This window comes from Thermonema rossianum DSM 10300 (genome assembly GCF_000426825.1).
Lineage (GTDB): Bacteria > Bacteroidota > Bacteroidia > Cytophagales > Thermonemataceae > Thermonema > Thermonema rossianum.
Window position 1 is genome coordinate 1 of record NZ_AUGC01000013.1, and the last position, 57,671, is coordinate 57,671.

The window sequence follows — 57,671 nt, forward strand, 5'->3', positions numbered from 1 at the left end:
GTCGCAATCCTTCTTTTAATGGTAGATGCGCTGTGTGAGATAGCTATATAAGTCGCTTATTTTCAGTGTTTTATGTATTCAAAATTGCACAAAGTGGCAATTTTTCCAATGTGACTGGAATTTTAAACAGAATTTTCTTAAAGAAAATCAAAAATTCACCAAACAATATGTCAAAGATCGTGCTTTGCCGGGCTTCCGTTCGTCGGGCGGGTCGAAAAATGCGCAGGCATTCGTCGTGTAAAAACAGCCGTTCGTCCAAAATGTCAGCGCACAGCTGTCATGTTTCTTTGGCTGCCGCCCATGCGGAAAGCCACTTGCAAAGTGAAGGCATTTTAATTATTTTTTTCATAAGATCAAATCTTTTTTTAATTTTTTTGAAAAAGTCAATACATCCGGCCGCAAAGACCGGCAGCAACACTGGCACAAAAGCCGGCACGTGCGTATCTTTTGCCCAAAAACACGCAATGGAAGCACTTCTTTTCCAAGTCAATGCCTTCACACATCGGCCTTTTGGGGGCAATCCGGCGGCAGTGTGCCTGACAGCTGCGCCCTTCCCCACTTCGCTTATGCAAGCCATAGCCGCCGAAATGAACCTTTCGGAAACGGCTTTTGTGCATCCTTTAGCCGGCGGGCACTATGCCCTGCGCTGGTTTACGCCCACCACCGAAGTGGCTCTCTGCGGGCATGCCACACTTGCCACAGCCCACGTGCTGCTCTCGGAAATAGAAACGGAAGCAGCAAGGGAAGAAGTAAACTTTGAAACACAAAGTGGTTTGCTTACTGTGAAAAAGCAACGAGACGGTTACGCGATGCTGTTTCCGGCTTTGCCATGCGAAGCCATAGACGTGCCCGAAGGCTTGACGCAGGCACTCAATGCAAGCGTGAAGGCTTGTTTTCGCAGCACTTTCGATTTGGTGGTTGAGCTCGAAGACGAAGCAGCGGTGCGCAGCTGTACGCCCCGGCTCGAAGCGCTTGCCGCTTTTCCCTACCGCGGGGTCATTGTTACGGCGGCCGGGCAGCCCCCTTTTGATTTTGTGTCGCGCTTTTTCGGTCCCAATTGCGGGGTGGCGGAAGATCCGGTCACGGGCTCGGCGCACTGTGCATTGGCGCCCCTGTGGGCAGCCCGCCTGCAAAAAACGTCTCTACGAGCCTTCCAGGCATCGAAGCGTGGGGGCATCGTAGAGACGGAACTGCTTGGTGAACAGGTGATACTCCAAGGGGCAGCCGTAACCATTTGGACCGGGCGGCTGCAGCCGCATATTCTGCCCGCTTAGCCCAAAAGGCTTTGCAGTTTCATGGCTACACTCATGTCGCCTTGCACTTTTATCTTGCCTGCCATGAAGGCATTCATGGGGTTCAGCTCGCCTTTGAGCAGGGCTTGCATGTCTTCGGGGCTGATGAATATGGTGCAGGCGGCTTCGCGGTCTTCTTCGCTCACCGTGTTGGTGCCGCCGGTGCCGTCAATCAGCAGTTTTTTGCTGCCGAAGTCGAACTTCAGGCTTGTGCCCAAAGAGCCTTGTGCGGCACGTTGCCGGATGGCATGCATCACTTCGTCCAATACCGAAGCGGCGGCGGCTTCGCGGGCGGTTTGAGGCTTGGGGTTTTCGTATTTTTTATCGTCGATAAGTATTTTGGCAAGTATCTCGCGCATGATTTCCGAGGTGCCCCCGCCAATGGTAAGGATGCGCACGTCGCGGTACACGCGTGCCACTTTGTAGTCTTCTATGTAGCCATAGCCGCCAAACATCTGCAGGCACTCATAAGCGGCTTTGTTTGCCAGCTCGGTGGCTTGCAGCTTGGCAATGCTACACTCCTTCACCGCATACTTGCCTTCGTTTTGCAGGCGGCTGCAGTAGTAAACATACTGTTTGATGACTTCGGTTTCGGCATGCAGTTGTGCCATGCGGTGGCGCAATACCTGAAATTTGTTGATGGGGCGCCCGAAGGCTTGGCGCTCGCTCATGTATTTGAGGGTGTAATCGATGAGGGCTTCGGTGCCTGCCACGGCGCCGATGGCGCCCACCAGGCGCTCCAGCTGCAGGCCGTCCATAAGGTAATAGAAGCCCTTGCCTTCTTCACCGATGAGGTTTTCTGCCGGCACCTTCACATCTTCAAAAAAGAGTTCGGCGGTGTCGGAGGCATGCCAGCCCAGTTTGTTGAGTTTGTTTTTGGTGATGCCGGGGCTGTCGAGGTCCACCACTATCAGCGAAAAACCATTGATACCGGCTTCGGGATTGGTCTTCACCACCAGCACAATGTAGTCGCCATAAATGCCGTTGGAAATGAAGGTCTTCTGCCCGTTGATGATGTAGTGGTCGCCTTGACGCACGGCACGGGTTTGTATGTTTGCCACGTCGGAACCGGCGCCGGGTTCGGTAATGCCGATGGCTGAAATCATTTCGCCCTTGATGACCGGCACCAAGTATTTTTGTTTGAGCGCTTCCGAACCAAATTTGTAAACGTAGGTGGAAGACATGTATTGCGTGACGGTGGGAATGACGCCAAAGCCGCCGGAAAATACTTTTGAGATTTCTTCGCAAAAGACCACGCTGTAGAAGAAGTCCAAGCCTGCCCCGCCGTATTGCGCGGGATAGTGCAAGCCTAAGAATCCCTGCTCACCAAATTTTTTCCATATTTCTTTGGGTACTCTTTGTTGTGCCTCCCATTCGTCTATATAAGGCACCACTTCCTTTTGCAAAAACTGTTTCAGAGCGTCCCGAAACAGCTCGTGCTCTTCGGTAAAATAATATTCTTTCATTGCTTTTTTTGTTTTTATTTCACAACCATATAACAGTTTCTTCTTTCATAAGCCATTGCTCGTAATAGTCGCCGTAGTGGATGTCTATCTGGCGGCGGCGTATTTTTAAGGTAGGGGTCAACAGGCTGTTGTCCACACTCCACGCTTCGGTCGTAAGCACTGCCTTGGCTATTTTTTGATGGGTAGGCAGGGGCTCGTTGATGCGCTCCAGCAACTCCCGGATGGCTTGTTCTACCACCTGCGGCTCTTCTTTTTGTCCCATTTCGGAAAGAGAAATGAGCACAAGCGGCTGGAGTTGCCCCAAGCCCACCACGCACACCTGCTCGGCATAGGGCAGCTTGCCAAACTGCTCTTCAAGCGGACCGGGATAAATGAACATGCCTTTGGCTGTTTTGAAAGCGTCGCTCAGGCGCCCGGTGATTTTCAAAAAGCCTTCTTCGTCTATTTCGCCGCAGTCGCCGGTGTGCAGCCAGCCGTCGCGTATGACTTCGGCGGTTTTTTCGGGCTCTTTGAAATAACCTTCCATCAGCCATTCGGCGCGCATGAGTATTTCACCGGTGCCGGGGTCTATTTTCAGCTCTACTTCGGTAAGGGGCTTGCCTACGGTGCCCGGTTTGTTGCGGTCGCGCGGCATGATGCAGCAGCCGGCACAGTTCTCGGTCATGCCGTACACATCGCGCACAAAAACGCCCAAGTCCATAAACCATTGTTTCACGGCATCGGGGGTTTGGGCGGCGCCGGTCAGGGCGAGTTCTACCTTCGAAAGCCCCAGCTTTTTACGGATGATTTTTTTGAGCAGGCTGCCTATCAGCGGCAGGCGCGTGAGTGTGTTGTATTTTTTTTCGCCAAAGCGCTCCAGGATGCCCAAGCGGAATTTCTGCCAGATGCGCGGCACACCAAAGAAGAGGGTGGGTTGGGTGTCTTGCAGGTTTTCCAGAAAAGTGTCGATGGATTCGGCAAAAGAGATGGTTCCGCCCAAGTACAGGCAGGCCATCTCAATGGCCATGCGCTCGGCAATATGGTTGAGGGGCAGGTAAGAAAAGAAACGCCCTTCGCTCAATGCAAAGAGTCCTATGTCGTTGTGGCGCAACTCGCTTTCAAGAAAGAGGGCGGGCGAGCGAAATTTCAACATGACGCCTTTGGGGGTACCGGTGGTGCCGGAAGTAAACAGGATGGTCCAAAGGTCGTCGCGGGTGGGTTCATACACTTCTTGCAAGGGCTCGTGTGTGTGCAGCAGTTCGTCCCACGCCTTGCCGTCTTCTACTTTGGAATTGCCGGGGTAGTGCGGGAAGTGTATGATTTGAATGTGTGCGGGTACCGCTTCGCGTACTTTCTGCCAATAGCCTTCGTCGAGCTTGCCCACAAACAGGTGGGTTACTTCGCTCTTTTCGAGCACGGTGCGCAGGTCGTGTGCCGCCAGGTTGGCATAAAAAGGCACCGACACCGCCCCGCTCATCATAATAGCCAGGTCCGAGAGAATCCAGTGGTAGCAGTTTTTCGACAGAATGCCTACCAGGCTGCCTTTGCCTACGCCCATGGCACGAAGGGCAGCCGCCATGCGCCGGGCTTCGTCGCCGGCTTGTGCCCAAGTGATGGTTTTCCATTGCTTGCCAAAAGGCTGCCGCATGAAAACGGCATTGGGTTTTTCTTTCTCCCACTTCAGGAAATAGTGCAGCTGAGTGGGCAGTGTCTGCACAACGGGCGTGGTAAGGGTCTCTTTCATGGCTTTTTTATTTTAGTTGAGTTTAAACATATCGCCCCACAAGCGCTGCCCCCCATCGATATAGATGGTTTCACCGGTGATGTAAGCAGCCATGGGCGTAAGCAGAAAAGCCACCAAAAAGGCTACCTCCTCTACCTTGCCCAAGCGCTTGAGGGGTATGGTTTCGGCAATGCCTTGTTTGATGCTTTCGGGGTATTGTTCCAAGCCGGTGGATTGTATGATACCGGGTGCCACGGCATTGACACGGATGCCGTAGCGGCTCCATTCCACAGCCAGCGTTTTGGTCATGTTGTCCACGCCGGCACGCGCGGCGCCCGTGTGCATCATGCCCGGAAAGCCGCGGTATATGTTGGCAATGATATTGACAATGCTGCCGCTTTTTTGTGGAATAAAGAAGCGGTTTGCCATGGTATAAGTCATATTCCAGGTGCCGTTGAGGTTGTTGTTGACCACTGCCTGAAAGCCCTTCGGGCTGATCTGTTCGGCAGGGGCAGGAAACTGCCCGCCGGCATTGTTCACCAGGAAATCGAGGCGTGCGTAACGCCCGGCAACAAAGTCTGCCAGAGCTTTGGCTTGTTCGGGCTCGCGTATGTCGCAGGTTTTGTAGCATACTTCTCCCAAAGCGGCCAGGCTTCCGGCGGCGGCCTGCAGCTTTTCTTCCTTCCTTCCACTGATGCACACGGTAGCGCCCATATTCAAGAGCTGTTTGGCGATGGCGTAGCCTATGCCGCTGCCCCCACCGGTTACGATGGCTATTTTTCCTTTCAGTAAGTCACTGTTAAACATAAACTTACGCATTTTTTAGCGATAAATTCAACATTTGCCTTGCTTCGGCAACGGTTGCCGGCTCACGGCCCAAGGTGCGCACCAGCTTGGCAGCGGCTTCGACCAGCTCGCCATTCGATTTTGCCATGGCGCCTTCGGGCAAATAGAAGTTGTCTTCCAGCCCTACGCGTATGTGCCCGCCAATGGTGATGGCAGCCGCAGCCAGCGCCCACTGCTTGCGCCCAATGCCGATGACCTGCCAATGCGAGCCGGCAGGCACGCTGCGCGCCTGATGCAACAGGTTTTCGGTGGTAGCCGGAATGCCGCCCAACACGCCCATGACGAAGCTGAACACGTAGGGTGGTTTCAAAATGCCCATGTCTATGAAAGGCATGGCATTGTTGATATGCCCGCAGTCGAATACTTCCATTTCGGGCAAGGTGCCGGCTTCGTTCATGCGCTCCAAAAAGAAGCGTATATCCTTGAATGGGTTTTGAAAGACAAAGTCATGATAGAACTGCTTGGTTTTGGGCGAATAAATGGCGTAGTTCATCGAGCCCATGTTGAGTGCGGCCATGTCGGGTTTCAGTGCCGAAATATGGTGGATGCGCTCTTCTTTGGAAATGCCAATGGCACCGGTCGAGAAGTTGATGATGACGTCGGGGCAACGCTTGCGCACTTCGTCGTAAATGCGCCGGTAGGTTTCTATGTCGTAGGCCGGCGCACCGTTGTCTTGCCGGGCGTGAATGTGCAAGATAGCCGCACCGGCTTCCACGGCACGGCGCCCTTCTTCGGCTATTTCTTCGGGTGTGTAAGGAATATAGGGGCATTGGTCGCGCGTGGCCAGCACGCCCGTCAGTGCCGCGGTAATCACTACTTTTTTGTCAGATGCCATAGTTATCGGGGGTTTTGTGGGTTTAGTGTCCTTTCCATTGGGGTTTTCTTTTTTCCTTAAATGCCCGTATGCCTTCACGGGCATCTTCGGTTTGCAACAGCTGCATGAGCCTGCTGTTCAGCTCTTCGTGAGAGAGCCGGGGCAAGTGGTGATATACTTCAATGCCTGCTTGCATGGCCGTGGGGGCACCTTCGCGCAATTGCGCAACCAGCGCCTGCACTTTGGGTAACACCTCTTCGGGCTGCTCCACCACATGAGTAACCAATCCACAAGCCAACAGTTGGGCAGCTGTGCGCTCTTCGCCCAACAGGCACCAGTTCAATGCCTGACGGGCAGGCATAAAACCGGCAAGGGCTTTCATCACCTGAAAGGGAAAAAGCCCGCGCTTTACTTCGGGCAAAGAAAAACGCACCTGTTGGTGGGCTACTGCAAAGGTACTTGCCGCTACCAGCAGCAGGCCGCCGGCCAGCACATCGCCGGTAATGGCAGAAATCAAGGGCTTGGTAAAACTTTCGAATAGCTCATGCACTACCAAAGGGCGTTGTGCCGCGGGCACCGTCGATTGATGCTCGATGCCCCCCATCATGGCTTTCAGGTCGGCACCGGCACAAAAGACCGGTCCCCGGGCGCTCAGCACCACAAAGCGCAGTTGCCGGTTGTTTTGCGCATAAGCCAGTGCGTAAGCCAGCTCATTCAGCATCACCGGGTTGAGTGCATTGCGGCGCCCGGGGTGGTTGAGCACCACCTGCAGGCGGTCGTCTTCTTCGTGGCATTCAATAAAATGCCAGCGGTAGCGCTGCAGCGCGTCATCGGCTATTTCGGGAAAATAAGCATTCATGGTTGTTCTTCTTTTTCGGCGGTTTGGGTTTCACCGGCAGGTTCTATATGAATGAGGCGGGTACCGGCTTCTATGCTCGCCCCTTCCTGTACATAAACTTCTTGCACAATGCCATCGCTTTTTGCGTGGATTTGGTTTTCCATTTTCATGGACACGAAAACCAACAAAGGCTGCCCTTTCTTCACATGGTCGCCGGGCTTTACCAACAGGCGCGTCACCTGTCCGGGCATTTCTGCCTGATAGCTGCCTTCGGGCAGTTCGGTTTCCAGGTCGGGGAAACGGGGCAGCAAAAAAGCCTCAGCGCTTCCGTGCATCGCCTGCCACACCACATAGCGTTGGTTTTCGGGGCTGGTTTCCACGGGGATGAGTGCCACACGCTGCCCTTCCCATTCAAACACCACCTCTTCCAGACCGGCACTTAGCAGACGTGCGGTGCCTTCCCAGCCTTCGCCCTTGCAAAAGAAAAGGCTGTCCGACAGGGGCTTGTATTCTACCGTAATGATTTGCCCCCCTATCTTCCATCCATAAGGCAAGGTTGGTTGTGGCACGTTGCGCCAATTGGGCAGCAAGGCGGGAAGCAAAGCCCGTTGCCTGCAGGCAAGGGTTGCCCGCCATAGGCTCAAACCTACTGCCCAAGTACGCAGTAAGGGCAAAGGCAGGCGGCGCCCGGCTTCCAAAAGGTCGTTTCTTTGGTCCAAAAAGCGGGTATGATAGTTGCCTGCCACGAAGCCGGCATCGGTGCAGAGGGCACGCAGAAAGTCCAGATTGTGCCGCACGCCCACACACAACATCTGCCCCAGGGCATAATGCAGGCGGCGCAGGGCTTCGTGGCGTTCGCCGGCATGCACAATGATTTTGGCAAGCATGGAATCGTAATAAGGCGACACTTCGCAACCACTCTCTATGCCGCTATCGACACGCAGGTAAGGCAAAGAGGGCACTTGCCAGCGGTGAATGGTGCCGGTAGAAGGACGGAAATCCTCTGCCGGGTCTTCGGCATACAAACGGGCTTCGATGGCATAGCCATGCCTTTGTATCGTTTCTTGCGCATAAGGAAAAGGCTCGCCCGCCGCAATGCGTATCTGCCACTCTACCAAATCCAGCCCGGTGATGGCTTCGGTAACGGGGTGTTCTACCTGCAGGCGGGTGTTTACTTCCAGAAAATAAAACTCGCCCTTGCCCACGTAGATAAACTCCACGGTGCCGGCGTTGTCGTAGTTCAATGCCTTTGCTGCTTTCACCGCTGCGGCGCCCATTGCCTGCCGCTCTTCCTCACTCAGCACCGGTGACGGCGATTCCTCAATGATTTTTTGATAGCGCCGCTGAATGCTGCACTCCCGCTCGAACAAATGCACCACATGCCCGTGCCGGTCGCCCAAAATCTGAAATTCAATATGGCGGGCGGTTTCAAAATATTTTTCCAGCAAGAGTTCATCGTCGCCAAAGGCATTGAGCGCCTCACGGCGTGCCGCCTCGAAAGCCTCTTCAAAAGCAGCAGGTGCATGCACAATGCGCATGCCCTTGCCGCCGCCGCCTGCCGCTGCTTTCAGCAAGACCGGATAACCGATGGTTCCGGCGGCTTGCTTCATCTCTTCGCACGAAGCCCCACGCTTGCGGAAGCCGGGCACCGTGGGCACGCCTTGGGCTTCCATCAGGGCTTTGGCATTGGACTTAGAGCCCATTTGTTCGATGGCATCGGCATGCGGACCAATGAAAAGCAGGGGTGCCCCGCCCGCTTCCACGCGCTGTTGCGACAGCTGTGCCACCGCCCGGGCAAAGGCAGCATTTTCCGACAAAAAACCATAGCCGGGATGGATGGCATCGACTCCCGCGCTCAAGGCAATGTTTAATATTTTTTCGATGTTCAGATAACTTTCGGCGGGGGTGTTCCCTCCCAAAACATAGGCTTCGTCGGCTTCTGCCACGAAAGGCATAAGGCGGTCGGCATCGCTGTAAACAGCCACGGTAGCAATGCCCATACGGCGGCAGGTGCGTATGATGCGGCGGGCTATTTCGCCCCGGTTGGCAATCAATATTTTTTTTATGTCGTGCTTCATGGCTTGTGGATGGTTACATGCGGAAAACTCCATAGGTATTGGATGGGCGAATGGATGCATTGTTCACTACCGAAAGACAAATGCCCAGGTAGTCGCGGGTCAGGCGCGGGTCAATCACACCATCGTCCCATGCTTGGGCGGTGCTGTACCATGCGCTCGAAGTCTTTTCTATTTCCTGCATCAGGTGTTGGCGCAGCATGGCGGCTTGCTGCTCGTCGAAGGGCATGCCTGCTTTGGCAGCGGCTTGTCTTTGAATAATCTCCATGACACCGGCCAGCTGTTCGGGTCCCATCACGGCAATGCGGCTGTTGGGATAGCTCAACAGAAAGCGCGGACGGTAAGCCCGCCCCGCCATGGCGTAGTTGCCGGCTCCGTAAGAAGCCCCCACCATGAGCGTAATATGCGGCACCTCGCTGTTCGAAACGGCATTGATAAGCTTGGCGCCATGTTTGATAATGCCTTCTTGCTCATATTGCTTGCCCACCATGAAACCGGTGATGTTCTGTAAGAAAAGAATGGGTTTTTCTTCGCGGTTGCACAGCTCTATGAAGTGCGCCCCCTTGTTGGCGGAATCGGAAAACAAAACGCCGTTGTTGGCAATAATGCCTACCGGATAGCCGTGAATTTCAGCCCAGCCGGTCACCAGGGTGCGCCCCCACAAAGGCTTGAACTCCAAAAAGCGCGAATCGTCCACGATGCGGGCAATCAGCTCCCGCATATCGAAGGGGTATTTGGGGTCGGGCGGCACCAGCTGTATGATCTCTTCTGCCGGATAGCGTGGCGGTTTAGGGCTGTGCCGCGGCACAAAGTGCGGGCGGGGCGGGCGCAGCTGCGCCACCAATTCGCGTGCCTTACGGATGGCATCCAGTTCGTTCTCGGCAAGGTAGTCGGCAACGCCCGATTGGGTGGCATGCATCTCGGCACCGCCCAGACTTTCTTCATCCACTATTTCATTGGTTGCCATCTTTACCAAAGGCGGCCCCGCCAGGAACACTTTGGCTTGGTTGCGCACAAAGATGGTGTAATCGCTCATGCCGGGCACATAAGCCCCTCCGGCAGTGGCATTTCCCATCACCACCGAAATGGTGGGAATGCCCATTTTTGAACGTTGGGTAATTTCACGAAAGATGGCACCGCCATAGTTGAATATCTTGGCTTGCTCGGGCAGGTTCGCCCCTGCCGACTCCACAAAATTAATCACCGGCAGTGCATTCTCTCTTGCAATCTCATTGAGCCGCAAGCTTTTCTGCAAGGTAGGCAGGTCAATGGCTCCGCCTTTTTCCGTGCCTACGTTCGAAGTAATCATGGTCCAGCGTCCGCAAACCAAGCCAATGCCCCCCACGGTGGTTCCCCCGGGCGAAGAGCTTTTGGCGCCCAGCCCGGCCAGTGGCAACAGCTCCAAGAAAGGCGAGCCTTCATCCAACACATACTCTATGCGTTCGCGAGCCAACAGCTTGCCCTGCTTGCGTGCCTTTTGTATGTGCTTTTCTTTACCTTGAAAAAGGCAGGCTTCATAATGTTTTTGCAACTCCTCGAGCAGCTGTTGCATTTGTGCGGCATGTTGCCGTGTGGTTTCGGTGGGTTGCCAACGGCTTTTCAATACAGGCATCATCATGGCGTATCGGTTTGAATGAGTTTTTCGATTTTACTTTTCCCTTTTTCGGTAGCATAAGGCAGCAGCAGATGCCACATGCGCAAGCGTGCCTCCTGCCAGTTGTCGGCTTGGCGCCGGATGGCCTGCTGCATGGGAAAAAAGAAAAGCACCATCCACAGCGTATGTGCCAGGCTGTCGTATCCCTCGGGGCGGGCTTGCAAGTTGCCGGCGCCCACGGCATAGTCCAGCATGCCCTTCAGGTAGGCAATATGTGCTTCTATGTGCGCACGCAGGGCATTGGCTACGTCCTCGCTTTCGTGGGCTACGTCGAGGGTGTTCAGATAAAAAAAGCGGAAGCGGTACGTCAGCTCCAGAATGGCTTGCGTTTTTTCATGGGCATGCTCGAAAGTAGGCAATTGCAACACCGCCGATAAATGCTGTCTGCGTTCTTCTTCCAGCTGCTCGTAAAGAGCCTGCAGGATGCTCTCCTTCGATTTGAAATGATAGGCAAGGTTGCCGGGACTCATGCCCGCCGCTTCGGCAATATCTTTCATACTGACTTGCGCAAAACCTTGCCGGTTGAATAAATCCAGTGCCGCCTCCAATATTCTTTCCTTGGTACTCGTCTTTGATAGAAGCATAGACAGATTAGAAATTAAATTCTAAAATACAGACTTATTATAATGTTTTATTTCAAAATATAAAAATTTTGTACAACTTTTTTACGGTTTTTTCATAAAAAGCAGGCACAAGCGGAATTTACTGTGCCGGACAAAAGGTGGTGCAGCCCACCGGTTCGAAACGAAGCATGTCATTTCCCGCTTGCGCTCGAAGTGACAAGGGAAGAAAACGAAACGACAAAGGGAAAATGGTCGAAAAGGTAAGATTAAACGCACGAAAGGATAAAGGGTAGCTCAAAACAACAGACAGAAGGCAAGGAAGCGCAAAAAAAGATGGTTGAAGTACGAAGCACCGGGCTTGCTTGTTTCCCTGGCCAATGCCCCGCCAAAGCAAATAAAAAAGCGGACTTTGCCGGTCCGCTTTCCTTTTATGCTGCACGCTGTAAAGCGCTTTACACGGTTTCGCCTCTTAACTGTGCCTCTAAATCAATGGCTTTCGGAAAAAGCAAGTTGTTTTCCAGATGGATGTGCATCAGCAGGTTTTTTATGAAGTCGTTCAGCAGGGCATACACCGCTTTGAAGGTGTTGCAGGCATCGGCCGGCGGGCTAAAATGGTTGGTAATCTGTTGCAGACGTTTGAGCCGCTGCCCTTCCTCCTCGTGTTCGGCTTCCATGACATGCACCGGGTTGCGCACGGAACCAAAGGGGGGCATATCGGGCACCGTTCCTTCGGCAGCTGCTTTTTCAAGTTTTTGGATATAGGGGAAAAGCATCAACTCTTCTTTCTTCATATGCACAACCAGATGGTCAGCCATGCTTTCCCAGATTTGCTGCACTTCGGCAAGCTCGGGATGGCGCCCCCCATGTACTTGCACTACCTTTGCCAGCAAAGGACGAATTTGCGGGATTTGTGCTTCCACAAAAGCATGGTGGTTGTCTAAAATGAAGCGAATAAGCTCTGTAGCAGACCACTTGCTGAAGTCATGTGTTTCTTCTTCGTCTTTCTGCAAAGCCTGCAGTTCTTCCACCACCGTAGATACCGGCACACCGGCTTTGGTGCAGGCCGTTTCCAATGATTGCTTGCCTCCACAACAGAAATCAAGCCCCCACTTTTGAAAAACCGTTGCACGCCGTGGGTCTTCATTGACCAACTCGCCCAGTGTCTTTTGATTCAGGTCTGTCATCATAGCTTTGTCATTTAAAGGTGAAAGGATTGGGACGACTTTTTATGCTTGCATCGTTACATCAAAGGTTGCGAACCATGCTCGCGGTGAAATTTTATCTTGCTCCAGAACATCATTGCCATGCGCCCGGCACGCCATTTGGCTTCTTCGGCTTTGGGTCCTTCAAAAAGACCATCCACGGTTTCGTTGAACAGCTGCACCCAGCGGTTGAAGTGCTCCTCGCCTACGGGCATATGGGCATGTGGCAGAAAAGGACTGCCTTGGTAGGTGCGTTTATCCAACAAAACCGTCTCCCAAAAGCGATACATTTTTTCCAAGTGCTCCGGCCACCGGTCCCGAATCACACCGTTGAAAATTCCTCCCAACAAGGGGTCCACACGCACTTGCGCATAAAAGCTATCTACCATCTGCTCTATGTCACCGCGGTTTTGAATGTCGCTTTTCATAAAAGGATATTTTTGTCTTTTTTTAAACAAAAAAAGAGAAGTTTTTGTCACCAATCAATGACTTTCGTCATCCTCGGAAGAGAAACGCAGGCGCGCGCCGGCATCGACTACCTCAGTAGCTGCCTTGCGGATAGTTGTCTGCTGCAGGCTTTTTTTCAGTGCATCCCGCAAGCCCACTACTTGATAATGCAAAGGGCAAGGGTTTTGACTGCTGCAAACAGGCAGCCCCAACACGCAGCTGTTAAAATAAGCCTCTCCCTCGAAAAGCGTAACTATTTCGTAGAGCGAGCGCTTTTGTTGAGATGCTGACATACTAAATCCGCCTTTTTTTCCGCGCAATGAGTCCACCAGGCCCGCACGCGCCAGCCGCTGCAATACTTTCGAAGCAAAAGCTTCGGGGATGTCGGTGGCTTCTGCCACTTCCTTTACCGCCACGCGTTTTCCTTCCATGCTGCACTTGGCTATATATACGGCCGCACGCATGGCATATTCACAAGCTTTTGAAAACATTTTTTCCGCACTTTTTAAGGTTCAGGGGACTCGGGTAGCTCTTCAATGTCGTCCTCTCCCCAATCGTCATTGATAATAAAATCGTCGAACTTATTCAGTTTCTTTACTCTGCCCAGCGTTTTCTTCAAACCAATGGAAAACTCGGTAGTGCCCAGCATGTCCATGCCCGGCATCGCCGAAGGCAGTGTGTAGTCATAAGCAAACTGAAAATTGACAGTGGTGCTGCTCACTGCCACCAGCAGAGCAGTGCGCCCCGCTTGATGATAACGCAGCCCCAGCCCTATGCTGCCGCTGCGAAACAGACGCCCACTGTTCTCAGAGAAATGATAACGGTACCAGCCGCCGGCTTGATAAGCTGCCATGCCGGCCTGCTTGGTCAGGTAGAAAGTAGGCGAAAACGAGTGCCGGAATCCTTTCGCCTGCTTCAAGGGGAACAGACGCGCTTCGGCAGCCAACTGCCAGCCCACGGCCTGCCGGCTTTCCAACACCGAGCTTTGGCTTATGTCCGGACGGTTTAAATCATACACACCGACAGAAATCCAATAGCGGTCATGCACCGATTGTTCTTCCGGGCGGCGCCACAATGCTCCCACATTCACAGACCAGGACGAAACCGGCGCCGTACTCAAATATTCTGTTTGCAGGGGTTGCCCCTGTGGGTCATAAGCCGTGATTTGCTCACCACTCAAACGGCGGCTTTGCCAGCCGGCTTCCACGCCTATGCCCAGGCGCTGTTTGCCTATGTGCCATTGATAAGCAAAAGCCAAACGCAGGCTGTTTTGTTTCAGCTGCAGGCGGTCGCCTTGGGTATCGTCCAAAAACAGCAGCCCAAGGGTGGCATAATGATGCACGGCCGTGTCGCCCTGCACGCGCAAAAAAGGATACTGCAAACGAAACAGGCTGCTTCGATAGGGACTGTCCATTTGCATCCATTGCCGGCGGTTTTGCAAGGCAAAGAGCGCTTCTTCGCCTTGCAGAATGGCTGCCGGCGAAAGCGCCGCTCCGTTTTGTTCGTACAAGCTCCAAGGAATTGACTGTGCATAGCCACACACGACCACAGCCGGCCACCAAAGACAAGAAAACAAAAGAGTGCGTAGCGTGTTCTTCATAGTCTCAGGGTTGAAGGTAAAACGAACCATGTTTTTTGCCTTGACGGTCTTGCAGGGCTTGCCCACCGGTAAAGGTGCCCTCTATCGTCCATACATACACACCGGCCGGGGCAGGCTGCCCGTTGAGCTTGCCATCCCATCCACGGTCGCGTGCTTCCTGCCAGGAAGTGGTTTCATAACAGAGCATGCCTTGACGGTTGTAAATGCGCAAATGGAAATCCTGCACGCCCTCGCCGTAGGCTTTGAAAAAGTCGTTGTTTCCGTCGCCATTGGGCGTAAAGACCGTGGGAAAGGCTATCCACTCGTTGCTTTGCGCCTGCACGCTCCGGGGCCATGCCCAGCTCAACAGGCTCAACACCACAAAAAAGAAGATTTCACGCATAAACCATGCTATTTTATGCTTTTCTTGCCGGAAGGGACAAAATGTCCCCTTCGGAAAATTATCCTTGTAAAAGCTTTTTGACCTGCAGCAAAAGTGTCTCGTCTTCCACCTGCTTGAGCAGCTGCATCACTTCGGCTTTCAGCCGGCTTACTTTGTCTTTTTTCGGGGCGGGGCTTGTCTTCCGTTTGTTTTTACTGCCCGCTTGTTTTGTGGGGGATTGCAGAAGCGTTTCACGCAGCTGTGCCACTTCGGCCTCGCTCATTTTGGGCACTTGGCGCAATACTTTCGCCGGCACTTTCAGCTCGCCTTTCAGTATTTTATTTTTCAGCCCGGGCATGCCTTCGCTCAGGCGGTCCAAGCCTTCGGCATACTGTCCATCGCGTTTGATGGTCTTGTCGGACACCTTAAACACATTTGCCAGCTTTTCGGCAGTAGAACCTTCTTCTTTGGGTTGTTCTTCTGCCTGCCCGGCAAACTGCTTGAGATTGGCAATGTTGCCGCTTTTTTGTTTGAAGCGGTTGTACTGATAGCCTCGCAGGTAAGCCATTTCTTCCTTGGTCAGGTTGCGCTTGCCCAGCTGGTTGTTCACCATCCAGTCTTTGACTGCTTCTATATTTTCAAACTCACGCAGCTCTATTTTGAAAGGCAATTTGTGCCTTTGACAAATGCCATAGCGGTGGTGTCCGTCGATAAGCACATAGCGCTGTGCCCGGCTGTCTTTCCACACCACCAGCGGGTCGCGGCATCCTTCCTCCAAAATATTTTGCTCAAGCTGCTTATACTCTTCATCACTCAAAGGACGGATGAGGTCGCGCAACTCATCCAGAATCTCGATATGCTCTTTGATATATACTTCGGTATGTTCTACCTCCTGTTGCGCCGTTTGCAACAAGGCTGCAAATTTCTTTTTCTTGCTCATTCTGCTCTGCTTGTTATTTTGGGTGGTTTAAGAAGTGGTTTGTGCCAAACGGGTGGCTGCTTCTACCTCTTTGGCAAGCTGCATGTAATCCTCTGCGCCATAGCAGTGGGGATTATAGCTGAAAATATCTTGATGCATGGCAGAGGCTTCGGTCAGTGCCACATTGCTGCGGATCACCGTATCGAAAACCTTGCCCTTGTAAATGCTGCGCACCTGCTCCACAATAGAGCGGCGAATGACCGTGTGGTCCACTTGTGTAAGCAACATGCCGGCTACCTCCAGCTTTGGATTCAGGTTTTTGCGCAGCTCATCAATCAAGTTCAAAATGGTTTGCAAGCCTTTGGTGGCAAGGTATTCTGCCTGCACGACAACCAACACCTCCGAAGCAGCTATCAGTGCATTGATGGTTAGAATGGAAAGACTCGGGGGGCAATCGATGAGCACATAGTCATAAGCGTTTTTAACGCCCTCTAAGGCTTCTTTCAGGCGGAAGTAACCATTGACATCATTTTTCAGGCGAAGTTCCGCCTCAGACAGCTCTAAATCGGCCGGCGCTATATGCAAACCTTCGTCAAGTATCTCCACAGGCAAAGGTTCCGATTCACAAATGGCATGGTAAAGATTCCGGGCGGGTTCCTCCAAGCCCACATGCTGCGTCAGGTTGGCTTGGGGGTCGATGTCAACCAATAGCACACGTTTGCCCATGAGCGAAAGGGCTTTTCCCAAATTGAGCGTGCTGGTGGTTTTGCCCACACCGCCTTTATGATTGACCACGGCTATAATTCTTGGCTGCATAGAATTTCAAGATTTCGCTTGTTCGATACACTCCTCAATATTAGAAAAAAAATCTGATAACTCCCTCTGCTTTTACTGAATTGTACAAAACAAAGACTGCCTTTCAAGCCCTTTGGAAAAGGCGGATGGCGTGCTCGAAACTTTCACTTTGAAAGTCAAAGCTGCGCAGACTGATTCTTCCCCTTTTCGAAAGAAAAAAAAGACACAAAATTGAAAGACAACACAATATTGTGAATATTGATATATACTTGAGTATATATTGTAGGGGTATTTTTTACAAAAAATTTTGTTTTTTTATTTTTTTTAAAATTATATATGGTTGATATTTTTAACTTTTGTTAAATAACACTTTTCATAAGCAAAAGGACGCTGTTTAAGGGCGTGAGCATTTTATGGAAGAGGTGCCGGCATTGTTGTTGATGCCTGCTTTAGAATTTTATTTTGATGCAACAGTGTTGCAAAATGCTTGTAAGTATTTGTAAATGAGAAACTTTGCACTTCAAAGCAACCGCTTAAATAACACTTTTTATAAGCGAACTAACACTTTTTATAAGCGAACTAACACTTTTTATAAGCCTAAATAACACTTTTTATAAGTCAAACTAACACTTTTTATAAGCGAACTAACACTTTTTATAAGCCTTTGCTTTGGGATTCAAAGTTTGTTTGACACCGCCTTTTTTTCTGTTTTTGAAAAATTGTATTTTTTTGACTTACTTTCCCTATTGAATAAGCCAAGAGGCTGTTTTATATGAAGTTGGAAAAAATCAATGAACGCACGGAAGTGCGGCAGCATAATTTCCTGACGGAGGCGCGTTATGAGATGACAGCCTGCGAAATGGATATTTTATTTTGCTTGCTCAACGAGATTCGCGAGGATGAAAGCCGCAATTTCTATCAGCTGAAAGTAAAGGAAATAGAGCTGCTCACCGGACGCCAGTGGAACTATCAACAGTGCCGGGAATCTACTTTTCGCCTTGCCGAGCGGGTATTTGAGGTTATCAATGAAAACGGCAACTTGCTTCAATTTAGTTTGGTTTCTACGGCAGAGTATAAAATGGGGGAAGGCATCATAGAGCTGGAGGTATCGCCCAAGGTGATTCCTTATCTTTATGAGCTGAAGAAGAACTACACGGCTTTTCGCTTGTTGGCGTCACTGCGTTTTACTTCGAAGTATGCCAAGCGTTTTTATTTGTATTGTTCGCGATGGAAAGATGTGGGCAGTTTCACCACGACCATAGATGAGTTGAAAATCAAGCTGAAGCTCAAAGATCCGAAGCGCAAGAAAGAAAAGTATGTGCAGGTTCGCCAGTTCGTGGACAAGGTGTTGGAGGTGGCTGTGCAAGAAATCAACGAAGTGTCGGAGCTGATGGTGCAATATACGCTTATCAAAGAGGGGCGCAAATACACCAAAGTGCGTTTTAATATTGAGCGAAAAAAAGACGTGGCCGAGGAGGCGCTTGTCGATGAGCGGCAATTGCGGGCACATGCGCTGTTGAAGGAAATGGGCATTACGCGCCCCGATTATGTGAAAGCGGTGCTTAGCAGCGAAGATAAAATGAAGGCGCTTTTTAAATGGAACTATGAACGCAAACAGGGAAAATTGGGGAAATTGGAAAATCCATCCGGTCATTTGTTGAAAGTGTTGGGCTTGGTTTGAAAAGGTTTTTCACCTTGCTGTGCTTCATTCGACATGACAAAAGGCAAATTTGCTTCGATGAGCTTGCGATTTCTCACCTCACTGCGTTCGGTTCGAAATGACAACAAAGAGATGGTTTGTTTTTTAAGCCATTGTTTTTTTAACACCTAAATTATGACTTTTTGAGCTTTTTTGTTCGTCTTCTTCTCTTGTCATTTCGAGGGCAAGCGAGAAATCTTTTTTAAAGAAAGGCTTGGCTTGATGAGATGTCTCACTTCGTTCGACATGACAAAAGATAAACTTACTTTTTACTTTGAAGCGGCAGGCCTTTCCGTGCTTGGAAAGCGCTTACCGGCTGCTCGTTGACTCTTCTACCGGAAAGGACAAAGTGTCCCCTTCGAGCTGTTTACATTTGTTGCTCATCGATGAAATACAGGTTGGTGAGGACATAGCCTGCCAGGCGGTAGGCGTGTGCGTGCAGATGCTGTACGATGCGGTTGGCCTGTGGTTGCAGCGGGTCGAAATGCTCATCTTCTATGACTATCAGTCGCGGGCGATATCTTTCAAGGTCTAAAGAAAGCAGCACGTCGTAGTCGTGCTCTTCGGCATCGATGGAAAGGAAGTCGAAGTGTGCCGGGCAGTGGCAGGCGTCGAGAATATCGGTAAGGCGCCGGCTGCGCAAATGGTGCACTTGTTCTATGTTCTGTGCTATTTCTTGTGTGAGCATGCGCTCTATATAGGTTTTATCGGCTGAAGAAAGCACATCGTTGCTTAGTTCCACGAAATCCACTTCGCCTGTTTGGTTCGATACGAAGGCATGCACGGCAATATCGCGGGGGCGGTAGTACTTAAAAAGGCGAATCAGGCGCGGGTTGGCATCGATGCATATGCCGCGCCAGCCTTGACGGTACAGAGTAAAAGAGTTGGAGATAAAAACCGGGTGGTTGCATCCTACTTCCACGTAAAAACCACGATAGCCAAAAGGGGGCTTTAGCAGCGACTCAATCAGGCGATCTTCACCGGTAAAGGCATAGCTAAGGCGGGCCGACCGCCCAAAGAAGGGGCGCAGCGCCGACAGGGAAGCGTAACGCAACACACGCAGCAGGGACCAAAGGGGCGAGTGCCGGGTAAAGAACTGCCGGAAGCTGTGACGGACTTCCTGCCATGCCAGCGCCCACGAGAGAAAGAATGCCCGGCGGAAAGCTTTTTGATAGAGCAGCCGTGCGCGCCAGTGTTTTATGGACCGCTTGACTTGATGAAACCACAGACCGGAAGCCATAAGTATGGATGGTTTATGAATCCGAAAAAAGAAAATCCGGGGCATGAACACCGCCCCGGAAAGCCAAGATACTATTTTTGGGTGAATCAGCGGCTGCGTTGCTTGATGTCGCCACTGTCTATGTTGATGTCTTGTGAGCGTAAGCCGCGGTTGCCCAGTTCCACGCGCAGGCTGAGTGAAAGCCGGCGGCTGTCGTTGTAGTTATAGAATGACCAGTTTTGATTGCCGGAGGTGCCGCCCCCTTCGTAGGCATAGCCTTTCCATATGTCGGACACGGAGGCACGAAGGGTGTAGCGCCCATGTGTATAGGAAGCGCCTACGTCCAGACCGTGCAGGCTGTTGATGCGTATATTGCCTTCGTAAAGCGGACCGGGTATATAGGTGAAGTCGGCGGTGAGGGATAATTTTCTGTTGCCGGTATCGATAAGTTGCAGGCTTTGGTTCAGTTCAAAATACCAAAATCCGTAGTTACGTTTCAAAAATGCGTATTCGTTGCGCGGCAGGGTGCGTTCGTGTTGGTAGAGGGCAGTAAGCGAGACCGTCCATTTTTCGCTTAGGGGCAGGCCGCCGGCAATGCCTATATTCCATTGCCGTTTGTCACCGTAATTGTCGCGATAAAGGTAGGTTTCGTTGTTTTGGTTGGAGAGGGTGAGCTGTGCGTTGTCGTTTTCGATGTAGCTATAGTTGCCAATCAGGGCAATGGCACCACCAAACACGTAGTAAAGGTCGGAAGACAGGGTGTAAGAAGGTTGTAGGAAAGGGTTTTCTTGTTGGTACCAGTCCCGGGCCAGGTAATAACGGATGGGGTTCAGTTGCCAGAATGCCGGGCGTTGCATGCTTCCTTTTATACTCAGCGAAAACTGATGCATGTCGGAGGGGGCATAGAGTACCGAGAGGTTGGGCATCCAATAGCGGTATTCGTTGTTGAAAAGGCGCTGTTCGCTGCTGAATCCTTCGTTGATGGTGCGGTCGTATTTAACACCCAAGTCTGTTTGGAAACGCTCAGACCAATTGGCTTTCCAGCTGATGAAAGGGGTAAAATACCACTCGTTGAAGTCGTATATGAAGGAGCGTCCGGGATTGTTTTGATAGTTGTTGGCTTCTTTGTCGAACCAATCGACGACGGAGGCAGTGCGTGTGAGTGCGGAGTAAAAGCCTGCCTGTAAGCTCATTTTTTCGTTGAGCATGGCAAGGTAGTCTATCCGGCCATAGAGCGAGCTTTGGTTTTGGGCTACGTCTTGGCGGAAGTCCCAAACTGAACTGCCGTTGTTGCCGTCGAGCTCAACCAAAGAGTGCCGGTGTTGGGCAGATTCCGAAAACAAGGTACTGAATGTCAATGATAATTTGTTTTTTTGTTCCTTTCCATGACGGAAAGCATACTGAATATCGGCGCTGCCACTTTTGGAAAACTCTTTTTCCGTGGTGTTGGTATATCCGCTTTCTGTGATGCTGTATGCGCCATTTTGCAGCGCGCCATATTCGTTGTAACTGTAGCTGTTGTTGGGGTCGAAATGGTTAGTGTTGTAGGAGGCATTGCCCGATAGCTGCAGTTCGTGCTGCTCTTGCCAAGAGCGGGCAGTGCTCAGGTTTATGCCATTTTTCCAGCTGTTGTTTTTTTCGCGGGAGTCGAATACCTTCACCAGACTTTGCTTGTCTTGGGGCAACTCGAAGCGTTGGTCTATGGTCTGCCCGTAGCGGCTTAGTTGGCTGTAGGCAGAAGCTTGTATTTGCCATGTTTTGTGTTGAATGAGGTTGGCAAAGAGGCCGGGGGTGTTATACATGCCTTGTTGGTCTCTGAGTGTCAGATAGTATTTGGTCAGCAGCTTATTGGTTTTAAAATATATTTTGACAATGGCCGTGTCGCCCCCTTCGTCATATTCGGCGCCGGGCGCCATGATGATTTCTATACGGTCGATTTCTTCGGCAGGCATGCTTTCAAGGAGCATCTGAATCTGTTGGGCTGACAACAGGCTTCGTTTGCCGTTGATGTAGTACACCGTTTGGCTTTTGCCCAAGACCTGAGGCAGTCCTTCGCCTTGTTTTTTGAGCAGAGGCAGGCGTTTCAGTGCTTCCTGCGTGGTCATGCCACGCAGTGCTTCAGGATTTTGCCAGGTGGCAGTCAGGCGGCCGGCGCCCATGTCTATTGCCGGGCGGCTTGCGGTGATGGTTACTTCTTGTAGCTGAAGGTCGGAACGCAGGGTGATGTCCACATGGTGGTCTTGTTGCAGCTCAAGCCACTGACCGAAGGTTTGATAACCAACAAACTCTACTTGTAAGTAATAACGCCCCTTGTTGGGGAGTGTAAGAGAAAAGTTGCCTTGTTCGTCGGTGGTGGTGCCGGTTTCGAACTGTAGCGAATCGGATACCAGCACCGTGGCATAAGGCAGTTTTTGAAGGCTGTCTTGCACGCTGCCGCTAAGGGTAATGCCTTGTGCATGGATAAGAGCAGGAAATAAAACGTAACTGATGAGTGTCAGTAAAAAGTTGGGCTTTTTCATACTTAAACTGAAGTAAATGGTTTTAAGATTCACACTTGTTTTCTTTTATAGATGCAGAAACAGGAAGGAGGGTTGCCCGGGAGTGAATAATTTTAAAGACCTGTACAAAGGTGTTGAAATTTTTTTAAAAAATACTTGTGTGATTTTTTTATGTTTGTGATACCACATATTTATAGTTGTTAACTAAAAAACAAAGTGTTATGCATCAAAGGAAAAGCTTTTCCATTGTATGGGTCGTTGCCTTTTTAAGCGCTTTGGGCTTAGTATCAAGCTTTGTGTTGCCACAGAAGAAAAACATGGCTTCCTTAAAAGATGCAGTGAAGCTTCAGGAAGTATCCGATACCTTGATCTGCTTTAAAGAATTTGTCTCAAAAGAAGATTGGAGCAGACTTAAAAAGCTCACTTACAAAGGAAAATTGCAAGTAGCAGTAGTGGTGCAAAAAAGCCATACATTGGCTGCAAGAGCAAAGACCAAATCGTCGGTAGCTCATAGTAGTTTTATATTCAAGCAGGCTACCAAAAGAACACGTGCGGTGATGAAAGTTCAATCTGCGGAAATGAGCCGGGAGGCAGCTTCCGCCCTTGATGAAATATTGAAAAAATATGAACATGCGCCATGTGAATAGTCGTGATGCCATGTCCATAAAGCAGTGTTTACAGTTGTTGTTTTGCTTTGCAATACTTCTTGGCATTGTTTTGAACAACATCAAACTGGGCTTGGATGGATACTATACCTTTTATTACGGTGAGGAAAAGGCTGAAGAGAACATTGTGTACAGATTTGCAAGGTATTGTACGGATTTGCCGGGCTGCGCGCAGTGGTATCAGCTGACAGGCATGGCAACGGGTTATGGTTTCTTTTCGCCTAATGTTGCCAGCGATTTTGTGGTGCTGTTCGAGCTGAAAGATGCAAATGGGCAGGTCTATAAAACGCTTGAAACACCTTTGATTCAAAGCAAAGAGGGCAATATGCGTTTCTATACCTTTTTGGGGGTGTACATGGACAAAATATTAAGCAAAGAAGAAAATAAAGTACCTGATAAATATGAGCGCCTTTTGGATGTTATGTTGAAGCAGTTGGGATTTTATGTAAAAAGGCATACCGGTGCACAAAGCGTAGGCGTAAGCTTGTATTTGTATGACTATCCTTCGTTGAGAGAATTTCAGCTGTTCAAAAAACCAAGATTGATTTTATTACAAAAATACGACTTATGAAGTCCATCATACCGTTTTTCTTTGGCTTCAGAAGCTATATGGGGCAAGCCATGGTTTTTTTTCGTATGGCAATGGGCATATTGTTTTCCCTTCATTTTTTGGCGGCTTTGCCTGACTTCGAGCGCTTGTTTTCTACAAACGGCATATTGCCCACCGATATTTTGGATCTATATGCTACGGAATACATCATCACATTGCCCGGCATCGTTTCTTTTCTGACAAACTATGGTATAAGCCAGCCGCTTGCTTTGTGGATGTTTAAGGTTTTGTATTTGGGGCTGTCTCTATGTATTGCAGTGGGTTTTTTTAGCCGTTGGGCAGCGGCTTTGCTGCTGTTTTTACATGCTGCGTGGATGCAAGGTGCCACACTGTATTTTTATGGGGTAGATTACTTTGAGTCCATGGCGTTGTTTTATTTGGTGTTGTTTCCTGCTGACAGCGCTTATTCTTTACGTGCAATGATAGGCAAACCGCAGACAGAAGCAATGAGAAGGGCAACGCCTTACTTTCGTACTTTCCAAATACATGTAGTTTTGGTTTATTTTTTTTCCGGCTTGGAAAAAATTGTTGGTTTCAACTGGCGAAACGGGGAGTCAGTATGGAAAGCATTTCACTTGTACCATCTAAACCGTGATTTTGCTTGGGATTTTAGCTTCATATCGGATTACCATTGGCTGTGGGTGCTTATGGGGTGGGGTGTGGTGATAGTGGAACTGTTTTATCCTGTATTCATTGTGTGGCATAAGAGCCGCCGGCTGTGGTTATGGGCTACCATAGCTTTCCATCTTGGCATTGCCTTGGTTTTAAACCTCTATTTTTTTGCAGCCACGATGATAGCCTGGAACCTAACAGCTTTTTACTTCGTGGATGCACACAAGTTTGGGGGGAAAGCCATGCCACAGGCAAGTAAACTCAAATTTGAAGAAAGCATTTGAAGGACTGGGGTTTTTATAGAGCGCTACATCCGAAGGGGACATTTTGTCCCTTTCGGTGTTTTTATGCTTCTTTGGAAGAGTTTCAAGCATTGAAAGATGAAAATCAGCGTCATTATTCCCACTTATAACGGAAAAGAACGTTTGTTGCGCTGTCTGGAGGCACTCAAGCAGCAGAGCCGCCTGCCCGATGAGGTAATTGTGAGTATCGACGGCTCTACGGATGCAACAGCCGAAGCCCTTGCTCATTGGAATGCGGCGGGCTTGCCGCTGCAATGGATAGAAGCGCCTAATGGTGGGCGGGCAGTGGCACGCAACCGCGGCGCACGCATGGCGCAAGGTGAACTGCTCATTTTTTTGGACGATGACGTGCGCCTTATTCCCCAAGGTATTGCCATGCATGAAGCACATCACCGGCGGTTTGAAAACAGTATTCTGGTAGGAGCTACCTTGGAAGAAGAGGCACTGTTGCGCACCGATATGCACCGGTATAAGGCTTATTTGAGCCGCTTGTGGCTGAAGCCTTTGGTTGCATATGCCACACAACCGATGCCGGCAGGCAAGGTGTTTTTGGCAGCCGCCAACATGTCCATGCCCCGCCAAGTATTTGAGCAACTGGGAGGCTTTGATGAGCGTCTGCGCGATGCCGAAGATTATGACTTGGGCGTGCGTGCCGTGCAGGCGGGGGTGCCTGTTTACTTCAATTACGACTTGATTGCTTGGCATGACGATTGGATCACCTGTGCTTCTTACATCCGGCGCATCCGGCAATACCAGGCAGCACAAGAACAGCTGCAGAGATTGAAGCCCGGGCTTCACGCACGCAATCCTTATGCGTATCGCCCGGCAAGAGGGTGGCGGCGTTTGGCTTATCGCTTCTTTTCGCATCCGGTGTGGGTGCAATGGATTGACCGCGAGGTGTTCTGGATACGAAGGCTGCCCCGTGCATTGCGTTACCGCCTTTATGATTGGGTCATTATGGCGCAGGCAGTGCATTTTCCGGAGGCAGCGCCGTAATAGCAAAAAATATTGGCATTGCCTTAGTACCGGCATCTAAGCTTTCTTCTTTTCCGGTAAAAACCGCTAAAAAAGAGGCGTTTTTGTATTGATTATATGAAAATATGTTCTTATTATTGTGTAAAACTATGATTTTTTATTTTGAAATAAAGAAAAACAAAGAAAGCTATGGAAAAACATCAAGTGCTTATTATTGGCGGCGGGAATGCCGGTATTTCGGTAGCGGCGCAGTTGTTGCGCAAGCGTCCTAAGTTGGATATTGCCATTGTGGAGCCTTCCGACAAACACTACTACCAACCTGCCTGGACGCTGGTGGGCGGGGGCGATTATGATGTGAACGACACGGTGCGCCCGGAGGCATCGGTGATGCCCAAAAAAGCCAAATGGATTAAAGACAAAGCCGAGGGTTTTGAACCGGAAAACAATTTGGTGCACCTGGCAAGCGGGAAAAAAGTAGCTTATGATTTCATGGTGGTGTGCCCCGGCATACAATTGCGCTGGGAATGGGTAGAAGGCCTGGAGGAAACACTCGGAAAGAACGGCGTAACAAGCAACTACCGTTTCGACTTGGCGCCTTACACCTTCGAGTGCATTCGAAACTTTCAAGGCGGCACGGCTTTGTTTACCAATCCCGGCACGCCCATCAAGTGCGGAGGGGCACCGCAAAAAATTATGTATTTGGCATGTGACTACTGGCGAAAGCATGGAGTGCTTGATAAAGCCGACGTGCATTTCTGTACGGCGGGCGGGGTGATTTTCGGCGTGAAGAAATATGCCGAGACGCTCATGAAGGTAGTCAATCGTTATGGCATTCATTTGGATTTCAAGCACAATTTGGTGGCTATAGACGGAGCAAGGAAAGAAGCTACTTTTGAAGTGACCCAAGCAGACGGCAGCAAAGAGAAGAAGGTCATGCACTTCGACATGATACATGTGACACCGCCGCAGAGTGCGCCGGACTTTATTCGAAACAGCCCCCTTGCCGATGCCAACGGCTGGGTAGATGTGGACAAACACACTTTACAGCATAAGAAATATGCCAACATATTCGGCATAGGCGATGCAAGTAACACGCCCAATGCCAAGACGGGGGCAGCCATACGCAAGCAGGCACCGGTGCTGGTGCAAAACCTGCTGGATGTCATGGATGGCAAGCAGCCTTCGGCTTCGTATAACGGCTATGGCTCTTGTCCGCTGGTGACCGGTTATGGTAAGCTGGTACTGGCAGAGTTTGACTACAACAACAATCCTATAGAAACCTTCCCCTTCGATCAGTCGAAAGAGCGTTGGACGATGTATCAGCTCAAAAAGTACATTTTGCCTTGGCTCTATTGGAATAAAATTTTGAAAGGTACCGCATAGGTTGTACTGTGTGCTCATATAAAAAGCAGGCAAATCATGCCTGCTTTTTGTTTTTATGAAGCGAAATCGGTGCCTGCCAACTGAATATAACTGCCTTTGTGGGCGTTGTGTGTAGCTATGAGTGCCGTTCTGATGCGCTCTCGCATAGACTGCACGTGAGAGATTACACCGATGACTTTGCCCTCGCAAGCCAGCTGTTCAAGTACGTTCATCACTTCGAAGAGGGTTTTCTCGTCGAGGCTGCCAAAGCCTTCATCTATGAAAAAGAAATGCTGCTGTATGCGATGGGTATCTTGTAGCAGCTCGGAGAGCGCCAAAGCAAGGCTCAACGATAAAATAAAACGCTGCCCGCCCGAGAGGCTTTCGAGGGGGCGCGTGTATTGGTTCAGGCGGTCACAGATTTGGATTTCTATTTTGTTGTTTTCTGTGGTGATCTCAACTGACAATGCATTGTTGGTAAGTTGCTCAAAGTGTTTGTTGGCTAAGCTGTTGACTTTATTCAGGTAGTTTCCGAGTACGAAGTTCAGGAAGCCGTTGCCGTCGTTGAGTTTGTTTATTCTTTCCCATATTTCCAGCGTTTTCCTGCTTTTCTCATACGACTCCATAAGCTGCTTTTTCTTATTGAGCCTTTCTTCCATGGCTTTTATAACTTCCGAAATCCGTCCTTTCTCTTCTTGCAAGTGCTTAACTTCCTGTTTTATTTCTTTATACTGCCGGCGGAGTTGTGCTCGCTCTTCAGCTGATTCGGGTACACTGAGCGCCTGCCGGGCTTTTTGAATGTCTTGTAACTGCTTGTTCAAAGCTTCGTGTCTACTACGCAAAGTATCTCTTTGGCGTATGTTGTTTTGAATGCTTTGCTTTTCATTGAGTATTTGTTGCACCTCTTCTTCTGTGCCGAACAGCTCGCTGTATGTTTGCAGCAACTGCCGTATGCTTTGCTCAATGTCGCTTATCTCTTTTTTCAAAGTGACGATGCTGTCTTGAATACTCTTGAGCTGTCCTTCTTCCGTATGTTGATCTTTTTCTATTTGCTCCAGCTGCTCTTTGGCTTGATTGCAGGCAGTTTCTGCTTCTTGATATTCCCTGTGAATTGCTTGTACGTGTTTCTCTAACTCCTCTATGCTTTTGTTTTGATATTCAGGGTGCTGCGTTTCGTATGCTTCTATTTCTTCTTGAAGCCGCTGTATGGTATTATGTAATTCCTGGATAATGCCTTCCTGCTTGGCAATGTGTTGGGCTTTTTCCTGTTCTTCTTTTTGTATTTTCTCTTTTTCTGCATTCAGTTGCAGAAGCGTTTTCTCATTCTCTTTTAGTTCATTTTGCTTTTGCTCTACCTGCTGTATAATGTCAGCCAACATTTTGTTGAAGGCGTCTTTTTCGCGGGGGGGCTCGCCCCCGGGAAGTGGAAGTGCCGGAAAGTCGCCGGCTTTGGTTTGGTTATAGGTTTCTATGCCACTTATGAAAAGTGTTTTTAAATTGTAGAGGTGGTTCAATTCTTCCTGCATGTGCTGCATTTTTTGTGATATATCTTTTAATAAAGAAGCTTGTTGTTGCAGCTCTTCATGAGATATTGAGTGGATGCTAAGGTTTTCGGTGACATGTTCTGTTGAGCCGCATAGAGGGCAGGGCTCACCGGCTTTAAGGTTTTGCCGCAAGCTGCGCAGCTTCATTTCAGTTTTTGTGCTGATAAGCAGCTCTTGTAGGCTTTGATTCAAGTGTGCAAAGCTGCATTCTTTTACCGCCTTTTTTAACAGCGTGGATAAGTGTTTGTTTTCGGGCTTGTCTATTTGTTTTAGCCTGCCTGCCAGGCTTTTGTAAAGCTTCTTGCATTCTTCGTGTTTTGTGTAGTAGTCGTAAGAAAAAGTCTTTAAGTTCTGCAATTGTTGGATAAGTACCGGCAGATTTGTTGCCTCCAGTTGCTTGATGTTTGCCTCTGTTGCCTGGATGCGTTGCAACAGCTCTTGAAGCTTTTTGTCTATATGCTTGCGCTCTGATATCTGCTTTTTCTGTTCTTGCTTTTGCGATTCTATGTTTTTTTGGGCTTTCTGTAGCTCTCGATGCCACTTAATGTATGTTTCCAAATGGCTGATATTCTGCATCTTTTTTGATAACCCCTCATAACGCACCTTGGATGCTTGGTATTTGGTTTTGTATTCTTGTATCTTTTGTTGTCTGTCTTGTATGCTTTGTGCGAGTTGCCGGGCTTTTTCCTGGTTTACTTTCAGGCTTTCCCTCTTTTGGTCGCGAATATTTAAAGGTCTTTCGAAATGCTCTTGTGCTATTTGCAAACGCTCTTGCTGCGTGTCGAGATTTTGAGGAAGCTGCGCCAGGCTGCTTTCTATTTCGGAAAGCTCTTTTTGCAGTTTTTCCAGCTCTTGTTCTTTTATCCGGGCAAGCTCTATTTGTTTTACGCGCTCTTCCAGTTGTCCGGCTTCGGCTTGCCGGCCGGTAAGCCGTTTCAAAAGCTGCTCTTCTTCGCTTTTTTTCTGTTGAAGGGTTTCTTCATTGACGTCTTCGTATTCAGCCAGACGGCTTTTGTTGTTTTCAAAGCTTTGCCGGGCTTCCTTGAGCTTTTCTTTTGCTTTTTCTTTTATCTTTTCATAAATGTTTAAATCGAAAATCTCCCTTAAGAAATCACTTCTTTTAGATGGCTGCTCTTTAATAAACTTATCGAAATTACCCTGTGGCAAAACAATGGTGCGGGTGAAATGTTCTATTGGTATGTTTTTCAAAGCAGCTTGCTCTTCGCCTTTCTTTTCATCGAGTGCTTGCCATTCTTGCTTTCCTTGGTTGAAACTCTCCCAAAGGGCTCTGCCCCGGGCTTCCGTGCCGTGATAACGATAATAGTTTTTGTCTGCTGAACCTTCGTAGTCGTCTTCTTGAAATAAAGTGCCGGTTTTCTTTTTTCGCTTTCTTGCCTGCACACCGAGGCGGTAGGTGAAAGCATAAATGTGCGTGTCAAAGCCCCGGAAAATAAACTCTATGGTTAATTCATCGCTATGGCGGTTGATAAGATGCTTGATGCTCTTTTGGCTGCCACGCAGTGCCTTTCCATAGAGGGCTATACTGATGGCTTCGAGCAGGGTGGACTTCCCGGCGCCGGTATCCCCGAAAATGCCGAATAAGCCGGCATTACTTAATTCGCTGAAGTCGATGTGTTGCTCTTCTTTGTAAGAAGCCAGTCCCTTAAAGTGCAAATAAAGTGGTTGCATATTTGGTTATGAGTTTTTTATTTCATTCAACAAATCAGCAAAAGCCCGTAAAATTTCACCGGAGGGGGCTTCACCACGATGTGCTTGGGGGTAGTATTCTTCGAAATACTCGTGTGGTTTCTTTAGTTGGAAAGTTGTGTTATCGATGGGCGTGCCGTCGTTTGCCGGCCGGCTGGCCGGCAGCTGCCAACTGATAAAGTGCGGGAACTGCTCTTGCAGCTCTTTGAGTAGCGAAGGGGTGGGCATGGTCTGAAAATTGACATGCACCCAACCGTCTGCGTGGGCTTGCAGCTGCTCTTTGACCGTTTCACTTGCCTCCGCTTCCAAAACCAGCAGCCGCCTGCCGGCAGCTAAGCTTATCTCTTCGATTTGAGGCTTTTGTTCGGGAAGCAGCTCCACGACCACCACCTTCTTTTCATATTTGCTTTCGTCGAAGCTGTAGGCTAAGGGGCTGCCGCTGTAACGTATATGAGAAGCTGTGACTTCATGGGGGCGGTGCAGGTGCCCCAAGGCTACGTATTGCACGTTTTCCGGGAATATATCGGCTTTGAGGGCATAGCTGCCACCAATAGAAAGCCTGTGTTCTGCTTCACTTTCCTGCTCGTCTTCGGCAGCCTTGCCCGAGCGGATGATAAACTGATGAGCTGCCAAAAGGCAAATGCCCCCGGGGCTGCACTGCCCGGCAAGTGTGTGCCAGTAATCTTTCAGGTAGTCGTAAAGGGCATTGCCCGAATCAGACTCCAAACGGCGATTGAGGCGTATTTCATCGGCAAAGGGGGTGGCAATGATTTGCACGGGGTAGGGGAATGCCGGATGATGGAAAACAAACAAGTCTTGTGCTGCTTTGGCCAATGTCCATTCGCCTATGGTTCCATTCGTTATTTCTTTGATGGCTTCGCCTTTTTCCGGATGCCCATGTGCCAAAATACCGTGCAGGCTGCCCATGATCGACAGGTTTTGGATGCGTGCCGGCGAGTCGTGGTTGCCGGCAATGAGCAGCACAAGCCGCTTGCCGCCCTTGCTCAGCTGCAAAAGACCTTTTTGCAGCACGCTTTCAGCTTCGATGCTGGGTGTGTATTTGTCATAAATATCACCGGCAACAAGCACGATATCCACCGCTTCTCGCTCGGCAATGGAGGCGAGTTCCTGCAGAAATTCTTTTTGCTCTTCCAACCGGCTTTTTCCTTTAAGCGACTTACCTATGTGCCAGTCGGCAGTATGCAATACTTTCAGGCTGCGCATGCTTAGTGTAGTTTTTTATGAAAGATATATGAAATGCTCTAAATACAAAGTTTGGGTGGTATCATTTTTGATGAATGCTATTTCAAAATTTTAAAAAAATAAAGATTTATGAGGTATAAATTACTCTCTTTTTTTGTTTTCTGCTGCTCAATGCTTGCGAGTGAGGCACTGCGCGCCCAAAACTATTGGGGTCTGCACAGCAGCAACTACAGCCCCTTGACCGGTGTGCACCTCCAGCCCGCCGATATTGTAGATGCACGCACAAAATTTCAGCTGTTGTTTGTAGGCGCCAATATGGACATAAACAACAACTATTTAGGGTTGGAGCGCAGCACTTTCTGGAAGTTCGATTACAACAACAGCGACTTCCGGGAAAATTTAGATGGCAAGCCCAAGCGTGCACTTCTCAATATGGACATGCAAGCCATGGGGCTGATGTTGAGCCTGTCGCCCAAAAGCGCGCTGGCATTGATGCCCAGGGTGCGCACCTTTCTGAATTTCGACGACATAGACGAGCCCACAGCCCGTTTGATTTATAAAAGCTTCAATAGCCCGGATTTATGGCAAACTACCATTGCCGACGACCATGTATCGGGGCAAGCGCACGTGTGGGCTGAGTATGGCTTGACCTATGGGCGCATTTTGTTCGATAAAGGCGAGCATTTCCTGAAAGCTGCCGGTACGCTCAAGCTTTTGCAAGGGTTGGGTTCTGCTTATATGTATGCCAACGATTTTCGCTATGAATTTACCAATCAGGATGTCGTTTCCGTGTTTCAAACAGAATTCAGTTACGGGCATTCCGATAACTTCAGCTTGTCGGAAACGCCTTCTTACCGCTTCGTGGCGAAGCCTTCGGTAGGTTTTGATTTTGGGGTGGTGTATGAATGGCGTCCCGACTATCAAATGTATCGCTATGAAATGGATGGAGAAGAAAACTTGCCCGACCGCGCCAAAAACCAATACCGCGCCAAGGTGGGGCTTTCACTCACCGACTTGGGACGCATACGTTACAACAAAAGCCCCGATAGCCGCAACTTTACGGCAGATATTCAAAACTGGGACATATCGCAAGAACAAATCAATGATGTTAACGATATAGACCAAATCATAAAAAACCGCTTTACCTATACCGAAGCGCAAGGCGAATACAAAATGAACCTGCCTACAGCCTTGAACTTGCAAGCCGACTACCTTTTTACGCAAGGCATTGGCATTAACTTTACTGCTTCATGGGCTTTGAAACAAGGCGTGAAAGACATAGACAAAAACCATTACATAACTACTTATGCCCTGACGCCGCGTTTTGAAAGCAAAAGGTATGGTTTGTATCTGCCTTTGAGTGTGCATGCCAATACAGGCTTCAATGCCGGTATAGCTGCTCGCATAGGTCCTGTGTTTTTTGGCTCGCGTGACCTGATCAGCAACTTGGCGCTTAGCAATGAAGTGCGGGGGGCTAACTTTTATTTGGGCATTAGCATCCGTGCCTTTCATAAAAAACCGAAAGACCGCGACGGCGATAAGGTGTCAGATAAGTTGGACCAATGCGTGAGCGTGCCGGGTGTGTGGGAGTTTCGCGGCTGCCCCGACAGCGATGGCGACCACGTACCCGATACAGAAGATGCCTGCCCGCAACTGGCCGGGTTGCCACAGTTCAATGGTTGCCCCGACAGCGACTCCGACGGCGTGCCCGACAGCGAAGACGAATGCCCGCAGCAAGCCGGCTCGCGTCAGTTCAACGGCTGCCCCGACAGCGACTCCGACGGCGTGGAAGACCGTGTGGACGAGTGCCCGCTTGAGCCCGGTTTTGAGCAATTCCGCGGCTGCCCCGACAGTGACCTGGACAATGTGCCTGACAAAGACGATGCCTGCCCCGATGTGTATGGCGATGTGAACCATAAAGGTTGCCCCGACACCGACGGCGACGGACTGTATGACCATGAAGACGGCTGCCCCGAAGTGTATGGCGACATAGCCAACGGAGGATGCCCCTATGTGGACCGCGACGGTGACGGCATCAAAGACATCGATGATAAGTGCCCTGAAATTGCCGGACCGGCAGAAAACGACGGTTGTCCTTATAACGACATGGATGGCGACGGCGTGCCCGATGCTTTTGACAAATGCCCTTCTACGCCCGGTCCTAAGGAAAATAACGGCTGCCCGAAACTCGAGAAAGAAGAAGAAGAAATCTTAAAAACTGCTTTTGATAACTTGGAGTTCGAATCCGGCAGTGCCACCATCAAAACCTCTTCCTACAGTGCCCTGGTAGAGCTGGCCAATTTGTTGAAGCGCAAGCCCGGATGGCGCCTGCTTGTAGAAGGGCACACCGATAATGTGGGAAGCCGTGCCAATAACATCAAGCTCTCGGAACGAAGAGCACAGGCAGTAAAAGACTTCCTTGTAGAGCAGGGGATAGAGCCCGCACGTATCGTAACTAAAGGATGGGGACCTGACCGCCCCATAGCGCCCAATACGACGCCCGAAGGCAGACAGAAAAACCGGCGGGTAGAGTTTACCATTTTGTTTGAATAAGTTTGCACTTCCTTGAGTTTATCCCGTCTTGGCTTTTGCTTGCCGGACGGGATTTTTATTTTTGTAGATAATTCAAACGTAAAAAAACAGAACTTATACCGCTATGAAATACCTGGTGCTTGATTTGGAGCTTACCGGGCCCGACCTGGGCTATCACGATATGATTCAAATAGGGGCTGTGCTTTGCGATGCGCAATGGAACGAGCAAAGCCATTTTTTGAGCAATGTATATCCCGAAAATCCCGAAGCCATTTCGCAGCGTTCGGAAGAAATACACGGCTTGTCTATTTATGACTTGGAGGATGCCCCGGCACGTTATGAAGTGCTTGAGTCTTTTGAGCAGTGGGTCCGGCAGACACTCGGACGCAACGAATACGCCAGCTTAAAAGACGTCATACTTTGCGGGCAAGGAGTGCTTACCGACGTCAATTTTTTGAAGTGGGCATTTGAAGAAGAGAACATAGACTGGCCCTTTTCCTACAAAATCCTTGACCTGATGAGCCTTAGCCTTTTGATGTACAAGGTGTTGAAAAACAACGGCAAAAAGGTGCCCAAATCTCATAGTTTGGATGCCGTTGCCGCCATGTTCGGTTTAAGCCGCGATGGTGAAGAGCACAATGCTTTGGAAGATGCCCGCTTGACGGCCGCTTGTTTCAAAGCCTATTGGGAAATAGCCGATAATTTGAAGTTGGAAGAGTAAAAAAACAACAAAACATATGCTTATTAACTTTTCTCAATTGCCGCTTGTACAATGGAGTGCCGCACAAAAAGAATATGCCATCCGGCACTATGGCAAAATAGAAGAGGTGAGCTTTCCCGAGGTGCCCGTCGAAGCCGATGTGTCCTATGTGGAAGATTTGGCAGAGCGTTGCTTCTTACGTATCACGGCTTTGATTGAAGAATTGGGCAAAAACAAAGACGAAGTGACCATACTCGTACGGGGCGAGCCCTCGCTTTCTTTTGCCGTAGTGCGCATGCTACAGAAGGAAGGTTACACATGTGTGGTAGATGCCACGGAAAGGCGTAAGCGTTTCCGTGAAGATGGTTCCGTAGAAGTAACTTATGAGTTTTACCGTTTCAGAGAATACCCGCAGCTGCTATAGGCGATACAGCGCCTGCAGGCGATCAAGCATAAGCCCTAAATCGAAAAGCTCGGCAACCTTCTTTTGGCCGTTTTCAATCACCTTTTGCCGCAACACTTGGTCGGTGAGCAGCCGGTGCATGCCTTCCGTAATGGCTTCGTGATTACGGTAAGGCACTACCCAGGCATTTTCTTCATGCACAATGAAATCATGTGCAATGCCCGACAGCGTGAACACTGAAGGAATGCCACAGGCCAATGCTTCTACATACGTTTGCCCAAAGGCTTCTATCCGGGCGTTAACAGGCACGTGAACATACACATGAAAAAGACGGTAGAGCGCTGCCAAATCTTCTTCAAAAGGGATTTCCGTATAATTTTTAGAAGGCAAATGTTTTTGCAGGAGCCGGTGAATGGTGGCTGCATAGTCGCCGCGGGCATTGGCCAATACAAGATGCGCCTGCGGGTATTGTTGGTGCAGCTGCGCAAAGGCCGGAATGATGTATTGTATGCCTTTTAAGTGTATATACCGGGCAATGACACCTATTACTGGAAAAGCATCTGCCGGAATGCCATGCCGCCGGCGCACGGCTTCCACCCGCTCTTGGGAGCAATGTGCCAAGCTTTGCAGGTCGAAGCCATGATGGATAAGGTGCACTTTCCTTTTGGGCACTTTTTCCATAGCACACAGCACTTCTTCCACATTGCGGCTGATAGCTACGATGTCGGTAGCCAAGGCATTGAGCAGGCGGTCATACCAAACGGCGCGCGGAAAATACTCATGGTGAAAAGTAGAATGGTGGCGGGTGTAGATGCGTTGCCGGATACCGGCAGCCTTGGCAGCGCTCAAGCCAAGCAAAGAGGCATCGAAGAGGTGGGTGTGTACCACCAAAGGGCGATGCCTGTGCAAGTAGAAAAACAACTGCCACCAGAGGCGCGGATAGCTCTTTTTTCCATGTAGAGGGTAGTGGGTCACCTGGAAACGGTGCGCTTGCAGAAACGCTTGCAAAGCCGTGTGGGGGCTCGAATTGAGCAGTATAAAAGCAGGCTCTATGCCTCTTGCTCTTAAACCAAGGGCTGTCCACTCAAAAGCGAGTGATTTATGGATGTCTGAAATGATATATACGACCTGATGCTTCATGAATAGATTTAAGGTGTTGACACCGAAACCGGCAGTATTTTACCATTGAAGAAGCGATGCCCGTGCAGGCAAAAATCCGCAATGAATGCAGCCATTTCGTCTGCACTCAAAGGCGCTTTATAGTCCGGAAAGGCTGTTTGCAGCATTTCGGTTTGCACCGCCCCCAATGCCAGACAGTTGACGGCAATGCCTGCTTCCTGCCACTCTTGTGCCAGGCATTCGCTCAAGGTGGCCAAGGCTGCTTTGGATGCACTATATACCGCCAAGCCCGGAAATTTTTGGCTTCCTTGAAAGCCCCCCATGCTGCCAATGGTTACCACATGACTGCCCGCTCCAAGATAGGGGCGAAGCAGCTGCAACAGAAGTACGGCACCGGTGAAGTTGACATGGATTTGGTTGATTATATCTAAATAACTTTGTAGTTCAAAGCTTTTGTTTACCAGATAGCCTGCATTGTATATGAGCCGGTCCAGTTGTTGAGTATGCTGTTCTGCAAGCCACTTTTGCAGGCGTGGCGCTTCTTTCTGCATATTTCCCAGATCGATTGACAGAAAAGAGAACTGTTGGGGATATTGCCGTTCCAGTTGTTTCAAACTATCGGTATGCCTGCTCAAAGCCAGTACATGGTGTTGTTGCTGCAGCAGCAGGCGGCACAGAGCCGCACCAATGCCCCGGGAAGCACCGGCTATCAGTATTTTCATGCTTTTATGTTTTGTGGGTGAATGTGATGATGGCTTTTCTGCAAAGTAAAACAAAAAACTTTCACTTTTCTTTCGATACCATGTTTAAAAAGCAAAGCGGGACACAGGGTTCCCGCTTGAGGTCAGTTTTTATGAACAATTGGTGTTCTCTGTTAGCTAATGGCTACGTTGGGAATGAGTGCCAGCCCGTCGTGAATGAGTTTGGCTAAATGGCTATGCTGTTGAGCCATTTCTTTGAGTTTCTCTTCCAGCTTTTGTGCCAGTTGGTTCATGCCGTCTTGAGTGGCAGCCACTTCCAGCATTTCCAGCAGCAGGAGCCACACCTCTTCCCGTTTCATGAAGTTTTGCGCTTCTTTCCAAATGTTTTGCAATTGACTTGCTTCTCTTCTGCCCTCTCTGATGTCGCGTACGGCTTGATAAAGTGCATGTAGCGCACGGTTTTGTTCGTCGTATTGCGGGCGGTGCGTTTTTTCTTCCGGCACCGGATAGAAAAGCTCAAAGCCTTCGGGGTCGGCAGGTCCGGAGAAGACACTCACCACCGTTTCGCCTACACAAAGGTCGTACACGCCCCATGCAGGCTCGAATAAACGTTTGCCGTTCATTTCCACACTGCACTCATCAAAGCTCATCAAGATGATTTCACCACGGCTGTTGCGCCGTACATTCAGCAGGCGCCCTTCTACTACCACGCCGCTGCGGTATTCAAGACGGCAGCGCCTGCCTTCTTCTATACCTAAGGCACGCAGGTCGCCATAACTCATTTTGCCGATGGGTTGGTCGGTTTGTTTGAGCAGCCCTATGGGCGTGCCATATCCTTCGGCATGGTAGTCTTTGTCATGCCCAATGAGCAAGCGCCCGTTGTAGCTAAGCATGGTAGGTCCTTGGGTGCGCAGGTAGGCCGGGGTGCCGGTGTTGTCGGCAAGCACTTCTACGAAGGTGCCCGATATCTGCACACCGTTGTTGAGCTGTGCAGTAGCCGTATTTTTCGATTCAATGGCTTTCTGCAGGCCATACATGCCGCCACGCCGCAGTGCCATGGTATCGGCAAACTGATCCAAAACTTCCGATAAGTAATGGAAGCTCGGAGTCACAAAAAGTTGTGGTTGGGGCTTGGTAATATCAAACGATACGTCGGCGGCTTCAATGCTGTATGGCAGTTTTTTTACCTTATCACTCATACACCACACACTCTCGCCAATAGAAGAGAGCAGTCCCGCACCATATATTTTAGGATTTTTCAAGTCGCCAATAAGACCATACTCTACTGTCCACCAGTGCAGGTTACGGATGCGCGCCATCTCGGATGGCTCGCCCATGTTGGCTTCTATTTCTTTGATACGCTCTTCGGCTTCGGCTATTTCGTGCGGCGGCGTATTGGGATCTTCTTTAATGATAGACAGGTGACGAATGGCTTCATACAAGGCATAGTCTTGCGCTGAAGACAGTGCTTTGCTGCCTATCAGTCCAAAATAACGCAGGTATTCGGCATAAGCCGGGTCGGCAATGATGGGGGCATGCCCGGCCGCTTCGTGGATGATATCGGGCGCGGGGGTGTACTCTATGTGCTTGAGTTGCCGTATGTCGGCGGCAATTACCAGCACGTTATAGGCTTGAAATTCCATAAAGGCAGCGGGAGGAATGAAACCGTCCACGGTGACGGCAGCCCATCCTATTTTGCCCAGTATTTCATTCATTTCGTCAATATGGGGGATTTTGTCTATGGTAATCCCCGTTTTGCGCAAGCCTTCTATATATGATTCGTGGGCAACATGTTGCAAATAGTTATAGTTCTGACGCATGACATAGCGCCATACGGCATGGTCCAAAGCGGTGTATCGGTCGTATTCCTGATCAACAATAAAGGCTTTCAGGTGTTTAGGCAGGCGTTCTATAATTTTATTTGGTTTCATGGGTGCAAGATTTAAAGATGGATGCTTATTCTTCTACAAATATGCATATTTTTTCTTTGAAAATCAATAAACACAAAAGCCCTGCTCTCTTTTCCATTAACGTGGACGATAGACGTTTAGTGCCTCTGCCACATAGGTTATTTCCTGTGGGCTAAGTTCCGGAAACAGGGGTAAGCTTACACAGTGGGCGGCGTGGTATTCGGCTTGGGGGCAGTGGGCTGTTTCGCTACGAAAGACAGCCTGTTGGTGGCAGCACACGGGATAGTGTATGCCGTAACCAATGCCTTTTTTATCAAGGTATTTCAAAAAATGATGCCTGTCGGGTACCTGCACCACGCACAAGTGGTAAGCCGGGCGGCAATTGGGAGGTTCTTGCGGAAAACGGATGTAAGGTGTATCGACAGCCCGGCGGTAGGTAGTTACAATCTCTTGCTTTCGTTTTATCCATTCGTCCAGAAAGGGGAGTTTGGCTTCCAAGATGGCGGCTTCCAGAGCGCCCATACGGAAGTTATAACCTGCTACTTCGTGGTAGTACTTTTGCACATTGCCTTGGTTGCGCAAGGCACGAAGCAAATGCCGGTGGGCTGGATCTTTGAAAGCAATTGCCCCGCCTTCGCCGGCAGTGCCCAAGTTTTTGGTGGGGTAGAAGCTAAAGGCTGCCATATCGCCGAAGCTGCCGGCTTTTTGTTGCCCTATTTGCGTACCAAAAGCTTGGGCTGCGTCTTCAATCAGCCACAGGCCATGTACCTGACAAAAACGGGCAATGGTGTTGATGTCGCAGGGGATGCCATAGAGATGCACTGCCAACACCGCTTTGGTGTGGGGTGTCAGCAGGTGGGGCAGCTGTTGCGGGTCCATTTGCCAGCTGTATGGATCTATGTCGGCGAATACAGGGCGCGCGCCCGTTTGTCTGATTGCTGCCGCACAAGCAGCATAAGTGTTGGCAGGCAAAATCACTTCATCGCCTTTGCCTATATTGAGGGCTTTGAGTGCCAAAAATAAAGCGGCGGTGCCACTATTGACTGCGAGCACATGGGGCACGCCGCAAATTGCTGCCAGTTTTTGCTCGAGTGTGGACACGCAGGCTTCACCGCTAAACTGCCCGCTGTCCAGTACTTCCTCGATTTTTGGTAAAAGAATATGTTTCAGCTTTTGACTTTGCCGGCTTAGGTCAAAAAAAGGCACTCGCATAAAGCGGTATTTAACCATAAATTTCGTTGAGCAGGTAAGCCAAGCGTATGCCTGCCTTAAGCAATTGCAATTCCACCGTGGGCCAGTTACGATAAAGATAAAGATAGCCCATTTTTTCAGTGTCGCCTGTGTCATATACTTGCGGGCGCAGGGCTACGCATTCCATTGCCCAGCTGCGTACGTCGCCTTGCAGCCAACTTTCTACTTGTGTTTTATTTACTTGTAAAAGCAGGGCATGCGCCAGCTCTGTATAGCTCAATTGCTTGTCGTCGATCATTTCGCTGTCCCATACGCGGTGCAGGTTCGATGAGCGCCACATCCACTTTACTTTCACATCATTGCCACCGCGGTCTTTGCCGGTGCCCACGTGCAAGGGCTGGTGCAAGTCCCCTACCAGATGGACCAGCATTTTCAAATATTCCACTTCCTGGTCTTGTGAAAGCGTATCGCTTTTCAGGGCAGATACGATGAACTCTATGCGCTCAATCACGTCGCCGTTGGGGTTCTTTTCTGCATCTTCATAGCGCATGCCGTCGGGTATGGTTACCCAGTGCCAGTCGTGGGTATGGTCATATCGTTCGTCGGAGCGTATTTCGTCCATCCAAGTGCTGCAGAGCGCCAGGTCTTCGGTTTTCAGAAGCTTTTGGAGGCGCTTCTTTGCTTTCTTATTCAGAAAAGACTGGGCAATGTAACCCACGACCCGGTGCCCGGTTTGTCCCCAAGCCCGCGCTTCCTGAGCGCCCGGCAAGCTTAAAACTACGAACAGCAGCAGTGTAAAAGTCAGTGTTTGGCGTATTCTCATAACTCTTGTGTTTTTTGACAGTTAACAAAAGTAGTAAAAAATTGATAGCACTGCCTACTGATACCAGCTTGCTCATGAAGGGTTTTTGTTGATTCATTGCAAAGGTGATATGATGGACTTAAACTTTGTGAACTTGTATAATGTTTTGTTTTTTGTGCAATTCAATTACATTGAAAATAGCGTATGAATCTGCATAATTATTTGATTTTTAGTAATTGTTTTATTAAAAAAGTATTTTTTTTGAAAAAAACTTGCTTAGTATGTTAAATATTGTTATGTTTGTAACATGTACAACTAAAATACTGTTGGATGATGATGGATTTCATGAAAAAAACAGCGTTTATTTTGCTGGCGGCACTCTTTGGATTGGGGGCACAAGCCCAGCAAAGTGCTACTTTTGAAGGCTTCGTAGCTTATGAATTCGAGATAAAAGATGCGCCTCAAGAGGTGAAACAGCAGCTTCAGCAAAGCCTGATGGCTGTATGGGTGAAAGGGAAAGAAATGAAAGTAAGCTTGGAGTTGTCGCATTCGGTGCTTTCTACGCTTACCAACCTCGAAAACGACGAAGGCTTTTTCTTCATAGAAACCAAAGAACAGTTTCATGAGCGTTTGGCAAAGCCCTTGGGAGGCAAGCCCTGTGTGTATCAAGAAGAAGCCCACCGCTTGCTGGTGCCTGCCGATAAAAAAGCCGATAACGACAACGACGGCAAGAAACGCCTTGTTTACACCAATGAAACCAAAGAAATTTTAGGGCACTTATGCCGCAAAGCCATCATCACCCTCGACAACGGCGAGCAGGTGTATGCTTATGTAGCCACAGACATTGACCTGCCCAAAAATGCTTATCATCATATTGATTTTCAGTTTTATGGCATTGAAGGTTTGCCCTTGGAGTACGAAGTGGTTGATGAACAAGGCACGCGCATGATTGTGCGCGCTACCCGCCTCGAAGCGGGCGAAGTGAAGCCCGCAGTATTTAAACTTCCTGCCCAATATGAGCGCACCACGCCCGACAAGTTGGCTGAAATGACTGCTGAGTTGTATCATAAACATTAAGATTTTTTCATCATCCATCGATTTTCATTAAGACATAATCAGAGGCTCTGCCCCTTGGGTGGAGCTTCTATTTTTTTATTTTTTGCCCACCGGAGCCAAGCACTTTTAGCATCTTTGTTGAAAAATACATGGCAAATGAAAGTCAAACCTACCGACTATTTCCGGCAGCTGTTGGAAGCCCTGCAGGCAGAAAAAGAAGAAGCAAGAAGCCGCTTTGTACGTGAAACAAGCCAAAAAACGCTCAAAGAAAGAATAGAGTCCGGCATTTGCCTAAGCCCCGTTCGCTTGGCACAGATAGGCTATCAGGGGATGGAAGTATGGTACTTGCATTTCCGCATATTGAACTTACAAGCATCTCATCGCGCCTGGCGTGTGGGCGATGCCGTGCGTGTGTTGCCAAGGGGCGACGCCTCTTCTATTGAATGCCGCGGGGTAGTCGTGCAATGGGCAGAAGGAAAAGAAATAACAGTGGCTGTTTCGGGGGATCAGCTGCCCGACTTCTTGGAAGAAGGAGAGCAATATACAGTAGAACAGGTGCCTGACGAGCAGTCTCTGCTTCAGATGGAAAAAGCGCTGCAAGCCTGGCAAAAAGAAGAAGAATCGAGCAGAATGCATTTATTTGAGGTGTTCTCCGGACAATACACGCCTTCTTTCCGTCAGCCGGAAACAAGCCCCCGTTTGCCGGATTTTTTGAACGAAAAGCAGCAGCAGGCCATCCGCAAAATACTGACGGCCAATGAGCTGGCACTGTTGCATGGGCCACCCGGTACGGGTAAAACCAATACGCTGGTGCAAGCCATAAAAGCAACACTTGAAACAGAAAAGCGGGTATTGGCCACTGCGCCCAGCAACACGGCGGTCGATATTTTGTGTGAGCGCCTCGCAGCCGAGGGCTTGCGCGTATTGCGCATAGGCCATCCGGCACGCGTCGATGAGCAATTATGGCAATTTACCGTAGATGCTCAAAAGCAAAAACATCCGGACTTCAAGCGCTTAAAAGAATGGTACCGGCAGGCAGAAGAATACCGTGCTTTGGCAGGTAAGTATAAACGCAGCTATGGCAAGGAAGAGGCCGAACAACGTCGCTTGCTTTACCGCGAGGCGCGCAAGGTGCGGCAAGATGCCCAACAGCTGGAAACTCAAATATTGCGCGAGCTGATAGAGCAGGCACAAGTCATATGTGCCACACTGGTAGGTTGCGCCCATTCTTTACTCGAAGGCATGCATTTCAACACTGTTTTTGTAGATGAGGCGGCACAGGCTTTGGAGCCGGCCATTTGGATTCCACTGATGAAAGCCGGGCGTCTTATCATGGCGGGTGACCACTGCCAACTGCCGCCTACTGTGCTTTCTGACAGTCCCCGGGCTCAACGCTTGCAGCAGACTCTTTTCGAGAAATTGATGCATGCGCATCCGGAAGCGGCATGCATGCTGGAGGTACAATACCGTATGCATCCGGCAATTATGGAGTTTCCAAGCCGTCATTTTTATGAAGGAAAGCTGCAAGCAGCGCCCACGCTTGGCAAGCATATCATGGCTTTGCCGCCTTCCGGAGTGATAACTTTTATAGATACTGCCGGCACCGGTTTTGAAGAAAAGCAAAATGCCGATGGCAGCTTTTTTAACGAGGGCGAGGCGCGTGTGCTGTGCAAACACCTTGAAGAGGAGTGGGGCAGTGCCCCGGCTTCTGCCCCCGTGCAGATAGGTGTTATAAGCCCTTACAGTGCACAAGTGGCTCTGTTAAAAGAGTTGCTGCAGGCACAACCGCTGCCTTCGCACATACAATTAAAGATAAGTACGGTAGATGGTTTTCAGGGGCAAGAGTGCGAAGTGATTTATATTTCCATGGTGCGCAGCAACGAAACGATGGATATTGGCTTTTTGAAAGACATCCGGCGCATGAATGTCGCCATGACCCGTGCCAAGTATCGCTTGGTGGTCATTGGCGACAGCAGCACCGTGGGCGCTTATCCTTTTTACGAGTCTTTCTTGCAGTATGTAGAAAGCATAGGTGCCTACCGCAGCGCTTGGGAGTGGATGTAGGTTAGTGTTTTACCAACGGAGGACGCCTTTTATGGTGTTGGGTGAGTTGCTGATAGGCGTGGGCTACTTCCAAGATAGCCCCTTCGCCCATCCATCGTCCCAGCAAGCAAATGCTTTGAGGCATGCCACTGTGGCTGAATCCTGTGGGCAATACCACGCAGGGGTGCCCGGTCATGTTGGTAATATAGAGCTGTGAAGAGGCAAAAGAGGGGGCAATCACCACGTCGTATTGCTTCATGAGCTCTTCCATTGCTTGAATGAGACGGTAACGCAACCGCTGTGCTTGTATGTATTCTACCGCAGGAATGAAACGAGCCATGCGGAAGTAGTTGGGCCACGCTTGTTTGTTTTGCCGTACCAACTCATCGTCGCGGTTGCTGCGTGTGAGCTCATCGAAAGCGGCGGCAGCTTCTGCCCAAAGGATGAAGGTAATATCGGGGTAGGGGGGCAGGCTGACGGTGTCGATGTGTGCGCCGGCTTTTAAGAGCGTAGCCACGAAGGCGCTGTCGTTTGCGTAGGTGTTCGAAGAGACAGGTGTGGGCACATAAGCGATGCGCAGTCGCCGCCAATCAAGATCGGAACGGTAGCTAAAGGTAGTAGCAATATGGAAAGGGTCGCGTGGATCGTGTGTGGTGGCGTCGTGCAAATAACGATACACGATGGCGCAGTCTTCGGCTGAGCGCGCTATGGGACCGATTTTATCCATGGTCCAGCTTAAAGCCATGGCACCAAAGCGACTGACTGCCCCGAAGGTGGGACGCAAGCCCGTAACGCCGCAAACCGTAGAAGGCGACACAATGGAGCCCAGTGTTTCGGTACCGATGGCAAAAGGAGCCAAGCCGGCAGCTACAGCGGCAGCCGAGCCCGCCGAAGAACCACTTGAGCCGGTAGCCGGGTTCCAGGGGTTGCGTGTGCGCCCCCCAAACCACACATCGCCCCAAGCCAATGCCCCCAGCGATACTTTGGCAATGAGAACGGCGCCGGCGGCGTCGAGGCGTTCAATCACGGCGGCGTCGTAGTCGAGTTGCTGCGAACGGTAAGGGGCGGCGCCCCAGGTAGTCGGGTAATTTTTGGTGGCCAGCAGGTCCTTAGCCACATAAGGGATGCCGTGCAGCAGGCCACGATAGTGCCCTTCGGCCAGTTCGCGGTCGGCTTGCCGGGCTTTTTGCAGCGCCAGAGCTTCGGTGTAGGTAATGACACAGTGTAGCGTGTCGTCATATTTTTTAAGCCTGTTCAGGAAGAAGCGCGTGAGCTCTTCGGAGGTGATTTGGCGGGAAAGCAGCAGCGAAGCCAGTTCGCGAATGCTTAAAAAAGCCAGCTTTTCGTCGTTTTTGGGGCGCTTGATTTTGGGGAGGGCGTCATCTTGGAACACCAGCTCATCTGGCCCTGTATGCGGCGGTACGTAGTTGTCTGGTACCGGATGAAACGTAAATGCCGGTGGCAATTCATTGGGAAAATCTTGTTCGCGCAATGCCTGAAAGCTTTCTTTTTGCTCTTGAAGGCCGTCCAGCATCGAATCTATTTCCACGGGCGTAAAGGTCAAGCCTATGAGCTTGGCAGCCGACTGCACGTCGGCAGGTGTGATATCGCTGCTCCACCTGCCCAATACGAAGGCTGAGGCAAGCAATGCAATGAAGAGTAAGAATCGTTTCATAAGCATTTTTTGTTAAAACGCTCACCGGGCGTTATTTAGTGTTTATCATAGGGGTAAATGCCCTTCCATAGGGCTTTGAGACGTTCCAAAATGTTCTTTTCTTTCCCTTGTTCGCCGGGGCGGTAAAAAATGCGCCCCCGCAGCGCATCGGGCAAATAATGTTTTTTTACGAAATGGTTGGGTGCATCGTGCGGATACTCATAACCTTCGCCATAGCCCATGCTTTTCATAAGGTGGGTGGGGGCATTGCGCAGGTGCAAAGGCACGGGCAGCTGTGCTGTTTCGGATGCTGCCTGCATGGCCTGATTGATAGCCACATAAGAGGCATTGCTTTTGGGCGAACTTGCCAGATAAGTAGCACACTGTGCCAGAATGATGCGTGCTTCGGGCATGCCTGTTTGCTGCACTGCCTGCAGGGTGCTGTTGGCTAAAATTAATGCTTGCGGATTGGCATTGCCCACGTCTTCCGAAGCAAAAATAAGCATACGGCGGGCAATGAATAGCGGGTCTTCGCCCCCTTGTAGCATGCGGGCCATGTAGTAAAGTGCGGCATTGGGGTCGCTGCCCCGCATGGACTTGATGAAAGCAGAAATGAGGCCATAATGCATTTCGCCGTTTTTGTCATAAAGGGGCACTTGTTGTTGCGCAATGCTTTGCACCACTTCGTTGGTAATGACAATGGGCGACTCTTCTTTCAGACTTTCTATGCATTGTTCCAACAGATTGAGCAAGCGCCGGGCATCGCCTTGTGCCATGCGCAGCAAGGCTTCGGTTTCTTTCAGCTGCACTTCATGCCGTTGGAGCAGAGGGTCCCGGGCTATGGCACGCCGGGCAATCTGCAACAAGTCCTGCTCTGAAAGAGGCGATAAAGCATACACTTGACAGCGGGAAAGCAGGGCATTGTTTACAGAAAAGCCGGGATTTTCGGTGGTGGCACCAATCAGCTTGATGCTGCCTTCTTCTACTGCCTTGAGCAGTGCGTCTTGCTGTGCTTTATTAAAACGATGTATTTCGTCGATAAACAAGACGGTGGTGCCCCGGCGGGCCGCCTGTTCTATTTGTTGTCTTATCTCTTTTACACCTGCTTCCAAGGCGCTAAGAGATTGGAAAGGCAAACCACATTGATTTGCCAGCAGACGGGCAAGCGTGGTTTTGCCTGTGCCGGGCGGTCCCCAAAGTATCATGGAGGGCAATAGTTTACAGTCGATGAGTTTCTGAAGACTACCTTTTTCACCTATTAAATGACTTTGACCTACAAAGTCAGAGAGGTTTTTGGGACGCATGCGCTCGGCAAGAGGTGGCATAGTGCTTTGGAATAGTGACATAGCTCCGTTTAATGCAGGTAAGTTTAAAGTTTTTACGTATCCTGTGTGTTTAAGTGCAAAATAAATGAAAACAAGCAGCTTTTATACTTTGTTTGCAAAAGTGCATACTTATATTATTTTGATTTTAGGTGTTTTTTCAAAATAAAATTTTGAAATTGCGTTTTTTGCATCCTTTAACAAAAGGTTGTTTTTGTCAACTTAAAAAGTGGTGCATGTTAACCTTTTTATTACTTCTCTAATTGATCGGGCTTGCGTCTATCAAAAAAAAAGTTGTATTTGTTTACCGGTGCTTATTGCTTGCCCGCTGCCCTCTCGTTGGTGACCAAAGTTGATCTTCTTTGTCCATTCTTGTTTTATTGAAGAAGCAAAAAGGAAAAATACAATTATGGTTTTGTTATCACTAACTTTAAAAAGACAAGTATATGAAACGGTCCATGGTTTTCTCTTTATCTTTAGTGGTAGGTGTCTTGCTGACAGGCAACAAACCGGCAAATGCGCAAACAGACGAGCCGGCAAGGCACAATTTGTTGCGCCGTTTAGAGCATCAGGAACAAGCACGCCGGCAGCGTATTGAACAATTCCGCTTGGCAGGTAAACAAGATTTGGAAGAAAATCGTTTTTCAGCCCCCACCATTTTATATGATATTTTGCCGACCGGCGAGCCCCTCTTCTTTACCACCTGTAACTTGACAGCTGCGCAAAATGTTGGCACTCACAAGCTATGGACCGGTGGTGAGCTTCAATTAAACTTAGAAGGAAGTAACCTGACCATTGGACTGTGGGACGCAGGAGCCGTACGCGCTACTCATCAAGAATTTACAGGGCGTGTTAGCCAAATAGACAACGTTGGTTTTCTATATACAAGTGGAAGCAACCATGCTACACATGTAAGTGGTACTCTTCTTGCTGCCGGGATAAGCCCACAAGCAAGAGGCATGGCAAAGGAAGCCCGGCTCTGGGCCTACGATTGGAACGGCGATGTGCCGGAGATGGCACAGGCTGCGGCGGCGGGCCTTCTGATTTCCAATCACTCCTATGGCTATAGTGCCTGGGGAATGCCCCAATGGATGTTTGGTTTTTATGACCAATATGCTGCCAATTGGGACGAAATCACCTATACCTTCCCTTATTATCTGCCTGTAAAAGCAGCCGGCAATGATGGCGGCAGTGGATACAATAGTGCTGATGGTGGTTACGATTTATTGTTGGGGGCATCCAACGCAAAAAACGCCTTGGTGGTTGGTGCAGTGTATGGAGACACTTATACCGGTCCCGAAAGTGTGCGTATTGCTCCTTTTTCTTCTTGGGGTCCTACCGATGACGGGCGTATTAAACCTGACCTGGTAGCGCCCGGTGTGAACCTCTATTCGGCGGGGGCGGCTGCCGATAATGCCTATGCCTATGGCTCGGGCACTTCCATGGCCACTCCTGTGGTGACCGGCTCGTTGGCTTTGTTGCAGGAATATTACCGGCGTTTATATGGCAGCTACATGCAGGCAGCTACCTTGCGGGCATTGGTTATTCATACGGCGCGGGAAGCAGGAAGTGCGCCGGGACCTGATTATATCCATGGATGGGGCTTGTTGAATGCCGAAAAGGCTGCCCTGACCATTCAGGAAGCGGCCACTACCGGTGGGGCGCTCATCGAGGAGCGCACACTAAACGATGGGGCTACGTATGTGTTTAGTGTAACGGCTTTAGGTACTTCTCCCTTGGAGGTGACCATATGCTGGACCGACCCTGCCGGTACGCCGCCACCTACGAATGTGGAGGACCCAACGGATTTAATGCTGGTCAATGACTTGGACGTGCGCGTAAGCGACGGAAGTACTACCTACCTGCCCTGGGTGCTTGACCCCGCATTGCCTGCTGCGGCTGCCACAACCGGCGATAATTTTCGCGACAACGTAGAGAAAATTTATATTGCATCGCCCACACCGGGTGCTACCTATACAATTACTGTGTCTCATAAAGGCATACTTAGTGGTGGGGCGCAGGATTATTCACTGATAGTAACAGGTATCCTTGCACCAAGTGTTCCTCTTGTCAGCTTCACTGCTAACTTAATGAACACTGTTGAAGTGGCAACAAACCCATCCTTGCCGGGCGATTGTAGAGCTTATACCGATATTTTAATTCCCGTAAGAATCACAGGTGTATTAACGCTCGACAATACATTGGGAATAACACTTGGAGGCAGTGCCATAGAAGGTGTTGACTACGATGTGATTACGCCCTTTCCTCTTACGCTTTTAGCCGGAATTACCGGCTATCAAAATATTATATTGAGAGTGTATGATGATCATGCTACCGAAGCAGCCGAAGAGGTGATAATAACACTCAATATAAATGCAGGGGATGCTTCCTTGGGGGCTTATCCGTCAATTGTAATTAAGATAGCGGATAACGACTTAGCCCCTGCCCCTCCTGCGACATCCGGTGTATTATTGTTTGAAAATTTTGAAGGAGCGCTGACAGGGTGGACGGCCTTTTCTAATATAAGCAGTGCCAATAATTGGTATTTGGGCAATAGCTACGTGCTGAACGGTAGCCGGAGTGTGTATATCTCAGATGGTACGGGAGTATATGACAAAACAAGCAGTGCCAATGTTCTTTTGATAAGTCCGGTAATAGATGCCACCGCATATCCTTATAGCGATTTGCAGTTAAGCTTTTTAATGCTTTGTAATGGTGAGGCAGTAGGCAGTACCTATTATGACTATGGTTCAGTGGTTATTTTGGATGAAGCGATGAGTTACTACACGGTGATTGGAGGGCCCTATCAAGGCATTACCTCCGTAAGTGCTCAAACCATCAACATTCCGGCTCAGTTTAAAGGAACGCGTTTCCGTATTGCCTTTTGGTGGATAAATGATGATTTTTGGGGTAGTGACCCGGCTTTTGTAGTAGATGACGTACAAGTGCAGGCACTGCCCTTTGCGGGCACACCCGTGCAATACAGCGTATCTGCCGACCCGGCAGGAAACACCTACTATTTTGGTCCGAACGACACACTCTATGTGCGTGACAGCAACAGCGGCAACCTCATAGCGCGCTTGGAAAACCTTTCCGGCCATAACTATGGCTGCACGCAAGTATATGTGGACAGAGCCGGCACGGGGGCAAGCAACTTTATCGATACCGACCCCGCCAATGCAGCTACGGACAAAACGCTGCGCATCATTCCTGCCAATAACAACCCCACGGGCAACTACCGCATTCGACTCTACTTCTCGAATGCAGAAATTGCCGGCTGGGAAGCAGCTACAGGCAAATCATTCACAACCGACATGCAGATAGTCAAGTATCCGGGAGCCATTGCCTCAGCAAGCAATCCCTCTTTGGTATCTTATGCAAGCAGCCTGCAGCGCGGCAACTACGGTTTTGCCGACCGCTGGATAGAAGGTACGTTCTTCAACGGCTTTTCGGGCTTTGCCGGGCAAGGCGGTGGCTTTACCCCCCTGCCGGTAGAGTTGCTCAGCTTGCAGGCCCGGTGGGTGGATAAGCGCCGGGTAGCGCTACAGTGGGAAGTAGTCGAAGACACTCACATAAAAGAATATTGGATAGAGCGCAGTGTAGGCAAAGAAGCAGCATTTGCGCGGGTGGCAAGCCGCCAAGCAGGCAAAACCTCTGCCCGTGGCGGGCAAGGAATGGTATATGAGGTAAACGATGAACCAAACATAACGCTTGACGAGGTACCTTATTATCGCTTGGGCATGAAGACCGTGACCGGAGAGATTTCTTATAGCGAAGTGGTTACACCCGGGGCACGTGCCTTCGACTTTGCGGTATATCCCACTGTGGTATCCGGCAATGTAACCATAGAGCTGCCTTATTTGTCCGAGTCGGTGCATATCCAATGCATAGACGTTCATGGGCGTAGCTTTGACATTGAGCAGGTCAGCTTGTCCGGAGAAGGGAAGCGCATAACAAGCTCGATGGAGCAGCTGCCGGCAGGTGTGTATGTGCTGCAGTTGCGCTATTCGAATGGGCAGGTGCTGCAGAAAAAGATTGTGAAACGCTAAACAGCATTATTTCCTTCGTTTCTACCAAGCAGAAGCCCTACCGGCGTGGTGGGGCTTTTTTTATAATTTTGCTCTGTTTAACTATTTGCCGGAGCTATGGCCGTTCGCCTTGTTTTTTATACACTATTGTTCTGCTGCCTGCCCGGGCTCCTTTATGCACAAGAAAAAGAGCAGGAAATAAAATACGAACGGGAGCAGCGTATAAAAGAAGACAAAGTGCCGCGTCCTGCCTATGTGTGGATACGTTACTGCGTTCCTTCGGAGGAACTCAAGGCGCCAAAGTGGTACTATGAAGAAGGCTTAGAGACATACAGCTATGAATGCAAGTTTCGTTTGGGGCACCGGCGATACAGCGTAAAGTTCGACAGCACAGGACATTTGGAAGATGTAGAGCTCTTGGTTCGTTTCCGTGACTTGCCCGATAGTCTGCAGTCGCCTGTTCGCAACTATCTCACGGAACAATACGCCGCCTGCAAAATAGAAAGGGTGCAATGGCAATACACCGGCGATGCTTCTTGTTTGTGCATGTTGTTCCGGAAAAGAGAAATAACGGCAGACGCTTGTGCTGATGTAGCAGTGGAAATGGAAGTCCGCCTTCGCACGCATGAAGGGAAAGAGCTACGCAAAGAGCTGCTTTTTGACCTTCGTGGCAATCTTTTGAAACAAAGAAAGATAATAGAGCACAAAACTGAAAACATGATTTATTGAGGATGAGAAAACTGTGGGTTTTTTTACTACTTTACCTTTTTATGGCTTATCCCGTTTTGGCACAAGATATAAACAGACGTCAGGCGTTGATGGGAGCAGTGAATTTGCACACCCGCCTGAATGATTATTGGAGTTTCAATAACAAGTGGGAGCACCGCGCGTTTTATAGCCCTCTACAAAGCGACCGCCAAGATGTGGAACTGTTTGTAAGCCGCAGCATTTCCCTGTCCCAATTGTTGGGCGGCGGCGTGATGTTGCGTTATGAAATTCAAGACAGACAATGGGTGTACCGTTTTATTCAACAATGGGTATATAAGGGCAAGCTGTTCGCTTGGCAATATACCCACCGGTGGCGCCTCGACCAAACAATATCGGCCGGTGAGACCACACGCTGGCGCTTGCGCTACCGTTGGGCAATGCAACGCAGCTTAAGCGGGCGCCGCCTCGATACGGGCGAACTGTACGCCAAAACTGCTGCCGAAATCTTGGGGCTTTACCGCAATAAACCCGAAGGTGTAGAGTATCGCTTCGTGGCTGTACTGGGTTTTCTGAATACCCGGCAATACAAATTTGAGTTGGGCTTGGACTGGCGCCACAGAAACACCTTTGCCGCCGGCAGGCAGGAAATCATTGCCTTTACGGCAGCGGCTTATATCGTTTTATAAAAAAGCCACTGACGACGCCGGCAATATCTTTATGTATGTAAAATAAGATTGATTATGTTAAGTAGTATCTTCCTGCTACTCAACCACTTTCTTCTCTATGTAACGGGAATTAAGCAAGCCTAAGGCGCCCATGTATTTCAGCTTGAAAGAAACCACATCGCCTACTTTTAAATTTTCTGGATTATTTCCCAGGTCCAGCACAATCATGTCGGAGCTTGCGCCGGCAAACTGAATGTGCTCGTCGTAGGGAATCAAATAATCGGGTGAGGTTTCAAGCAAACCTACATCGATGATGGCACGCACGCTTTTTTTTCCGTAGTCTTCTTCTTTTACTTCAAACACTTCGCCCGAAGGGTTGGCTGCCAACTCACCAATGGGCACTACCGGTTTTTCTTGTATTTCAATGATTTCGGCGTGCAACTGAAACACATCGTCGTGCATGCCGGGAATGGTTTCTTCCTTGAACAAGTCTAAGCCGAAGTACAACAGCTCGCCTATGCGAAAGTGATTCACCCCCTTAGGCAACAATTTGCGCTGCAACAGAGGAAAAACCACAGAGGTGCCCCCCGAGACCCAGGGAATCTGCCGGTTAAACTTGGCTTCTATCAGCTGTTTATACAGTGACAGTTGGATGAGCTTATCATGCGAAGGCATCACACCATATAAGCAGTTGAGATTGGCACCGATGCCCACCACTTGTATATTGGGCAAATGGAATACCTGCTCATAGAAGTGCAGGAGATTTTCCCCCAAAACCCCTTCACGCAAGTCGCCCAACTCAATCATGATGAGTATTTTATGCACTTTGTTTTGCTTTTGGGCTTCTTGTGAAAGCATTTCTATGGTTTTCAGCTCCGTGTTCAAGCTTACGTCCGCATAACGCACCACATTGGGAATGCTGCGCTTAGCCGGCGGCTTGATATACACGGTTTGTATGCCGGGATTAAGCTCTTTGATGGCTTTCAGGTTGCTGATGCGCGAATCGTGCAGCTCTTTTACACCCAGATGCACAATCTCCTGCAAAAAAGGCTTATAGCCACACAACAACTTCGTTACTACCCCCCACTCTATACCATGCTTTTTCAGCCGCTTGTCTATGAATTTGTAGTTGCTTTGTAGCTTTTTTCTGTCTAATGTCAATACTGCCATGAAACGCTAAGGATTGGTTTTACTTTTGAAAGCGCATTTCCAAATATTTGTTGGTGAACCCCAGGCGCTCATAGAGCCGTTTGGCAGGGTTGTGGGGTTCCACATGCAGGGCAATGCCGCCTTGCAGTTCTCCGGTCAAGAAAGTGATAATTTGCCGTCCGATACCTTTTCCCCTTTGTGAAGCATCCACTGCCACATACACCAGTATGTTGGCAGGTATGTATTCATCCATGCCGGTACGGTTTACGACGGCAACTCCCACCAGTTGCTCTTCTTCTGTGTAGGCTTCTACCAGCATTCCTCCTTTTTCGCCGATATACTCTATTGCTTTCAATATGGCGCCGGGTTGATCGCCAAATTCACCCAAATGTTTGTAAAGGAAGTCAACCCATACCGGATGCTTGTCTTTGGCTTGTGCTACTTCTTTGTCTTGAAATACTTTTAAACGAATGCTCATTTTAATGAAAAATATTTTATAAAAACTTGCTTTTTGAAAGAGTAGTCAAATATGACTTTTTTAATATCAGTAAAGCTTATTTAAATGCAAAATTAACTAATAATTATATTTTTTCAAAAATCAATAAAAAGAGCGGCTCTCTATTTTCACCCAAAAAACAAAGAGGTCCGGAAATAAGGACCCCTTTGTTTTTCAATATTTGCCGTGAGCGTTAGTTGACATTTTCATTGGCGGGCAGCGGGAAAGACTCCCACACATCATCGCCCGGACGGTCTATAGGCAGCTGATTCAAACGCCCATAGCGGCGCATGTCTATCCAGCGATGCCCTTCGGCAAAAAGGGCGTAGCGGCGTTGGTTAAGCATCTCGTCAATCAACTCGCTTTGAGTGGTGCCACCGGCATAATTGCCTAAGCCGGCAGCATTGCGCACGACATTCAATGCGTTGACGGCATCGGTCGTGTTTCCTAACTGAATATTGGCTTCTGCATAAATAAGTACCAACTCTTCGGCACGGATAATGGGAATAGGCGCATCATTGGAGCGATACACCCACGTGTCATAAGGACTTGAAAGTCCATCGGCGCTGAATGCTTCTGCTCGCGTACGTATTTTCCCCGCGTCATCGTTAGGATCTGCACGCTTATCGCCTGTTTCAGCATCTGTCACAAAAGAAGGGTGAGCAGCCCGCACCTCACCGCCATTGTTCAGAGGTAAATACAGAGGGTTCAACTCATCACCACCGGCAGTAGAAAAGAAGTGCTTAGGTCCTTTTTGCAAATCTATGCTTTGCAAGTCACTTAATTCGATAGTGCCATTATTGTTTACATCCAAGAAGGAGCCATTGAGTGCGGTGAGCGCACCGGTCCAATCTTCACGGTACACGGCTACCCGTGCTGCCAAAGCACGATTAAACTGCCGGAAAGTAGGCGGTGTATCAAAGCCATCGAAGCCGGTACTCAAATCAAAGGCAAACTCACTACCTGCATTGCTTAAATCATTGGCGGCTTCATCAAGTAAATTGGCAATGTACTGAAATGCTTCGCTCTTAGACACCACCGGTCCCAAATTGTCCGGGTCTTTTACATCTACACGGATGCCATTTTCATTTTGCATGTTGAGCACCAGCAACAATTGATAAGCTATGATGGTTTTGGCAAAGCCCCGGTAACCATTCTTTTGTGCATCGGTAAGTGGGGCGGTGGTGTTGTCCACACCATCGAGTAGATAATAGCAATTGCGGATGACACGGTATCGCTCATAGTAAGGCCCGGTAGTATAGAAGGTATTGTTATCCAAGGTACTGCTTCCTTTTCCTAAGAGGTCACCGGTAAATCGAGGGTCGGAAGCCGAATAGCGGTAATACTCCCGCCCAATCAAGGCAACGGCATCATAGTAAGTGCCCAAGCGATTGCGCATGCCGGCTTCTATGCCGGACACCAGGTTTTGCAGTTCAGCCACCGTAGGGTTATTCACCAAATCGACAGTAGGGTTGTTCGGGTCTTTGAGTTGGTCCAATTGGCAGCCTGTTATCATGAGCATGCCAACGACAAGAAAAATATATAACGTTCGTTTCATGGTTATTCGAATTTAGAGTTAGAACTTGAAGCCCACATGGAAATACACACGACGTGCCGAGGGGAAGGGAGCTACTTCCACACCGGTAGAAAGGCCACCGGCACCAAAGTTGGACACCTCGGGGTCATAGCTGCGGTATTTAAAGAAGTTCAGCATATTATAGCCGGATACTCCAAGGCGAATGCCTTTTACAAACTTCCCGCCAAAAAGGGCAGTAAGTTGCTCTTCGCGGAAGTTGTAGAACAAACCTACTTCACGCAAACGGATGTAGGAGGCATCTTCTACAAAGGGGGCTGCCGACACACCCAATTGCGATTTACGGTAATCGCCATTGTTCAAGGTGCCACTTGGGTCAAGGTCACGGTCGTCATAATCGGGCGAGGTATTTGAGAGGTCAAACAATAGGAAGGTTAAATTGATGTTGTCGCCGCCTTTTTTCCAATGCCACAGAAAAGAAAGCTCCCAGTTCTTATAGTTGATGAAGTTTTGCCATGACATTTGGAAGTCGGGGGTTGCATCGCCAAACACCTTCAGGCCGGTTTGGGGGTCGCCATTGGGGTCTATGCCCACAATTTGTGTAGGACTTTTGCCTTCCTCGATGCGGAAAGTACCCAGTGTGGCACCAAATGCACCGGTATTGAATGCCGGCACGTCGAGGCGCGTCACAAGTCCACGGTTGCGCCACCAGTTGATGGATGTGTTCCATTCGAAATCGCCGCTCTTTACCACCTGTGCCCGCAAGCCCAGTTCTATACCTTTGTTTTGCAGCTCTGCGGCATTTTTTATTTCCACTGCAAAACCGGAAGAAGCAGGTGCTTGTGCTGTCAACAAAAGGTCTTTGGCTGTTTTGATGTAGTAGTTGGCTTCAAAAGAAATGCGGCCATCCAAGAAGCCCAACTCGGTTCCTATTTCCAGCTCGGTTTGGCGCTCGGGTCCAATGGTTGTATTGCCACGCGTGCCGCCTACCAGTGAGCCGGCAAGTCCGTCTATAAGGGTGTTGCCCAGCGAGGTAAAAGTAGAGCCGAAATTGGCAAAGCGCCCGGCTTCGCCATAGGCAGCACGCAGCTTCCATTGACTGACAGCCGCCACATTCCAAAAGGCAAAATTATGTATGTTAATAGCCATGTTGGCACGCGGGAAGTAGTAGAGCTTATTGGCATCTCCGTTATTGGAAGATTTGTCGGCACGAATACCTACCGTAGCGATAATCTTATCATCGAAGTTGACCTCTTCCTGTATGTAGTAGCCGAAGTCTTTTTCAGGAACCACGGTTTGATCCAAGGCAAAAGACCCGGCTTGGTCCACATTGGTTTGCGAGCCAATCAACTGAGTAGCCGTGGCCAAAATGGTGTTCCGGTAAAAATCCAAATACAACAAACCGGCTTGAGTAGCAAAAGATAGTTTGTTGTTCGGGAAAAACTCATGCACCAAAAAGCCTTGAAAGGTCTTGTTGATTAGGTTGGTATTTCCCTGAATAGAGGCGCCATTGGTGCCATTGCCATTTTTTTGGAACTGTAATTCGCGCGGGAAAATGGCCTGTGTGAACAGTGTGTAGGTGTCCAAACCGGCAGTACCTACAAATTTCAGCTGTGATTTACGCGACTGATATAGTTGCGCATCCAAGGTAGCCCCCATCACAAAGCGGCGCACCGACTCATTGTTGGTGACCAAATCACGGGTTTGCAAAAAGTTTGAAGGCGCATAAGGGTTGTTCGGGTAGTTGCCGTTGGCATCGGGGAATAAATAGGCCCAAGGGTAAGTAGATATGTAGGAGATACCCATGGTTGTACCGGAGTTGTCGTTATTGAAGAAGCCCCGGTCTGCCGAGCTCTGAATGTAGTTAGCCCCCATAGACAGCTTCACTTTGTCTGTGATGTCATGAGCTACATTCAAGCGAAGCGCTGTCTTTAAGTAACCGGTGTTTTTCACAATCCCTTCTTCGTCTTTTCTCAGAAACGAGCTGTAAAAGGTAGTTTTTTCATTTCCGCCCGATACACTTAAATAAGTATTCATTAAGCGTCCTTTATAGCCGTACAACTCTTTTTCGTAATCAAAAATCTGCCCGGCGGCTTTAGCCGCTTGGAAGTTGGCAAGCTCGGCAGGCACATATTGTTGCACCTTTTGCTCATCCCACTGGCGCTGCCCCAAGGGGTTGATCATAGACGTTTGTCCTATGTTTTGCTCAAAATTGATACGCAAGCCGTCTTGTCCGCGCTTGGTATTGATGATAATTACCCCCGCGGCAGCCCGTGAACCGTAGATAGCAGAGGCTGAGGGTCCCTTCAAAATTTCGATAGACTCAATGTCCTCGGGCACGATATCAGCGATCCGGTTGGAAGGGTTGTCTTGATTCGATTGACTCCCGCCCGCTGCTGCTTTCGATACCACATTTAAGCCTGCCGGAATCGAGGAGTTGTCAACATACACCCCATCGATGATAAAGAGCGGTTGCGAGCTTCCTGTAATGGAGGTAAGACCACGCAAACGGACGGAAATACCTCCACCCGGCGCACCGGAGTTGGCTACGATATTGGCTCCTGTAAATTTACCATATAAGGCACCGTCTACAGTTTGAGGCATGGTTACGCCGGTCAGTTCTTGTGCGGTCAGCTTAGGTACTGAGGTCGCAAGGTTCGCCCTTTTGGTCTGCGATGCCAAACCGGA

Annotated in this window: 45 protein-coding genes (1 of these 45 running past the window's edge); 15 read left to right on the forward strand and 30 right to left on the reverse strand. The window is 49.5% G+C overall.

What is annotated here, in order from left to right; genetic code table 11:
• Positions 1-464 precede the first annotated feature (464 nt).
• Complete coding sequence (locus tag K384_RS09580; RefSeq protein ID WP_038031880.1) at positions 465-1,274, forward strand: PhzF family phenazine biosynthesis protein; 810 nt, start codon at positions 465-467, stop codon at positions 1,272-1,274.
• On the opposite strand, the gene K384_RS09585 is transcribed toward K384_RS09580, so the two are convergent.
• From K384_RS09585 to K384_RS09655, 15 genes are all read right to left on the reverse strand, one after another.
• Positions 1,271-2,758: an acyl-CoA dehydrogenase family protein gene (locus tag K384_RS09585; RefSeq protein ID WP_038031805.1), complete on the reverse strand. Its 1,488-nt coding sequence runs from the start codon at positions 2,756-2,758 to the stop codon at positions 1,271-1,273. The genes K384_RS09580 and K384_RS09585 overlap by 4 nt on opposite strands.
• Positions 2,759-2,777: 19 nt before the next feature.
• Positions 2,778-4,481: an AMP-binding protein gene (locus K384_RS09590; RefSeq protein WP_038031809.1), complete on the reverse strand. Its 1,704-nt coding sequence runs from the start codon at positions 4,479-4,481 to the stop codon at positions 2,778-2,780.
• Between the two features lie 12 nt (positions 4,482-4,493).
• Positions 4,494-5,267 (reverse strand): SDR family oxidoreductase, encoded by a 774-nt coding sequence (locus K384_RS09595; protein WP_038031812.1) that lies wholly within the window; start codon positions 5,265-5,267, stop codon positions 4,494-4,496.
• A gap of 4 nt (positions 5,268-5,271) precedes the next feature.
• The gene (locus K384_RS09600; protein WP_038031814.1) at positions 5,272-6,141 is read right to left on the reverse strand and encodes a BKACE family enzyme; all 870 of its coding nucleotides are present in this window, start codon (positions 6,139-6,141) and stop codon (positions 5,272-5,274) included.
• Positions 6,142-6,163: 22 nt separating this feature from the next.
• Positions 6,164-6,979, reverse strand: a complete 816-nt coding sequence (locus tag K384_RS09605) for an enoyl-CoA hydratase-related protein (protein ID WP_038031816.1) — start codon at positions 6,977-6,979, stop codon at positions 6,164-6,166.
• A complete protein-coding gene (locus K384_RS09610; RefSeq protein WP_051633295.1) occupies positions 6,976-9,036 on the reverse strand; it encodes an acetyl/propionyl/methylcrotonyl-CoA carboxylase subunit alpha in 2,061 nt (686 codons plus the stop codon). Before K384_RS09610 ends, K384_RS09605 begins: the two co-directional genes overlap by 4 nt.
• A 13-nt stretch (positions 9,037-9,049) precedes the next feature.
• Positions 9,050-10,651: an acyl-CoA carboxylase subunit beta gene (locus K384_RS09615; RefSeq protein WP_071837485.1), complete on the reverse strand. Its 1,602-nt coding sequence runs from the start codon at positions 10,649-10,651 to the stop codon at positions 9,050-9,052.
• Positions 10,648-11,271: a TetR/AcrR family transcriptional regulator gene (locus tag K384_RS13445; RefSeq protein WP_071837486.1), complete on the reverse strand. Its 624-nt coding sequence runs from the start codon at positions 11,269-11,271 to the stop codon at positions 10,648-10,650. The genes K384_RS09615 and K384_RS13445 overlap by 4 nt, the downstream gene beginning before the upstream one ends.
• Before the next feature lie 431 nt (positions 11,272-11,702).
• On the reverse strand, positions 11,703-12,437 hold the full coding sequence (ric, locus tag K384_RS09625) for an iron-sulfur cluster repair di-iron protein (protein ID WP_084147192.1): 735 nt from the start codon (positions 12,435-12,437) through the stop codon (positions 11,703-11,705).
• 53 nt (positions 12,438-12,490) lie between these two features.
• The gene (locus tag K384_RS09630) at positions 12,491-12,880 is read right to left on the reverse strand and encodes a group III truncated hemoglobin (protein ID WP_038031886.1); all 390 of its coding nucleotides are present in this window, start codon (positions 12,878-12,880) and stop codon (positions 12,491-12,493) included.
• A gap of 54 nt (positions 12,881-12,934) precedes the next feature.
• Positions 12,935-13,390, reverse strand: coding sequence for an RrF2 family transcriptional regulator (locus K384_RS09635; RefSeq protein ID WP_071837487.1), 456 nt, complete (start codon positions 13,388-13,390; stop codon positions 12,935-12,937).
• A 14-nt stretch (positions 13,391-13,404) separates the two neighbouring features.
• The gene (locus K384_RS09640) at positions 13,405-14,499 is read right to left on the reverse strand and encodes a PorP/SprF family type IX secretion system membrane protein (RefSeq protein ID WP_038031818.1); all 1,095 of its coding nucleotides are present in this window, start codon (positions 14,497-14,499) and stop codon (positions 13,405-13,407) included.
• Between the two features lie 4 nt (positions 14,500-14,503).
• On the reverse strand, positions 14,504-14,881 hold the full coding sequence (locus K384_RS09645) for a T9SS type B sorting domain-containing protein (protein WP_051633298.1): 378 nt from the start codon (positions 14,879-14,881) through the stop codon (positions 14,504-14,506).
• Between the two features lie 58 nt (positions 14,882-14,939).
• Entirely contained in the window at positions 14,940-15,800 is an 861-nt protein-coding gene (locus tag K384_RS09650) for a ParB N-terminal domain-containing protein (RefSeq protein WP_051633299.1), read from the reverse strand.
• A gap of 27 nt (positions 15,801-15,827) precedes the next feature.
• Entirely contained in the window at positions 15,828-16,595 is a 768-nt protein-coding gene (locus tag K384_RS09655; RefSeq protein ID WP_038031821.1) for a ParA family protein, read from the reverse strand.
• Positions 16,596-17,346: 751 nt separating this feature from the next.
• Here K384_RS09655 and K384_RS09660 point away from each other — a divergent pair.
• Positions 17,347-18,255 carry a replication initiation protein gene (locus K384_RS09660; protein ID WP_038031823.1) on the forward strand — a complete coding sequence of 303 codons (909 nt, stop codon included), beginning with the start codon at positions 17,347-17,349 and terminating at the stop codon, positions 18,253-18,255.
• Positions 18,256-18,640: 385 nt separating this feature from the next.
• Here K384_RS09660 and K384_RS09665 read toward each other — a convergent pair whose 3' ends face one another.
• Together K384_RS09665 and K384_RS09670 are read right to left on the reverse strand one after the other, a co-directional pair.
• Entirely contained in the window at positions 18,641-19,513 is an 873-nt protein-coding gene (locus K384_RS09665) for an FkbM family methyltransferase (protein WP_051633300.1), read from the reverse strand.
• Positions 19,514-19,599: 86 nt separating this feature from the next.
• On the reverse strand, positions 19,600-22,044 hold the full coding sequence (locus K384_RS09670) for an outer membrane beta-barrel protein (RefSeq protein ID WP_157630122.1): 2,445 nt from the start codon (positions 22,042-22,044) through the stop codon (positions 19,600-19,602).
• Positions 22,045-22,211: 167 nt separating this feature from the next.
• Here K384_RS09670 and K384_RS09675 point away from each other — a divergent pair, with 167 nt between their 5' ends.
• From K384_RS09675 to K384_RS09695, 5 genes are all read left to right on the forward strand, one after another.
• On the forward strand, positions 22,212-22,637 hold the full coding sequence (locus tag K384_RS09675; protein WP_038031828.1) for a hypothetical protein: 426 nt from the start codon (positions 22,212-22,214) through the stop codon (positions 22,635-22,637).
• Positions 22,638-22,707: 70 nt separating this feature from the next.
• The gene (locus K384_RS09680; protein WP_157630123.1) at positions 22,708-23,226 is read left to right on the forward strand and encodes a hypothetical protein; all 519 of its coding nucleotides are present in this window, start codon (positions 22,708-22,710) and stop codon (positions 23,224-23,226) included.
• A complete protein-coding gene (locus K384_RS09685; protein WP_051633301.1) occupies positions 23,223-24,161 on the forward strand; it encodes an HTTM domain-containing protein in 939 nt (312 codons plus the stop codon). The genes K384_RS09680 and K384_RS09685 overlap by 4 nt, the downstream gene beginning before the upstream one ends.
• Before the next feature lie 96 nt (positions 24,162-24,257).
• Positions 24,258-25,175, forward strand: coding sequence for a glycosyltransferase family 2 protein (locus tag K384_RS13450; protein ID WP_051633302.1), 918 nt, complete (start codon positions 24,258-24,260; stop codon positions 25,173-25,175).
• Positions 25,176-25,343: 168 nt separating this feature from the next.
• Positions 25,344-26,537: an NAD(P)/FAD-dependent oxidoreductase gene (locus tag K384_RS09695; protein ID WP_038031833.1), complete on the forward strand. Its 1,194-nt coding sequence runs from the start codon at positions 25,344-25,346 to the stop codon at positions 26,535-26,537.
• Positions 26,538-26,590: 53 nt separating this feature from the next.
• On the opposite strand, the gene K384_RS09700 is transcribed toward K384_RS09695, so the two are convergent.
• Entirely contained in the window at positions 26,591-29,749 is a 3,159-nt protein-coding gene (locus tag K384_RS09700; protein WP_038031834.1) for an AAA family ATPase, read from the reverse strand.
• Positions 29,750-29,755: 6 nt separating this feature from the next.
• The gene (locus K384_RS09705) at positions 29,756-30,991 is read right to left on the reverse strand and encodes a metallophosphoesterase family protein (RefSeq protein WP_051633303.1); all 1,236 of its coding nucleotides are present in this window, start codon (positions 30,989-30,991) and stop codon (positions 29,756-29,758) included.
• A 108-nt stretch (positions 30,992-31,099) separates the two neighbouring features.
• On the opposite strand from K384_RS09705, the gene K384_RS13455 reads away from it, so the two are divergent.
• The 3 genes from K384_RS13455 (at position 31,100) to K384_RS09720 (ending at position 34,626) form a co-directional block, all read left to right on the forward strand.
• Positions 31,100-33,523, forward strand: coding sequence for a DUF5723 family protein (locus K384_RS13455; protein WP_157630124.1), 2,424 nt, complete (start codon positions 31,100-31,102; stop codon positions 33,521-33,523).
• A 103-nt stretch (positions 33,524-33,626) separates the two neighbouring features.
• Positions 33,627-34,223 (forward strand): 3'-5' exonuclease, encoded by a 597-nt coding sequence (locus K384_RS09715; RefSeq protein ID WP_038031836.1) that lies wholly within the window; start codon positions 33,627-33,629, stop codon positions 34,221-34,223.
• Between the two features lie 16 nt (positions 34,224-34,239).
• Positions 34,240-34,626, forward strand: coding sequence for a hypothetical protein (locus tag K384_RS09720; RefSeq protein ID WP_038031838.1), 387 nt, complete (start codon positions 34,240-34,242; stop codon positions 34,624-34,626).
• Here the strand turns inward: K384_RS09720 and K384_RS09725 are convergent.
• The 5 genes from K384_RS09725 to K384_RS09745 form a co-directional block, all read right to left on the reverse strand.
• A complete protein-coding gene (locus K384_RS09725; protein WP_038031839.1) occupies positions 34,621-35,745 on the reverse strand; it encodes a glycosyltransferase family 4 protein in 1,125 nt (374 codons plus the stop codon). The genes K384_RS09720 and K384_RS09725 overlap by 6 nt on opposite strands.
• Before the next feature lie 8 nt (positions 35,746-35,753).
• Positions 35,754-36,446 carry an SDR family NAD(P)-dependent oxidoreductase gene (locus K384_RS09730; protein ID WP_038031840.1) on the reverse strand — a complete coding sequence of 231 codons (693 nt, stop codon included), beginning with the start codon at positions 36,444-36,446 and terminating at the stop codon, positions 35,754-35,756.
• A 152-nt stretch (positions 36,447-36,598) separates the two neighbouring features.
• Complete coding sequence (locus K384_RS09735; RefSeq protein WP_038031841.1) at positions 36,599-38,356, reverse strand: aromatic amino acid hydroxylase; 1,758 nt, start codon at positions 38,354-38,356, stop codon at positions 36,599-36,601.
• A 96-nt stretch (positions 38,357-38,452) separates the two neighbouring features.
• A complete protein-coding gene (locus tag K384_RS09740; protein WP_038031843.1) occupies positions 38,453-39,547 on the reverse strand; it encodes a DegT/DnrJ/EryC1/StrS family aminotransferase in 1,095 nt (364 codons plus the stop codon).
• A 10-nt stretch (positions 39,548-39,557) separates the two neighbouring features.
• Positions 39,558-40,349, reverse strand: coding sequence for a S1/P1 nuclease (locus K384_RS09745; RefSeq protein WP_038031845.1), 792 nt, complete (start codon positions 40,347-40,349; stop codon positions 39,558-39,560).
• 309 nt (positions 40,350-40,658) lie between these two features.
• Here K384_RS09745 and K384_RS09750 point away from each other — a divergent pair, with 309 nt between their 5' ends.
• Entirely contained in the window at positions 40,659-41,405 is a 747-nt protein-coding gene (locus K384_RS09750) for a hypothetical protein (protein ID WP_157630125.1), read from the forward strand.
• A gap of 135 nt (positions 41,406-41,540) precedes the next feature.
• Positions 41,541-43,448, forward strand: coding sequence for an AAA domain-containing protein (locus tag K384_RS09755; RefSeq protein WP_038031848.1), 1,908 nt, complete (start codon positions 41,541-41,543; stop codon positions 43,446-43,448).
• A 1-nt stretch (position 43,449) separates the two neighbouring features.
• On the opposite strand, the gene K384_RS09760 is transcribed toward K384_RS09755, so the two are convergent.
• Both K384_RS09760 and K384_RS09765 read right to left on the reverse strand, forming a co-directional pair.
• On the reverse strand, positions 43,450-45,102 hold the full coding sequence (locus tag K384_RS09760; protein WP_038031850.1) for an amidase: 1,653 nt from the start codon (positions 45,100-45,102) through the stop codon (positions 43,450-43,452).
• A gap of 35 nt (positions 45,103-45,137) precedes the next feature.
• Positions 45,138-46,406: a replication-associated recombination protein A gene (locus K384_RS09765; RefSeq protein WP_038031852.1), complete on the reverse strand. Its 1,269-nt coding sequence runs from the start codon at positions 46,404-46,406 to the stop codon at positions 45,138-45,140.
• 443 nt (positions 46,407-46,849) lie between these two features.
• Here K384_RS09765 and K384_RS13460 point away from each other — a divergent pair, with 443 nt between their 5' ends.
• The 3 genes from K384_RS13460 (at position 46,850) to K384_RS09780 (ending at position 51,825) form a co-directional block, all read left to right on the forward strand.
• Positions 46,850-50,452 carry a S8 family serine peptidase gene (locus tag K384_RS13460; protein WP_051633305.1) on the forward strand — a complete coding sequence of 1,201 codons (3,603 nt, stop codon included), beginning with the start codon at positions 46,850-46,852 and terminating at the stop codon, positions 50,450-50,452.
• A gap of 96 nt (positions 50,453-50,548) precedes the next feature.
• Positions 50,549-51,160: a hypothetical protein gene (locus K384_RS09775; RefSeq protein ID WP_038031854.1), complete on the forward strand. Its 612-nt coding sequence runs from the start codon at positions 50,549-50,551 to the stop codon at positions 51,158-51,160.
• 2 nt (positions 51,161-51,162) lie between these two features.
• The gene (locus K384_RS09780) at positions 51,163-51,825 is read left to right on the forward strand and encodes a DUF2490 domain-containing protein (protein ID WP_038031856.1); all 663 of its coding nucleotides are present in this window, start codon (positions 51,163-51,165) and stop codon (positions 51,823-51,825) included.
• Between the two features lie 75 nt (positions 51,826-51,900).
• On the opposite strand, the gene K384_RS09785 is transcribed toward K384_RS09780, so the two are convergent.
• The 4 genes from K384_RS09785 to K384_RS09800 all read right to left on the reverse strand — a co-directional run.
• A complete protein-coding gene (locus tag K384_RS09785) occupies positions 51,901-52,974 on the reverse strand; it encodes an alanine racemase (protein ID WP_038031858.1) in 1,074 nt (357 codons plus the stop codon).
• Positions 52,975-52,993: 19 nt separating this feature from the next.
• Entirely contained in the window at positions 52,994-53,431 is a 438-nt protein-coding gene (locus K384_RS09790; RefSeq protein ID WP_051633306.1) for a GNAT family N-acetyltransferase, read from the reverse strand.
• 211 nt (positions 53,432-53,642) lie between these two features.
• Entirely contained in the window at positions 53,643-55,007 is a 1,365-nt protein-coding gene (locus K384_RS09795; protein ID WP_038031859.1) for a RagB/SusD family nutrient uptake outer membrane protein, read from the reverse strand.
• A gap of 18 nt (positions 55,008-55,025) precedes the next feature.
• On the reverse strand, positions 55,026-57,671 hold the 3' portion of the coding sequence (locus tag K384_RS09800) for a SusC/RagA family TonB-linked outer membrane protein (protein ID WP_038031862.1). 324 nt of this gene lie beyond the right edge of the window; only the last 2,646 of its 2,970 coding nucleotides appear in the window; its start codon lies beyond the right edge, outside the window; the stop codon is at positions 55,026-55,028.

What these genes read in the sequence shown, in the direction of transcription:
- K384_RS09580 (WP_038031880.1), top strand. Translation starts at nt 465, where the DNA reads ATGGAAGCACTTCTTTTCCAAGTCAATGCCTTCACACATCGGCCTTTT.
- K384_RS09585 (WP_038031805.1), bottom strand. Translation starts at nt 2,758, where the DNA reads ATGAAAGAATATTATTTTACCGAAGAGCACGAGCTGTTTCGGGACGCT.
- K384_RS09590 (WP_038031809.1), bottom strand. Translation starts at nt 4,481, where the DNA reads ATGAAAGAGACCCTTACCACGCCCGTTGTGCAGACACTGCCCACTCAG.
- K384_RS09595 (WP_038031812.1), bottom strand. Translation starts at nt 5,267, where the DNA reads ATGTTTAACAGTGACTTACTGAAAGGAAAAATAGCCATCGTAACCGGT.
- K384_RS09600 (WP_038031814.1), bottom strand. Translation starts at nt 6,141, where the DNA reads ATGGCATCTGACAAAAAAGTAGTGATTACCGCGGCACTGACGGGCGTG.
- K384_RS09605 (WP_038031816.1), bottom strand. Translation starts at nt 6,979, where the DNA reads ATGAATGCTTATTTTCCCGAAATAGCCGATGACGCGCTGCAGCGCTAC.
- K384_RS09610 (WP_051633295.1), bottom strand. Translation starts at nt 9,036, where the DNA reads ATGAAGCACGACATAAAAAAAATATTGATTGCCAACCGGGGCGAAATA.
- K384_RS09615 (WP_071837485.1), bottom strand. Translation starts at nt 10,651, where the DNA reads ATGATGATGCCTGTATTGAAAAGCCGTTGGCAACCCACCGAAACCACA.
- K384_RS13445 (WP_071837486.1), bottom strand. Translation starts at nt 11,271, where the DNA reads ATGCTTCTATCAAAGACGAGTACCAAGGAAAGAATATTGGAGGCGGCA.
- ric (WP_084147192.1), bottom strand. Translation starts at nt 12,437, where the DNA reads ATGATGACAGACCTGAATCAAAAGACACTGGGCGAGTTGGTCAATGAA.
- K384_RS09630 (WP_038031886.1), bottom strand. Translation starts at nt 12,880, where the DNA reads ATGAAAAGCGACATTCAAAACCGCGGTGACATAGAGCAGATGGTAGAT.
- K384_RS09635 (WP_071837487.1), bottom strand. Translation starts at nt 13,390, where the DNA reads ATGTTTTCAAAAGCTTGTGAATATGCCATGCGTGCGGCCGTATATATA.
- K384_RS09640 (WP_038031818.1), bottom strand. Translation starts at nt 14,499, where the DNA reads ATGAAGAACACGCTACGCACTCTTTTGTTTTCTTGTCTTTGGTGGCCG.
- K384_RS09645 (WP_051633298.1), bottom strand. Translation starts at nt 14,881, where the DNA reads ATGCGTGAAATCTTCTTTTTTGTGGTGTTGAGCCTGTTGAGCTGGGCA.
- K384_RS09650 (WP_051633299.1), bottom strand. Translation starts at nt 15,800, where the DNA reads ATGAGCAAGAAAAAGAAATTTGCAGCCTTGTTGCAAACGGCGCAACAG.
- K384_RS09655 (WP_038031821.1), bottom strand. Translation starts at nt 16,595, where the DNA reads ATGCAGCCAAGAATTATAGCCGTGGTCAATCATAAAGGCGGTGTGGGC.
- K384_RS09660 (WP_038031823.1), top strand. Translation starts at nt 17,347, where the DNA reads ATGAAGTTGGAAAAAATCAATGAACGCACGGAAGTGCGGCAGCATAAT.
- K384_RS09665 (WP_051633300.1), bottom strand. Translation starts at nt 19,513, where the DNA reads ATGGCTTCCGGTCTGTGGTTTCATCAAGTCAAGCGGTCCATAAAACAC.
- K384_RS09675 (WP_038031828.1), top strand. Translation starts at nt 22,212, where the DNA reads ATGCATCAAAGGAAAAGCTTTTCCATTGTATGGGTCGTTGCCTTTTTA.
- K384_RS09685 (WP_051633301.1), top strand. Translation starts at nt 23,223, where the DNA reads ATGAAGTCCATCATACCGTTTTTCTTTGGCTTCAGAAGCTATATGGGG.
- K384_RS13450 (WP_051633302.1), top strand. Translation starts at nt 24,258, where the DNA reads ATGAAAATCAGCGTCATTATTCCCACTTATAACGGAAAAGAACGTTTG.
- K384_RS09695 (WP_038031833.1), top strand. Translation starts at nt 25,344, where the DNA reads ATGGAAAAACATCAAGTGCTTATTATTGGCGGCGGGAATGCCGGTATT.
- K384_RS09700 (WP_038031834.1), bottom strand. Translation starts at nt 29,749, where the DNA reads ATGCAACCACTTTATTTGCACTTTAAGGGACTGGCTTCTTACAAAGAA.
- K384_RS09705 (WP_051633303.1), bottom strand. Translation starts at nt 30,991, where the DNA reads ATGCGCAGCCTGAAAGTATTGCATACTGCCGACTGGCACATAGGTAAG.
- K384_RS13455 (WP_157630124.1), top strand. Translation starts at nt 31,100, where the DNA reads ATGAGGTATAAATTACTCTCTTTTTTTGTTTTCTGCTGCTCAATGCTT.
- K384_RS09715 (WP_038031836.1), top strand. Translation starts at nt 33,627, where the DNA reads ATGAAATACCTGGTGCTTGATTTGGAGCTTACCGGGCCCGACCTGGGC.
- K384_RS09720 (WP_038031838.1), top strand. Translation starts at nt 34,240, where the DNA reads ATGCTTATTAACTTTTCTCAATTGCCGCTTGTACAATGGAGTGCCGCA.
- K384_RS09725 (WP_038031839.1), bottom strand. Translation starts at nt 35,745, where the DNA reads ATGAAGCATCAGGTCGTATATATCATTTCAGACATCCATAAATCACTC.
- K384_RS09730 (WP_038031840.1), bottom strand. Translation starts at nt 36,446, where the DNA reads ATGAAAATACTGATAGCCGGTGCTTCCCGGGGCATTGGTGCGGCTCTG.
- K384_RS09735 (WP_038031841.1), bottom strand. Translation starts at nt 38,356, where the DNA reads ATGAAACCAAATAAAATTATAGAACGCCTGCCTAAACACCTGAAAGCC.
- K384_RS09740 (WP_038031843.1), bottom strand. Translation starts at nt 39,547, where the DNA reads ATGCGAGTGCCTTTTTTTGACCTAAGCCGGCAAAGTCAAAAGCTGAAA.
- K384_RS09745 (WP_038031845.1), bottom strand. Translation starts at nt 40,349, where the DNA reads ATGAGAATACGCCAAACACTGACTTTTACACTGCTGCTGTTCGTAGTT.
- K384_RS09750 (WP_157630125.1), top strand. Translation starts at nt 40,659, where the DNA reads ATGATGATGGATTTCATGAAAAAAACAGCGTTTATTTTGCTGGCGGCA.
- K384_RS09755 (WP_038031848.1), top strand. Translation starts at nt 41,541, where the DNA reads ATGAAAGTCAAACCTACCGACTATTTCCGGCAGCTGTTGGAAGCCCTG.
- K384_RS09760 (WP_038031850.1), bottom strand. Translation starts at nt 45,102, where the DNA reads ATGAAACGATTCTTACTCTTCATTGCATTGCTTGCCTCAGCCTTCGTA.
- K384_RS09765 (WP_038031852.1), bottom strand. Translation starts at nt 46,406, where the DNA reads ATGCCACCTCTTGCCGAGCGCATGCGTCCCAAAAACCTCTCTGACTTT.
- K384_RS13460 (WP_051633305.1), top strand. Translation starts at nt 46,850, where the DNA reads ATGAAACGGTCCATGGTTTTCTCTTTATCTTTAGTGGTAGGTGTCTTG.
- K384_RS09775 (WP_038031854.1), top strand. Translation starts at nt 50,549, where the DNA reads ATGGCCGTTCGCCTTGTTTTTTATACACTATTGTTCTGCTGCCTGCCC.
- K384_RS09780 (WP_038031856.1), top strand. Translation starts at nt 51,163, where the DNA reads ATGAGAAAACTGTGGGTTTTTTTACTACTTTACCTTTTTATGGCTTAT.
- K384_RS09785 (WP_038031858.1), bottom strand. Translation starts at nt 52,974, where the DNA reads ATGGCAGTATTGACATTAGACAGAAAAAAGCTACAAAGCAACTACAAA.
- K384_RS09790 (WP_051633306.1), bottom strand. Translation starts at nt 53,431, where the DNA reads ATGAGCATTCGTTTAAAAGTATTTCAAGACAAAGAAGTAGCACAAGCC.
- K384_RS09795 (WP_038031859.1), bottom strand. Translation starts at nt 55,007, where the DNA reads ATGAAACGAACGTTATATATTTTTCTTGTCGTTGGCATGCTCATGATA.